48 protein-coding genes and 2 pseudogenes (1 of these 50 running past the window's edge) are annotated in these 56805 nt (G+C 72.2%); 27 read left to right on the forward strand and 23 right to left on the reverse strand.

Annotated features, from left to right (window positions below; all coding sequences use genetic code 11):
• Nucleotides 1-557 precede the first annotated feature (557 nt).
• Nucleotides 558-1175, forward strand: coding sequence for a winged helix-turn-helix domain-containing protein (locus tag IE247_RS06035; protein ID WP_190121823.1), 618 nt, complete (start codon nt 558-560; stop codon nt 1173-1175).
• Nucleotides 1176-1228: 53 nt separating this feature from the next.
• Here the strand turns inward: IE247_RS06035 and IE247_RS06040 are convergent, their stop codons facing one another.
• The 4 genes from IE247_RS06040 to IE247_RS06055 form a co-directional block, all read right to left on the reverse strand.
• On the reverse strand, nt 1229-2671 hold the full coding sequence (locus IE247_RS06040) for a PepSY-associated TM helix domain-containing protein (protein ID WP_190121824.1): 1443 nt from the start codon (nt 2669-2671) through the stop codon (nt 1229-1231).
• 58 nt (nt 2672-2729) lie between these two features.
• Entirely contained in the window at nt 2730-3362 is a 633-nt protein-coding gene (locus tag IE247_RS06045) for a hypothetical protein (protein WP_229868701.1), read from the reverse strand.
• A gap of 119 nt (nt 3363-3481) precedes the next feature.
• Nucleotides 3482-3781 carry a hypothetical protein gene (locus tag IE247_RS06050; RefSeq protein ID WP_190121825.1) on the reverse strand — a complete coding sequence of 100 codons (300 nt, stop codon included), beginning with the start codon at nt 3779-3781 and terminating at the stop codon, nt 3482-3484.
• Complete coding sequence (locus tag IE247_RS06055; protein ID WP_190121826.1) at nt 3781-3999, reverse strand: hypothetical protein; 219 nt, start codon at nt 3997-3999, stop codon at nt 3781-3783. The genes IE247_RS06050 and IE247_RS06055 overlap by 1 nt, the downstream gene beginning before the upstream one ends.
• A gap of 104 nt (nt 4000-4103) precedes the next feature.
• Here IE247_RS06055 and IE247_RS06060 point away from each other — a divergent pair, with 104 nt between their 5' ends.
• From IE247_RS06060 to IE247_RS06080, 5 genes are all read left to right on the forward strand, one after another.
• Entirely contained in the window at nt 4104-4925 is an 822-nt protein-coding gene (locus tag IE247_RS06060) for a helix-turn-helix domain-containing protein (protein ID WP_190121827.1), read from the forward strand.
• Nucleotides 4926-4936: 11 nt separating this feature from the next.
• On the forward strand, nt 4937-5134 hold the full coding sequence (locus IE247_RS06065) for a DUF397 domain-containing protein (protein WP_229868704.1): 198 nt from the start codon (nt 4937-4939) through the stop codon (nt 5132-5134).
• 109 nt (nt 5135-5243) lie between these two features.
• Nucleotides 5244-6011, forward strand: a complete 768-nt coding sequence (locus tag IE247_RS06070; protein WP_190121829.1) for a methyltransferase domain-containing protein — start codon at nt 5244-5246, stop codon at nt 6009-6011.
• Nucleotides 6001-6222, forward strand: a complete 222-nt coding sequence (locus IE247_RS06075; protein ID WP_229868706.1) for a DUF397 domain-containing protein — start codon at nt 6001-6003, stop codon at nt 6220-6222. Before IE247_RS06070 ends, IE247_RS06075 begins: the two co-directional genes overlap by 11 nt.
• Before the next feature lie 73 nt (nt 6223-6295).
• Nucleotides 6296-6859, forward strand: a complete 564-nt coding sequence (locus IE247_RS06080) for a hypothetical protein (RefSeq protein WP_190121831.1) — start codon at nt 6296-6298, stop codon at nt 6857-6859.
• A gap of 78 nt (nt 6860-6937) precedes the next feature.
• On the opposite strand, the gene IE247_RS06085 is transcribed toward IE247_RS06080, so the two are convergent.
• Both IE247_RS06085 and IE247_RS06090 read right to left on the reverse strand, forming a co-directional pair.
• Nucleotides 6938-8023 carry an SDR family oxidoreductase gene (locus tag IE247_RS06085; protein ID WP_190121832.1) on the reverse strand — a complete coding sequence of 362 codons (1086 nt, stop codon included), beginning with the start codon at nt 8021-8023 and terminating at the stop codon, nt 6938-6940.
• Between the two features lie 71 nt (nt 8024-8094).
• Nucleotides 8095-8964 (reverse strand): helix-turn-helix transcriptional regulator, encoded by an 870-nt coding sequence (locus tag IE247_RS06090; RefSeq protein WP_190121833.1) that lies wholly within the window; start codon nt 8962-8964, stop codon nt 8095-8097.
• A 129-nt stretch (nt 8965-9093) separates the two neighbouring features.
• Here IE247_RS06090 and IE247_RS06095 point away from each other — a divergent pair, with 129 nt between their 5' ends.
• Genes IE247_RS06095 through IE247_RS06100 form a run of 3 tightly spaced genes read left to right on the forward strand, consistent with a single transcriptional unit; the run spans nt 9094 to nt 11412 of the window.
• Nucleotides 9094-10563, forward strand: a complete 1470-nt coding sequence (locus IE247_RS06095; RefSeq protein WP_190121834.1) for an amidase — start codon at nt 9094-9096, stop codon at nt 10561-10563.
• Between the two features lie 49 nt (nt 10564-10612).
• Nucleotides 10613-10906 (forward strand): hypothetical protein, encoded by a 294-nt coding sequence (locus IE247_RS34165; RefSeq protein WP_229868707.1) that lies wholly within the window; start codon nt 10613-10615, stop codon nt 10904-10906.
• Nucleotides 10855-11412, forward strand: a complete 558-nt coding sequence (locus tag IE247_RS06100; RefSeq protein ID WP_229868709.1) for a methyltransferase domain-containing protein — start codon at nt 10855-10857, stop codon at nt 11410-11412. The genes IE247_RS34165 and IE247_RS06100 overlap by 52 nt, the downstream gene beginning before the upstream one ends.
• Before the next feature lie 55 nt (nt 11413-11467).
• Here the strand turns inward: IE247_RS06100 and IE247_RS06105 are convergent, their stop codons facing one another.
• The 4 genes and pseudogenes from IE247_RS06105 to IE247_RS06120 form a co-directional block, all read right to left on the reverse strand.
• Nucleotides 11468-11800, reverse strand: a complete 333-nt coding sequence (locus IE247_RS06105; protein WP_190121835.1) for a DUF1330 domain-containing protein — start codon at nt 11798-11800, stop codon at nt 11468-11470.
• 95 nt (nt 11801-11895) lie between these two features.
• Nucleotides 11896-12060, reverse strand: a pseudogene (locus tag IE247_RS06110) (signal peptidase I); the annotation flags it as partial.
• Between the two features lie 46 nt (nt 12061-12106).
• The gene (locus tag IE247_RS06115) at nt 12107-13420 is read right to left on the reverse strand and encodes a UDP-glucose dehydrogenase family protein (protein WP_190121836.1); all 1314 of its coding nucleotides are present in this window, start codon (nt 13418-13420) and stop codon (nt 12107-12109) included.
• A gap of 274 nt (nt 13421-13694) precedes the next feature.
• Entirely contained in the window at nt 13695-15458 is a 1764-nt protein-coding gene (locus IE247_RS06120) for an asparagine synthetase B family protein (RefSeq protein ID WP_190121837.1), read from the reverse strand.
• A 245-nt stretch (nt 15459-15703) separates the two neighbouring features.
• Between IE247_RS06120 and IE247_RS06125 the strand changes: the two genes are divergently transcribed.
• The gene (locus tag IE247_RS06125; RefSeq protein WP_229868711.1) at nt 15704-17092 is read left to right on the forward strand and encodes an NsdA family TPR-like regulatory protein; all 1389 of its coding nucleotides are present in this window, start codon (nt 15704-15706) and stop codon (nt 17090-17092) included.
• A 29-nt stretch (nt 17093-17121) separates the two neighbouring features.
• Here IE247_RS06125 and IE247_RS06130 read toward each other — a convergent pair whose 3' ends face one another.
• Together IE247_RS06130 and IE247_RS06135 are read right to left on the reverse strand one after the other, a co-directional pair.
• Nucleotides 17122-17586, reverse strand: coding sequence for a nitroreductase family deazaflavin-dependent oxidoreductase (locus IE247_RS06130; protein WP_190121839.1), 465 nt, complete (start codon nt 17584-17586; stop codon nt 17122-17124).
• A gap of 32 nt (nt 17587-17618) precedes the next feature.
• Nucleotides 17619-18380: an SDR family oxidoreductase gene (locus tag IE247_RS06135; RefSeq protein ID WP_190121840.1), complete on the reverse strand. Its 762-nt coding sequence runs from the start codon at nt 18378-18380 to the stop codon at nt 17619-17621.
• A gap of 133 nt (nt 18381-18513) precedes the next feature.
• On the opposite strand from IE247_RS06135, the gene IE247_RS06140 reads away from it, so the two are divergent.
• The 8 genes from IE247_RS06140 to IE247_RS06175 all read left to right on the forward strand — a co-directional run bounded on the left by IE247_RS06140 (nt 18514) and on the right by IE247_RS06175 (nt 31681).
• Nucleotides 18514-21852 carry an AfsR/SARP family transcriptional regulator gene (locus IE247_RS06140; RefSeq protein ID WP_190121841.1) on the forward strand — a complete coding sequence of 1113 codons (3339 nt, stop codon included), beginning with the start codon at nt 18514-18516 and terminating at the stop codon, nt 21850-21852.
• An 85-nt stretch (nt 21853-21937) separates the two neighbouring features.
• Entirely contained in the window at nt 21938-22927 is a 990-nt protein-coding gene (locus IE247_RS06145) for an NAD-dependent epimerase/dehydratase family protein (protein WP_190121842.1), read from the forward strand.
• A gap of 106 nt (nt 22928-23033) precedes the next feature.
• Nucleotides 23034-24311 carry a sensor histidine kinase gene (locus IE247_RS06150; protein ID WP_373305510.1) on the forward strand — a complete coding sequence of 426 codons (1278 nt, stop codon included), beginning with the start codon at nt 23034-23036 and terminating at the stop codon, nt 24309-24311.
• Nucleotides 24296-24952 (forward strand): LuxR C-terminal-related transcriptional regulator, encoded by a 657-nt coding sequence (locus IE247_RS06155; protein WP_190121844.1) that lies wholly within the window; start codon nt 24296-24298, stop codon nt 24950-24952. The genes IE247_RS06150 and IE247_RS06155 overlap by 16 nt, the downstream gene beginning before the upstream one ends.
• Before the next feature lie 745 nt (nt 24953-25697).
• On the forward strand, nt 25698-28823 hold the full coding sequence (locus IE247_RS06160) for an alpha-N-acetylglucosaminidase (RefSeq protein ID WP_190122105.1): 3126 nt from the start codon (nt 25698-25700) through the stop codon (nt 28821-28823).
• Nucleotides 28824-28893: 70 nt separating this feature from the next.
• The gene (locus IE247_RS06165) at nt 28894-29808 is read left to right on the forward strand and encodes a metal-dependent hydrolase (protein ID WP_190121845.1); all 915 of its coding nucleotides are present in this window, start codon (nt 28894-28896) and stop codon (nt 29806-29808) included.
• Nucleotide 29809: 1 nt separating this feature from the next.
• Nucleotides 29810-30916 carry a PDR/VanB family oxidoreductase gene (locus IE247_RS06170; RefSeq protein ID WP_190121846.1) on the forward strand — a complete coding sequence of 369 codons (1107 nt, stop codon included), beginning with the start codon at nt 29810-29812 and terminating at the stop codon, nt 30914-30916.
• Nucleotides 30917-30952: 36 nt separating this feature from the next.
• Nucleotides 30953-31681, forward strand: coding sequence for a TetR/AcrR family transcriptional regulator (locus tag IE247_RS06175; RefSeq protein WP_190121847.1), 729 nt, complete (start codon nt 30953-30955; stop codon nt 31679-31681).
• A gap of 72 nt (nt 31682-31753) precedes the next feature.
• On the opposite strand, the gene pulA is transcribed toward IE247_RS06175, so the two are convergent.
• Complete coding sequence (pulA, locus tag IE247_RS06180) at nt 31754-37027, reverse strand: pullulanase-type alpha-1,6-glucosidase (RefSeq protein WP_229868800.1); 5274 nt, start codon at nt 37025-37027, stop codon at nt 31754-31756.
• 142 nt (nt 37028-37169) lie between these two features.
• Nucleotides 37170-38570, reverse strand: a pseudogene (locus IE247_RS06185) (alpha-amylase); the annotation flags it as partial.
• Between the two features lie 349 nt (nt 38571-38919).
• On the opposite strand from IE247_RS06185, the gene IE247_RS06190 reads away from it, so the two are divergent.
• From IE247_RS06190 to IE247_RS06215, 6 genes are all read left to right on the forward strand, one after another.
• Nucleotides 38920-40233, forward strand: coding sequence for an extracellular solute-binding protein (locus IE247_RS06190; protein ID WP_190121849.1), 1314 nt, complete (start codon nt 38920-38922; stop codon nt 40231-40233).
• Between the two features lie 190 nt (nt 40234-40423).
• Nucleotides 40424-41365 carry a carbohydrate ABC transporter permease gene (locus IE247_RS06195; RefSeq protein WP_190121850.1) on the forward strand — a complete coding sequence of 314 codons (942 nt, stop codon included), beginning with the start codon at nt 40424-40426 and terminating at the stop codon, nt 41363-41365.
• 14 nt (nt 41366-41379) lie between these two features.
• Nucleotides 41380-42261, forward strand: a complete 882-nt coding sequence (locus IE247_RS06200; protein ID WP_229868803.1) for a sugar ABC transporter permease — start codon at nt 41380-41382, stop codon at nt 42259-42261.
• Between the two features lie 145 nt (nt 42262-42406).
• The gene (locus tag IE247_RS06205) at nt 42407-44008 is read left to right on the forward strand and encodes a glycoside hydrolase family 13 protein (RefSeq protein ID WP_190121852.1); all 1602 of its coding nucleotides are present in this window, start codon (nt 42407-42409) and stop codon (nt 44006-44008) included.
• 1 nt (nt 44009) lies between these two features.
• Entirely contained in the window at nt 44010-45110 is a 1101-nt protein-coding gene (locus IE247_RS06210) for a LacI family DNA-binding transcriptional regulator (protein WP_190121853.1), read from the forward strand.
• A gap of 116 nt (nt 45111-45226) precedes the next feature.
• Nucleotides 45227-46150, forward strand: coding sequence for a phosphatase PAP2 family protein (locus IE247_RS06215; RefSeq protein ID WP_190121854.1), 924 nt, complete (start codon nt 45227-45229; stop codon nt 46148-46150).
• Between the two features lie 108 nt (nt 46151-46258).
• On the opposite strand, the gene IE247_RS06220 is transcribed toward IE247_RS06215, so the two are convergent.
• Nucleotides 46259-47479 (reverse strand): serine hydrolase domain-containing protein, encoded by a 1221-nt coding sequence (locus IE247_RS06220; protein WP_190121855.1) that lies wholly within the window; start codon nt 47477-47479, stop codon nt 46259-46261.
• 258 nt (nt 47480-47737) lie between these two features.
• Between IE247_RS06220 and IE247_RS06225 the strand changes: the two genes are divergently transcribed.
• Nucleotides 47738-48046: a hypothetical protein gene (locus IE247_RS06225; RefSeq protein WP_190121856.1), complete on the forward strand. Its 309-nt coding sequence runs from the start codon at nt 47738-47740 to the stop codon at nt 48044-48046.
• On the opposite strand, the gene IE247_RS06230 is transcribed toward IE247_RS06225, so the two are convergent.
• From IE247_RS06230 to IE247_RS06255, 6 genes are all read right to left on the reverse strand, one after another.
• The gene (locus IE247_RS06230; RefSeq protein ID WP_190121857.1) at nt 48036-49310 is read right to left on the reverse strand and encodes an acyl-CoA thioesterase/bile acid-CoA:amino acid N-acyltransferase family protein; all 1275 of its coding nucleotides are present in this window, start codon (nt 49308-49310) and stop codon (nt 48036-48038) included. The genes IE247_RS06225 and IE247_RS06230 overlap by 11 nt on opposite strands.
• A 73-nt stretch (nt 49311-49383) precedes the next feature.
• Nucleotides 49384-49710: a DUF1048 domain-containing protein gene (locus IE247_RS06235; RefSeq protein ID WP_190121858.1), complete on the reverse strand. Its 327-nt coding sequence runs from the start codon at nt 49708-49710 to the stop codon at nt 49384-49386.
• 1 nt (nt 49711) lies between these two features.
• Nucleotides 49712-50068: a DUF1048 domain-containing protein gene (locus IE247_RS06240; protein WP_190121859.1), complete on the reverse strand. Its 357-nt coding sequence runs from the start codon at nt 50066-50068 to the stop codon at nt 49712-49714.
• Nucleotides 50065-50391 carry a PadR family transcriptional regulator gene (locus IE247_RS06245; protein ID WP_190121860.1) on the reverse strand — a complete coding sequence of 109 codons (327 nt, stop codon included), beginning with the start codon at nt 50389-50391 and terminating at the stop codon, nt 50065-50067. Before IE247_RS06245 ends, IE247_RS06240 begins: the two co-directional genes overlap by 4 nt.
• 74 nt (nt 50392-50465) lie before the next feature.
• A complete protein-coding gene (locus tag IE247_RS06250; RefSeq protein ID WP_229868805.1) occupies nt 50466-51830 on the reverse strand; it encodes an MFS transporter in 1365 nt (454 codons plus the stop codon).
• Nucleotides 51831-52028: 198 nt separating this feature from the next.
• Nucleotides 52029-55019 (reverse strand): bifunctional [glutamine synthetase] adenylyltransferase/[glutamine synthetase]-adenylyl-L-tyrosine phosphorylase, encoded by a 2991-nt coding sequence (locus IE247_RS06255; protein ID WP_190121861.1) that lies wholly within the window; start codon nt 55017-55019, stop codon nt 52029-52031.
• Nucleotides 55020-55249: 230 nt separating this feature from the next.
• Here IE247_RS06255 and IE247_RS06260 point away from each other — a divergent pair, with 230 nt between their 5' ends.
• Together IE247_RS06260 and IE247_RS06265 are read left to right on the forward strand one after the other, a co-directional pair.
• Entirely contained in the window at nt 55250-55765 is a 516-nt protein-coding gene (locus IE247_RS06260) for a pyridoxamine 5'-phosphate oxidase family protein (protein WP_190121862.1), read from the forward strand.
• A 22-nt stretch (nt 55766-55787) separates the two neighbouring features.
• Complete coding sequence (locus IE247_RS06265; RefSeq protein ID WP_190121863.1) at nt 55788-56219, forward strand: VOC family protein; 432 nt, start codon at nt 55788-55790, stop codon at nt 56217-56219.
• Between the two features lie 63 nt (nt 56220-56282).
• On the opposite strand, the gene IE247_RS06270 is transcribed toward IE247_RS06265, so the two are convergent.
• Together IE247_RS06270 and glnA2 are read right to left on the reverse strand one after the other, a co-directional pair.
• Nucleotides 56283-56492 (reverse strand): antitoxin, encoded by a 210-nt coding sequence (locus IE247_RS06270; protein ID WP_190121864.1) that lies wholly within the window; start codon nt 56490-56492, stop codon nt 56283-56285.
• A gap of 92 nt (nt 56493-56584) precedes the next feature.
• Nucleotides 56585-56805, reverse strand: partial view of a gamma-glutamylpolyamine synthetase GlnA2 gene (gene glnA2 / locus IE247_RS06275; RefSeq protein WP_190121865.1) — the 3' end only. 1141 nt of this gene lie beyond the right edge of the window; 221 of the gene's 1362 nt are visible here — the last part of the coding sequence; its start codon lies beyond the right edge, outside the window; its stop codon occupies nt 56585-56587.

Below are 56805 nucleotides of genomic sequence, written 5' to 3' on the forward strand. Positions count from 1 at the left end.
TGTGGGGGGGCCCCCCGCCCCCGCGGGCGGGGAGCGGCCGGCCGGGGCCCCCCCCCCCCCCGCCCGGGGGGGGGGCCCCGCGGGCGCGGGCGCACGCCCCCTCGGTCGTGCCATGAAGGCGCCCTGTCCATCTGTTGGGACGGCGATCCACGGATGGAGAAGGGTGAAGATCGTGTTTCCGCCGGATTGACGCGAGCGATGCATGGGCTGAGCGGGGCAGTTGTCGCACGGACGCCGATTCCCGCTCCCGGCGGGCCACAACTGGGCGCGAGTGTGACGAGATCGGCGTCTCGGTAAGTGAGAGTGACCCTCGTTCGCACAGTGTTCATCTGCTTCAATGAGCCCATGGCCAGCATGGAGAGTATCGCGACAGGTCGCCACGACCTTGAGCCGTTCTGGCCGTCTCGGCAGCACCATGACTTCGATCGGGAGTGTTGCAGCGCGGTGAACGCGCAGGCCCTCTAAAGCCGATCCTCCGGCCTTCGGCCAGCGCGCACGACGTACGTCCGTCCTACCGACTTGACGACTCCTCCGCGTTGAAAGAGAGCTGACCTCTCATGGCGAACTACCGCCCCCTCTCCTCGATTTCCGCCGGCAGCGCGGCCTCCGCCGCCACCGCCGCGACCGCCGCCGTCCACGCGGGGGCGCTGAACCCCGCCCGCCACCGCTTGCGGGCCATAGACCGCGACGAGGTGGTCCCGCAGGGCAGCCTGGTCGATGTCGCCGAGTTCCTGCCGCCGGGGGCGACCTGGCTGCCGGTGCCGCAGCACAGCGTTCCCGGGCTGCCGGGCCGGCCGCCGATGGTCGGCTATCTCGTACTGGTCCCGGCCGACCAGCACCCGGCCGCCGCCGCGCAGCCCGCGCCCGCCGACTCCGACGGTTCGGACGGCTCGGCCGGGCCGGTGCGGATCGACATGGTGGAGCGGGTCGCGGTGGTCAACGACCAGCCCCTCGATCTCACCTATCTCGAATTCGAGCTGCTGGCGCACCTGGTGGCGCACCCGCACCGGGTGCACACCCGGGACCAGCTCGTGACGACGGTCTGGGGTTACGGGCATGTGGGCGACGGACGCACCGTCGACGTCCATGTGGCCCGGCTCCGCCGCAAGCTGGGGGCCGAGCACCGCCACACGATCCAGACCGTGCGGCGGGTCGGCTACAAGTACACCCCGTGAGCGCCGGTCCGGTCCCCCGCCCGGGGGACCGGACCGTACCTCCCGTGACGTGACTACTGGCTTCGGGCCGCGCGGAACTTCGCGAGCGCGCCGAGGGCGAGGTCGAACGCCAGGAACACCAGCAGGGTCACGCCCAGCAGCGGTATGAACCAGCCGATGAACACGGTGGCCGCCGCGAGCGGGAGCAGGACCGTCGCCGGGACCCTGCGCCAGGCTCCGCGCGGTATCGGACGGCCGCCGGTGAAGGTCCGCGCCTTGGTGGGCCTGCGCAGCCACCACATGCGGTAGCCCCACACGATGAGCAGAATGAGCGCGAGCGCGACGACGGCCAGCGCGAGCTGGTTGGCGAGGCCCAGGAAGACGCCCATGTGCGCGTCGATGCCGACCCGGGTGAGCTTGGCGAGCAGCGGATAGTCGGAGAACTGGAGCCGGTCGATGACCGTGCCGCTCGCCGGGTCCACGGCGACCGAGTCGAGGTGGAGGGGGTAGGTGGCGTCCGTCTCCTTGATCACATAGCCGGTGCCCTCCGAGGGCAGCGTGATCGCCAGCTTGTCGCCCCGGATCCCGGACGCGCGCGCCGACTCCAGCGCGTGGTCGATGCCGACGTCCGCGCCCCGGTGGGCGGCCGCGTCGCCGCCGCCGTGGCCCTCGTGGCCCTCGTGTCCGCCGCCGTCTCCCGAGCCGCCCTCGATCGTCGCGGAGATCGCGGGGCTGGCCCCGCCGAGCTGGTCCTGCACCTTGCCGATGTTCTCCCCCGCGTACCGGGACCAGGTCAGTCCGGTGGCGGAGAGCAGCACCAGGCCGACCACGGCCCACAGGCCGACCGTGCCGTGCCAGGAGAGCGTCTTGCGGCGGCCCTTGGCACCGCGCTCGGGCAGCAGCAGCGCGCGCTTGTCGCGGCGCTTGCGGCCCAGCCAGAGCAGCAGTCCGCCGAGGGCGACGACCCAGAGCCAGCTCGCGGCGATCTCGCTGTAGTTGCGGCCGAGGTCACCGAGGTGCAGATCCCGGTGCAGCTCGTCCAGCCAGGTCCGCAGCGGGAGCGCGCCGGAGCTGCCGTAGGAGGGGAGCGAGCCGCGTATCTCGGCGGTGTACGGGTCGACGAAGACGGCGAGGGACTTGCCCTCCTCGACCTTCGGCGAACTCATGAGGACGCGGGTGCTCGCGTCGTCCTCCGCGCCGGGCCACACGGCCGTCACCGTGCCGTCGGGGCGGGCCTCCTTCGCGGCCTTCACCTGCTCGGAGAGCGGCAGGGCGCGGTCGCCCACCGGGACCTGGAGCTCATGCCGGTAGACGATCTTCTCGGCCTGGAAGGAGAGCGCGTACAGCAGACCGCTCGCGGCGGCGATCAGCAGCAGGGGGCCGACCAGCAGACCGGCGTAGAAGTGGATACGGAGGGCGAGGGGGCGCAGGGCGCTCCAGACGGAGGCGGAGCCGCTCGCGGCGGCGTCCTGCTGCTCGGTCTCGGTGCGGCCCTCTGCGGGCGCGTCAATGGCCATGGTGATCCTGGGGAGTCAGTGAAACTGGCATGGGGGAAGACCCCCAGGTCAGGCACTGTCAGGCGGCTGCTTCGGGGGCCGTGGCGCGGGGGACGTCGAAGCCCGGCGGGCCGCGCCGCACCAGGCTGTGCCCGAGGAGAAGATCGCGGCTGCGGGTGTTCGCGGGCCGCTCGCGGAGCGGTACGGCCGGGGCGGACGGCAGCGCCACGACGGCGAGCAGCAGCCGCAGCGGAGCGAAGGCGAAGGCCGCGACGGCTTCGGCGAGCCGCAGGAACGCCTTCTCGCCCCTCGCCAGCCAGAGACCGCAGACGGCTGCGGCCGCGAGGTGCGCGACCACCATCGTGATCGTCGACTGCCCGAGGAGCCCCGGGTCCGGCAGCGCCGCCTGCACGGCGGCCCCGGCGTGATGCCCACCGCCGCCGGGCGGCGGGCCGTGCATCTGCGTCCCGGCGAAGTAGAGGTGCAGCGCCCCCTGCCCCGCGAGCAGCCCCAGCCCGATCGAGACCGCCCCCCGGCGACGCGCGGCGGCGAGCCACCCCGCTGCGGCGGTGACGGGGAGAGCCCCGAGAAGGGCCGGGAGCGGGATGTCATGACCGGACGCGAAGGCGTGGCCCATCGCGGCCAGCGATACGCAGATCGCCGTGAAGAGCGCGGCGCGCAGCGCGCGCAGGGGCGACCGGGCATCTGTCATGGTGGGGACATGTTGCCATCCCGGGGGGTGGGAGCGGCAGGGGGGCGGCGGCACTGTCTTCGCCGCCCCACGGCGGTCCACCACCCGCTTGGGCTGGTCACGGCCCCGAGCCGGCCCCTCTACAACCTCCGCCGCCGCCCGCAGCGGGGGTCCGGGCAGCGGATCGCCGTCACCGCCCCGGTGCGGTCGTCCCTGTGTACGTGGGTGTGGGAGGTCGCGGGCTCGTTGTGGGCACGGACCCGGACGCCCCACCGGGTGAGGCGGGCCGCGAGCCACGGGGCGTGCACGTCATATGTCCGGGCGATGGCTTTCAGGGAGTCGCCCCGGGTGTAGCGGTCTATGACGGTGTTCCGGTCGGCGATGACGCGTTCCCGCGCCGCCGCCTTCTCCTCTTTCGTACGGCTCGGCCGAGCGGGCATCAGAGCCGCCCCCGCCTGCTGATCTCATTGGCCTCCGCCAACGCGGAGGAGATCCGGTCGGCGTCGGTGGCTGGGCGGACGTCGTCCGCCGGTGCGTCCCATTCACGGCCGCCGTGCGGGGGGCGGAGCGCGTAATGCGTACCGCACTCCTCCATGACGACTCCCACCCGCCTGATGCGGATGTCGTAGGCCAGGGTGCCGATCCCGAGTCCGGGCATGAAAACTCCTCTCCGTAGCGAATCGACTACCGGGAGGTTCAGCGTGGACTAGAGTCGAGACCCGATCAACGTGGCAGCTACGCCAGATAAGTCGGTGATACCTGTTGAATGAAAAAGAGTTGAACCCCGACAGTTCCCCGCAGGCAGCGTTCGGTGCACGTCTACGCAAATCACGCCAGGCTCACAATTGGAAGCAAGACGACCTTTCCGCCCTCATGGGGTTCTCCAGTGGGCACATCTCGGCCGTCGAAACTGGTCGCAAGATGCCGACTTTGCGTTTTTCACGCAGCGCTGACGCGGCGTTCAAGACAGCGGGAACAGTAGACACGTTCGAACGCGCATGGCGCGAACTCCGGCTCGGCACGATGCTGGAGGGCTTCCCGGAGTACCTGGGACTTGAAGCCCACGCAGTGGAAATCAGGCTGTTTGAGATCGGGATCATTCCCGGTTTGCTTCAGACACCCGCGTATGCCCGCGCGCTGGCGGAAGGTGACGTACGCCGGGGCACCATCACCCCCGAACAGGCCGCTGAGCGTGTCTCGGTTCTGGCAGACCGGCAGGCAACGCTGGTGCGGGCCCGGCCTCCGACGATGCTCGTGGTGATGGATGAGAGCTGCATCCGCCGCCCAGTCGGCGGCGCTGAGGTCATGAAGGAACAGCTTCAGCGCCTCATGGAGTTCACCGCACTACCGAACACCATGCTCCAGATCGCCCCGTACAACATAGGCGAACGGCGCTCGTTCAACCTGCCGATCAACCTGCTGACGCTGCCGGACAGGTCCATGGTCGCGTACGCGGAGTCCCAGGTTCAGGGGCACTTGGACCGTGAACCCACGTTCGTCCTGTCCGCCCTGTCGGCCTACCATCAGTTACAAGCTGAATCCCTGTCGCAGACAGCGTCCGTGGACATGATTCACCAGGTATGAAAGGGCACACCGTGACGACCGAATCCCCCCGCTGGTTCAAGTCCTCATACAGCAGCAACGGCGGCAACTGCGTGGAGGTCGCCGTCAATCTCAGCGCCACTGGCACTGTCCCGGTCCGGGACAGCAAGCGCCCCACCGGGCCGACCCTCCTGGTCTCCCCCAGCGCCTTCGCGGGGCTCGTCGCGCTCGCCCGCAGCAGCGACATCTGATCGCCCCCGCACCGCTCCCCCGAGCCCTCGCACATCGCGGGGGCTCGGTCGTGTCGGAGATGGCTCATCAGCGACGGTAGGTGGCGGGCGGCGGGGGCATACTCCCGTCGTGACGACGTATGACCGCATCGGTGCGACCTACCAGCACACGCGACGGCCCGACCTCAGGATCGCGGCCAGGATCTACGCGGCGCTCGGCGATGCCGGGAGCGTCATCAATGTCGGTGCCGGTGCCGGCTCCTACGAACCGCCGCAGACCGTGCTGGCGGTTGAGCCCAGTGCGGTGATGATCGCCCAGCGTCCGGCCGGAGCGGCGCGGGCCCTTCGGGCGTCCGCGGAATCGATCCCGGTGGCCGACGACTCGGCCGACGCGGCGATGGCCGTGCTGACCGTGCACCACTGGACGGATCTGGAGGCCGGTGTCGGGGAACTGCTGCGGATCGGCAGGCGGCGGGTCGTGGTCTTCACCTGGGACCAGGCCGTGTTCCGGAGGTTCTGGCTGCTGGACGAGTATCTGCCGGAGGTGGCCGAGTACGTCGACGCGCACTCCGTTCCGATCGACCGGCTGACCGCGCTGCTGGGAGGCGGCACGCGCGTCGAGGAGGTGCCGATCCCGTACGACTGCACCGATGGATTCGGCGCGGCCTTCTGGCGTCGGCCCGAGGCGTACCTCGATCCGGAAGTGCGGGCGGGTATCTCGATGCTCGCCCAAACCGGCGAGGAGGTTGTCCGCCCGGGTCTGGCCCGACTGGCCGGCGATCTGGCCTCCGGTATTTGGCACGACCGGCATGCCGAACTGCTCGACCGCGAAACGCTGGACGTCGGCTACCGGCTTCTTGTGGCGGACCTTGACGAAAGGGCACCCCGTGACCACTGAGACTCACCACCGCTGGATCAAGTCCTCGTACAGCAACAACGGCGGCGACTGCCTGGAGGTCGCCGTCGATCTCAGCGCCACCGGCACCGTCCCCGTACGCGACAGCAAGCGCCCCACCGGGCCGATCCTGACGCTCTCTCCGGCCGCCTTCGCGGGGCTTGTCGCGTTCGCTCGCGGCAGCGTCGTATCCGTATTCGGCGAACATCCTTAGCGGGAAAGCGCCGTTCGAGTGAATCGCCGTACCGACCGGCGGCGGGGGCTCGACCGGCGCTCATCATTCCACCGTGAACAATCCTCGTCAGCGGACCGCCCATCGGCTGTATCTGGGCGCCACCGCAGTCCTTGTCTCCCTGGCCGCGCTCCTCTTCCCCACCGCCACGACGGCGGCGGCGGCCTCCGCGCCGACCAGTGCCCCCGCGGCCGTGCGTACGGTCGGCGAGCCGCATTGCGGTGGAGAGTGGGTCAACTACAACGGCGCTGAAAACCGCCGGATGAAGAGCTGGCTGTGTCTCTACGACAGCGGATCCGGCGGTATCTACCCGACGCTGTGGACCGAGTGCGGCTGGTGGCAGTTCATCGGCTGGGCGGACCCGCCGAACGGCTGCCGCATCTGGGAGCCCAGTTCGTACGAGATCACCTTCCCGGACGGCACCAAGACCAAGGACGCTCTCTTCCCCGGAGCTTCCGGCAAGAACAGTGCGGCGAGCAACGGAAGCTCCTACCCCTGTCAGGAGGGCGCCTGGAAGCTGTGGTCCTACTACGGCGTTCAGATGAAGGACGTCCTCGGCAACTGGGGCAGTGGGGTGGAAGGCACCCACGAGTTCACCTTCAACGTCACCTGTCCCTGACCTGAGGGCGGGAGCGGATGGTGTGAGGTCCCGGACCGGTGGCGGTCCGGGACCTCGCGGCTTTCCGGGCGGGGCGGGTCAGGCAGGGATGACGCGTTCCCGGCGCAGGGTGTCGAAGAGGGCGGCGAACGAGGACAGTGTGTCGACGTGGCCGGTGAACCCGGCGGCCCTGCCGCGGGTCAGGTCGGTGAAGCACTCGACGGGGCGGTTGAGGTCGGCGTCCGTGTGCCACCAGGAGGCGACGCGGGTGAGGTCCGGCTCGGCCAGGTTCTCCCGGGCGGCGAGCGCGCGCCAGGCGTCCGCCCGGCCGGACATCTGGTGTTCGAGGGGGCGGGGGCGCTCGGCGTACCCCTCGGGGTCGGCCTTCAGCAGTTCGGCGATGCGGGGCCACATCCAGCGCCAGCGGAAGACGTCGCCGTTGGCGGTGTTGTACGCCTGGCTGGGCAGGCCGTCGGTGGTGGCGGCCCAGATCATCTGGCGGGCGAGGAGGCCCGCGTCGGTCATGTCGGTGATGCCGTTCCACTGGACCTCGTTGCCGGGGAAGACGAAGGGACGGCCCTCCGTGCGGGACAGGGCGGCCTGGACGGCGAGGGTCATGCCCATGTTCATGGCGTTGCCGACGGCGTGCCCGATGATCGTGTGGGAGCGGTGGACGCTCCAGGTGAAGCGGTGCCGCTCGGCGGCCTCCCACAGTTCGTCCTCCTGGGCGTAGTAGAAGTTCGGGACCGGCAAGCGCGGCTCGTTCTCGCGGAAGGGGGTCTCGCGCGTCGTTCCGGCGGCGTACGCCTCGAACGGGCCCAGGTAGTGCTTGATCCCGGTCACCAGCGCGACATGGCGCAGCCGGCCGGAGCGGCCGGTGGCGTCCAGGACATGGCGCACCATCGCCGAGTTGACGGCGATGTTCTCGGCCTCGGTCGGCCGTCGGCTCCAGGCGGTGAAGAAGATGTGCGTGGGGGCCAGTCCGGCCAGTGCGGCGGCCACGGACTCCGGATCCGTGAGATCGGCGCGTACCGTCTCGACACCGGCAGGCGGGGCCGCTGGGGCTGCTGGGGCGCTTCGCGACAGGCTCACGACGCGGCGGCCCTGTTCGGCGAGTTCGCGGCACAGGGCACGGCCCGCTATGCCGGTTCCGCCGACGACGAGGGCGAGTTGCTTCGTACCCATTTGTACTCCTTTGTTAATGGTGTGCGGGCATGCCGAAGGGGCCGTCCGCACGGATGTGAGGGCTGTGCCGCTTATCGCGCGGCGGGGGGTGTGAGCGTGTCGAGGAGGCCGAGGGCGTCGGCGGACGCCGTGCCGGGCGCCGCGGTGAAGACCTCAAGGCGGCTGTCGCTGTCCGGCTGGAGCCACACCTGATAGGTGACGGTGATCTCCCCCACCGCGGGATGGCGCAGCCGGCGGGTGCCGAAGGTGCAGTCGCGTACATGGCCGCTCGCCCACAGCTCCGCGAACTCCGGGCTGTCCGCCTGGAGGCGGTCCACGAGGGCGGCGAGTTCCCGGTCGTCCGGGTGGCGTCCGCGGACCAGCCGGAGGTAGCCGACATGGGTCCTGGCGTGGGTCTCCCACTCCGCTTCCGCTTCCCGCACGCGCGGATCGAGGAAGATCATCTCTGATGTCGACGGGCGTCGCCCGGGGTCGGCGGGCGCCGCGAAGTCCAGGTGTCCCGCGAGCAGCGCGTGCCCGAGCCTGTTCCACGCCAGGACGTCGCTGCGGCGGCCCAGCAGGACGGCCGGGAGGTGCGGCAGCGCGTCGAGGAGGGCGAGGGCGCGCGGATGCGGTGTCTCGGGATCCGTCCCGGATTCCGTTTCGCGGCGGGTCCGGCGGGAGGCGGCGGCCCTCGCCAGGTCGTGGAGGTGGACCCGCTCGGTGCCGTCCAGGCGCAGGGCGCGGGCGAGACCGTCGAGAACGGAGTCCGAGGCGTTCTGGTCCTGCCCCTGCTCCAGCCGGGTGTAGTACGCGACACTCACCCCCGCGAGCCGGGCCACCTCGTCCCGCCGCAGCCCCGGCACCCGGCGGCCCGTGTTCCCGGTGACGATGCCGACACTGTCCGGGGCGATCCCGGCGCGCCGAGCGCAGAGGAAATCCCCCAGGTCGTTCGCGTTCATACGGCGAGCCTACGTCCGGCGACGCCGCGATCGACCGGCTCCGGGTGTCCCTGTCAGGGTTTGGCTGCGCCCCCGGGTTCGGGGAGAAGAGACCGGTGCTTCTCCGGGAGGTCTGTACGGTCCGGATTCATGGAATGGAGTTTTCAGACGGCGGAGATAGTCATGGCCGCCTTACGCTCCGGCGAGGTGTCCTCGGCGGAGCTGACCGAGGCGGCGATCGGCCGGATCGAGCGGTACGACGGGGCGGTCAACGCGATCTGTGTGCCGGACTTCGACCGCGCGCGGGCCGCCGCGCGCGAGGCCGACCGGGCGCGCGCCCGGGGTGAGGACCGGCCGCTGCTCGGCGTTCCGGTGACGGTCAAGGAGTCGTACGACATCGCCCGGCTGCCCACGACCTGGGGCATGCCGCCGCACCGGGACCGGCTGCCGGGCGAGGACGCGTTGCAGGTGTCGCGGCTGAAGGGCGCGGGCGCGGTGGTGCTCGGCAAGACCAATGTGCCCCTGGGGCTGCGGGACATCCAGAGCTTCAACGAGATATACGGCACCACCAACAATCCGTGGGACCACGGCCGCACGCCGGGCGGCTCCTCCGGCGGGTCGGCGGCGGCCCTGGCGTCCGGGTTCGGCGCGCTGTCCATCGGCTCCGACATCGGCGGCTCGCTGCGCACCCCCGCACATTTCTGCGGGGTCCACGCCCACAAGCCGACACTCGGACTGGCGGCTGCGCGCGGCATGGTCCCGCCGACCGCGCCCGCGCCCGCACTGCCGACCGACCTCGACCTCGCCGTCGTCGGTCCGATGGCGCGCTCCGCCCGCGACCTCACACTCCTGCTCGACGTCATGGCCGGACCGGACCCGCTGACGTACGGCGTCGCACACACCTTGGCGCTGCCGCCCGCACGCCACGAGCGGCTCCGCGACCACCGGGTCCTGATCCTCGACGACCATCCGCTGATTCCGACCGGGGCCGCTGTGCGGGCGGGCGTGGCCCGGGTGGCCGCCGCGCTCGCCGACGGCGGCGCCCGCGTCGAGCGGCACACTCCGCTGCTGCCCGACCTGACCGAGGCCGCGGTGCTCTACACCCAGTTGCTGTTCTCGGGCTCCCTCGCGGGTGTTCCCGACGACGCGTACGAGCTGCTGCGGACCCGCGCCGCCGGGCTGAGCGCCGACGACCGGAGCCTCGGCGCGGCGCGGCTGCGCGGGATGGTGCTCAGCCATCGCGACTGGATCGAGGCGAACAGCCGTCGCGAGCTCCACCGCCACGGCTGGCGGCGGCTCTTCGCCGAGTTCGACGCCGTGGTGTGTCCCGTCTCGCCCACTCCCGCGTTCCCGCACGACCACGAACCCGATCTGCTGGAACGCCGGATCTCCGTCGACGGCGTCGAGTACCCCTATCTCGACCAGCTCGTCTGGGCCGGTGTGGCCACCATGCCCGGCCTGCCCGCCACCGCCGTACCGGCGGGCCGGTCCCCCGAGGGGCTCCCGGTGGGAGTGCAGCTCATCGGTCCGATGTTCGAGGACCGCACCCCGCTGCAGCTGGCCGAGCTGCTTGAGCGGGAGATCGGCGGCTTCCAGGCACCGGCACCGGCACCGGAGTAGGGACGGGCCCGTTCGGCCATCCCGTCGACCGGCCGGATATCGTCGCCGGATGTCCGAGTCCGAAGCTCCTGAGAAGCCCGACTCCGTGCCGACCGCCTGGCGGGAGTGGCAGGACGCCCCCTGGGGCCGGCTGCGCTACGCGGTCGCCGAAGCGAACCTGGTCCGCGATCTGGACGCCCCGGGTGAGGGGCGGCCCCTGCGCGTGCTCGACCTCGCCGGCGGGGACGGCGGCGACGCCGTCCGCCTCGCCGCCCGGGACACCACGTCACCATCGTCGACCACTCCCCCGCCATGCTCGCCGCCGCGACCGAGCGGGCATCGGCGGGCGGCCTGGCGGAGCTGATCGCCTGCGTACGGGCCGATGTGACCGCCCTGCCGGCCGACCTCACCGAGGGAGGGTTCGATGTGGTGCTGTGCCACAACCTCCTCCAGTACCTGGACGACGTACCGAGCACTCTCGCCACGGCCCTCGCCCCGCTGAAGCCCGGCGGGCTGTTCTCCCTGATGGCGATCAACCGGCATTCGGCGGCCCTGAACACCGCCGTCCGCGAGATGGACCCCGCCGCCGCACTGGCCGCGCTCGACACCGACCGGGCCCGGACCCGGATGTTCGACTCAACGCTGACCCTTCACACCGCCGAGGAGATCATCCCCGTACTGCACGGCCTCGGCTGTCAGGACGTACGGCACTACGGCATCCGCAGCTTCTGCGACTACATCACCGACGACGCCCTGAAGCACGACCCGGCCTTCTACGCCGACCTCGAACGGCTGGAACTCGCCACCACCGCGCGCCCGCCCTACATGCACACCGCCCGGCTGTTCCAACTGACCGCGCGCAAAGCGTAAACGGGACGGGCCTGGGCGGGCCGGGACGGCTGACCGCCCGACACCGGCGGCCCCGCTACCCCTCCACCGTCTCCAGTTCGGACAGGGGGAAGCCCTCGGGCGGCGAACCCTCCGCGAACAGGATCCCCAGCCGGATCTTCCCCTCCCGTATCTTCCGGGCCCGCCGGTACTCCGGGGAGTCGTACCACTCCCGTATCCGGTCCATGTCGGGAAACTCCAGCAGCACGAACCGGGAGGATTCCCAGGTGCCTTCGACGGGCTCAGGGGTGGGACCCGCGACCAGGTAACGGCCGCCATGATCGAGAACGGTGCTCCGGGCCGCCGTCGCGTAGGCCAGACCGGCCTCCTGGTCGAGCACATCGACGTTGACGATGACGTAAGCAGGCATCAGATTCCCCGTTCCGCTGGACCGGCGTGCACTGTTGTCCCACTGAGACTACTGACCACTCCCGCCCCACCCGCCGGAATCAGCCTCATCACTCACCTCACCCACTGGGCCCGCTCGTCACCCTGCGGGTGGACGCCCCATTTGATCTCCACGGCCTCGCTGTGCCGGGGATCGGACGCGTCCTTGAAGTGGCCCAGCAGCCAACCCCGTTCGAGTGCCGCGTCGTTGCCCGCGTTGCCTGTGTACACGCTGTCGATCATGGCTTCGGAAGCCAGCAGCCGGGCTGAGCCTGGCAGTCCGCCGGGTTCAGCGGCGTCCGAGGGCGCGGATCGTCCAGCCGGCCGCACACCACTGGCCGGCGTCGAGGGTGCCCCGGGCGTCGATGACCTTGGGGGTGCGGGGGACGAGCCCTTCGGGGGCGATGTGGGTGAACTGGGGCCACTCGGTGAGGTGGATCAGGAGGTCACAGCCTTGGACCGCGGCGATCGGGTCATCGGCGTGGTTCAGCTCGGGGTGGAGTTTGCGGGCGTTGTCGAGCGCCTTGGGATCGGTGACGGTGATATTCGCGCCGAGGCTGTGAAGAGTCTGGGCGACGGCGAGGGCGGGTGAGTCGCGAATGTCGTCGGTCTCGGGTTTGAAGGCGGCACCCCAGATGGTGATCCGCTTGCCCCGCAGGTCAGGGCCGAGTTCCTCACCGACGAGGTCGACGACGCGCTGACGACGGCGGATGTTGACCGTGTCGGCCGCACGGAGGATCTCGACGGCATCGACGGCACCGAGCCCGTCGGCGCGGGTGATGAAGCCGCGGAGGTCCTTGGGCAGGCAGCCGCCGCCGAAGCCGAGGCCCGGGCGCATGCCGTGGTGGCCGATGCGGATGTCATGGCCGAGGATGTCGGCGAGTTCGGCGACGTTCGCGCCGGACTTCTCACAGATCTCGGCCATCGCGTTGATGAAGGAGATCTTGGTGGCGAGGAAGGAGTTGGCGGCGCCCTTGGCGAGTTCGGCGGTGGCCCAGTCGGTGACGATCGTCGGCGTCCCCAATTCGATGATCTTGGCGAATGCCTGCCGCAGCAGGGCCTCGGCCCAGGAGTGCTCGGTCTGGAAACCGAGGACGAGCCGGTCGGGGCGGAGGGTGTCCTCGACGGCGGACGACTCGCGGAGGAACTCTGGGTTCCAGGCGACCTCGATGAGATCCCCGGCCGGGGCGATGCCGTGGAGGAGTTCGGCGACGCGAGGGGCGGTGCCGACGGGGACGGTCGACTTGACCGCGACAACCGCAGGGCGGTTCAAGCCAGGGGCCAGCGTGGTGACAGCGTCGAACAGATGGCTGAGATCGTAGGCGTCGGTGCCGGGCCGCTGCGGGGTTCCGACGCCGATGAAGTGCAGGTCGGCGAAGTCGGCGACCTCCTGGCAGGAGTCGGTGAACCTCAGCCGGCCCGACGCGGTGTGCCGGGCGAGGAGGTCGTCCAGGTCCCGCTCGAAGAACGGGGCCTTGCCGGTATTGAGGGTGCGGACCTTGTCGGTGTCCAGGTCCATGCCGAGGACCTCGTGGCCGAGTTCGGCCATGCAGGCGGCGTGGGTGGCTCCGAGGTAACCGCAACCGATGACGGTCATCTTCATGAACGGGGTGTCCCTTCGGGTGGGGCCGCCGGCTTACGGCCCCACCCGTGCCCCGCCCGGGGCGAGAGGCTGGTCAGGAGGGCCTGGCGGCCGGGAGGCGGTGATTCCGTCCCGGATGAATGGCGGGATCGTGAGAGCGTCGAGGCGTCCGGGCGCGAGGAGAAGTCGGCCCTGATGGTTGGCGATGATCGCGACAGCGCCACGGGCGGTGGCCGGCTCCTGGGCCTCGGTGGTGTCGGGGTGCGTTCCGGCACGTCGGTGGGACGTCCGTGGATCACGCGGCGGCCCGGACTGCCTGGTCCGAGAACCAGGCTGCTGCCATGAGGGCCTGCATACGGGTGCGGTCGAACCGCCCGCCACGGGTGAGGCCCCCTTCGAGGAGGGGATGGAAGGCGGCCGGGGCGTCGGTGAGAGCCGTAGCGATCCGGTCGTCCGTCCAGGCCGCGAGCCGGCCGTTGAGCCAGCCGGGGACGGGGGAAGCGAAGCCCAGCTTGTCCCGGCTCGCCCAGATCTCCCGAGGCAGGCCGAGAGCCCTGGCGGCGTCCCGGAGGATCCGTTTGCCCTGGGCCGGGTCAGTGATCTTGTACTCGACGGGGAGCCGGTAGGAGAACTCGACCAGGTCCCGGGCCAGGTAGGGCGAACGGCGTTCGAGCGCGTAGGCGGAGGCGAGCTTGTCGCTGGTCATCACCAGCGGTCGCCAGGCCGTCGCCAGATCCGCCAGGGTCAGTCCGCGGGCCAGGTCCCCGCCCGCGCGGGCCATCGCGTCCGCGACCAGGTCACGGACACGGCCGTCGGGATCAGGGCCGCGCAGGATCAGCCGGGCGGCCGTCTCGGCCGGTTCGAGGGGAGCGTCCACGCTGTGCAGGAGTTTGGCGGCCAGCGGCCGGTAGGCCTCCAGACCCGCGTCCAGGACGGCATCGGGGCCGAAGAGGACCAGAGCCTGACGGACGTATCCCATCAGGAACTCGTCCGGGCCGAGCCCGCCGATCACAACACGGAGACCGAGGTCGGAGATCTTCCGGTAGGCCATGTACTCGGAGAAGGTGGACGCGTTGCCCATCGGGTAGTCCAGGCGCGCCATGTGCGGAAGAGCGGTGGTGAAATCGGTCTGGTCCGGCTCGACCACGACCAGCTCGGCCTTGATGTCCCGGGCGATCGTGGCAGCGGCCGCGGACTCGTCCAGACGGTCCTGTCCCGGGTAGCGGACGGTGACGCAGACCGGGGGCCGCATCAGGTGGGCGAGCACCGCCGAGTCCAGCCCGCCGGAGAGGAGGAGGGCGAAATCGCAGGACGGCGCTCGCAACGGGATCTGCTCGGCCAGGATCGTGGAGTACTCCGCCAGGGCCTCGGCGTAGGGGCCGGTGAACGGTTCCCGGTTCTCCAAGTGCCACCAGGCCATCTGATCGATCGACCCGGTGGCGACATCGAAGGACAGCAGCGTCGCGGGCGCAAGTAGCTGAATGCCCTGGAACGGGGTGTCCACCCCGGCCGGGGTCTCGATCGCCGTGACCTCCGGCCGCAGGACCAGCGGAGCGGGCCCGTAGCCGGTCAGCGTGGTCACCTCGGAGGCGAACGCGAGCCGGCCGCCGTCCAGACGCCAGTACAGCGGCTTCTCCCCGAGCCGGTCCCGGGCGAGGAAAAGCGTGGCGAGGCGCGGGTCATAGACCGCCAGAGCGAACATGCCGTCCAGCCCGTCGAGGCAGGACGGGCCGATCCTGGCCCAGGCCCGCAGCACGAAGTGGGCGTCCGACTCACGCTCGCCGACCTCGATGCCCCAGGCCGCCGCCTGGGAGCGCCAGTTGTAGATCTCGCCGTTGAAGGCCAGCAGCAGCCCCGTCTCCTGGTCCAGGTAGGGGCCGGGCATGGCCCGGGGGTCGACGATCAGCAGGGTGTTCATCGCCAGCACCGCCCGCCCGTCCCGGCCGGTGAGGTGCAGGGTGCCGTTCGGACCCCGGTAGTGCTGCGATGCCCCCATCGCCGCGACGGTCTTCCGGTGCCGGACGGCGTCGCCTCCGGCCAGTCCTGCGATTCCGCACATCTGGTTCACCCCCGAGCGTGAAGTCGTGGAGCCTTGGCGGTAGCTGTTACCTGGTGCCTGTCGGCGTCCCGGCGACGGCCTGTGCCTCCATCAGACTGGTTGACGACCGCTGCCGGGCAGGGCTCGCAGGGGGGCTCACAACTCACGAACCGGGTTCGCCCGGAGCTGCGGGGCAATACCCTCGGTGGCTGAAGACGCGGGGAGCGTGCGGCTCTCCGCGCCCTGGTGGAAGAGGGGTTCGGATGATGTCGGCCAGCCGTCGGAAGCGTCCGCCCAACCTGGACCTGGTCCGTCTCATCGAGACCTGCGGAGCGAGCCACAAATCTCTGGCCCTGCGGGTCAACCAGCTCGCCCGGCAGGCCGGGGTCGAAGCGGACTACTCACACACCTCCATCGCGAACTGGTGCCGTCGGGGCATGATCCCCAGATGGCCGGTGCCCACGTTCCTCGCACAGGCGATCGCAGAACGGCTCGGACAGCCTCTGGCACTCGCCGACATCGGAATGGGAGACGCGCGGACACCGGACGCGGATGCGGGGTTGGATTTCCCCCGGGACCGTGGTGACGCGGTCCGGGTGGCCACGTCATTCTGGAGTTTCGTGAACCGCCGGGACTTCCTGACCGGATCCGGCTTCGCCGTGTCCGCGTTCACCACTCCCGTGACCCGCTGGCTGGTCACCCCCGTCGACGAGGCCGCCGACCACACGGGGGGCAAGCGGGTGGGCCGAAGCGACCTGGACGAACTGCGGGACGCGGCCGAGGACGCCCGGCGCTGGGACTCCAAATACGGCGGCGGGAACTGGAAGGCCGACTCCGTCACGGTCTGTCTTCAGGAGAGGGCCGCACCGCTGCTGCGGGGCTCCTTCACCGACACGGTCGGCCGCGAACTGTTCTCCGTGGCCTCCGAACTGTCGCGGCTGGCCGGATGGACCGCGTTCGACACCGGCCAGCACGATGTCGCCCAACGGCATTTCATCCAGGCCCTCCGCCTCGCCCGGGCGGGCGGAGATGTCCAACTGGGCTGTTATGTGCTGACCACGATGGCTATGCAGTCGCTGCTACGAGGGTTCTCCTCCGAGGCCGTCGACATGGCCCAGGGCGCCTTCGAGCGGGCCAAGGGCCGGACGGCTCCGAGGGTATTGGCCTTCACCAAACTGATCGAGGCTCGTGCGCATGCCCGTGAGCGGGACGCGAAGGCCGCCGGCCGGTCCCTGGCGGCCTCCGAAGATCTCCTCGGCCGGGCGGACGCCGCAAGCGGCCCGGAGCCGGCCTGGATCGACTTCTATCACCATGCGCGGCTCTCCGCCGACGCCGCCGAGGTCTTCCGCGACCTGAAGAACCCGAAGGCTGCCCTGGCCTGGAACCAGCGGGCGGCCGCGATGCCGCCCGGTGTTTTCACACGCTCCGTCGGGATGCGGCTGGCGATCGTGGCGACCGCCCATCTCCAGTCGCGCGATCTCGACCACGGCCTGGAACTCGGCAACCGGTCCGTCGACATCCTGGCCCGCGTCCAGTCCTCCCGGGCCAAGGACTATGTCCGTGAGTTCAACACGGCCCTCGGCCCCTGGCGGCGCGAGCCCGCCGTCCGCGACTTCCTGCACCGCACCCGCCGGGAACTCGGGATCGCGGTGTGACGAGCGCCCGTAGGGCAGGGCCGGGCCGTTCAGGAGGCCGTCGGTCCGGGCCTTACCGGGTCGAGGATGACCACCGGGATGGTGCGCCGGGTCTTGGCCTCGTAGGAGTGGTAGACGGGGGCGAGGGTGGTCATGAGCTGCCAGAGGCGGTCGCGTTCGGGGCCCTCGGCGGTGTGGGCGTGGGCGGTGAAGTGGTCGGCGAGGATTTGGACGCGGACCTCGGGGTGGGCGGTGAGGTTGAGGTACCACTGGGGGTGGGTGTGGGTGATGGGGCCGCCGGAGGCGACGAGGATGTAGCGGCCGGAGTCCTCGCCGTAGAAGAGGCCGGTGCGGTAGCTGCGGCCGGTTTTGCGGCCGCGGTGGGTGAGGATGAGGTTGGTCATGCCGGCTTCCATGTGGCCGCTGGCGCCGTCGGTGGCGATGTAGCGGCGTACGTGCTCGGCGACGGAGGGGTCGGGGCTGTCGATGACCGGGTGGTGGTCCTGGGCTGACATGAAGGGCTCCTGGGTCTGGGAGGGGCGCGGGCTCAGTGGGCGGCGGCGAGGCCTTGGGCGAAGCCGCCGTCGACGGGGAGTTCGACGTTGGTGGTGAAGGTGGCGTCGGAGGCGAGGAAGAGGGCGGCGGCGGCCACTTCCTCCGGGGTGCCGATGCGCTGGAGGGGGGTGGTCTCGTCGCCCTGGCGCTCGAAGTCGGCGCGTTCCTCGTCCGTCAGACCGGCCGATCCCATCGTGGGTGTCCTGATGAAGCCGGGGGCGACGGAGTTCACGCGGATCTTCCGGGGGAGGAACTCGGCCGCGAGGACGTGGGCGAAGGCGCGGGTGGCCTCCTTCGAGGCGGAGTAGGCGCTGAGTCCGGGGAAGACGAGGTCGTTGGCGACCGTGGTGAAGACGATCGACCCGCCGTTCTCCAGGAGCGGGGACAGGGCCTGGACGGTGAAGAAGGCCCCTTTGGTGTTGACGGCGAAGTGGCGGTCCCAGGACGCCTCGGTGACCTCGGAGAGTTCGGCGAACTCCGCGATGCCGTGGTTGAGGAAGAGATGGTCGACGCGGCCGAGCTTCTCCTGCGCGAAGTCGGTGAGGGCCGCGATGTCGGCCATGCTGGCGGCGTCGGAGCGTACGACGTGGGCCGCCTCGCCCCTGAGTTCCGTACGGGCCTCTTCGAGGGTCTTCTCGCCGCGGCCCGTGAGGACGACCTCGGCCCCTTCGGCGAGCAGGGCCTTGACGATCGCGAGGCCCATGCCGTGGGTGCCGCCGGTGACGACGGCCCTCCGGCCGGTGAACCTGCTCATGGTGGCTCCTTGGGGAGTGGGTTGGCGCCGGCTGCTGGAACGACTCTGCGGGAGGGCGCTTTCGATTCGCCCGCGATCCGCTGTCGGTCGCTGTCGGCCGCTGTCGGCCGGGCGCCGGCCGTACGCTGAACCGATGCGCTTCGGGGTACTGGGACCACTGGCCGTGTGGACGGCGGACGGCGAACTCGCGGCGGTCCCCGAGGCGAAGGTGCGCGTTCTGCTGGCCGCGCTGCTGGTCACGCCGGGGCAGGTCGTGCCGGTGGACCGGCTGGCCGAGGACATCTGGGGCGGGACGCCGCCCGTGCGGCGGGCCGGGGCGCTCCAGACGCTGGTGTCCCGGCTGCGGAAGGCGCTGGCGGCGGCCGGAGGGGACGGGATGGTGGTGCACCGCCCGCCGGGGTACCGGCTGCGGGTGGAGGGCGGTGCGGTGGACGCGGGGCGGTTCCTGGAGCTGGCGGGCCGGGCCCGGAGGGCCGTCGATCCCGGGGAGCGGGCGGCCGGGTTCGCCGAGGCGCTCGGGCGGTGGCGGGGACCCGCGTTCGCCGGGTTCGCGGACGAGCCGTTCGCCCGGGCGGCGGCGGCGCGGCTGGAGGAGCAGCGGCTTCTCGTACGGGAGGAGCAGGCCGAGGCACGGCTTCAGCTCGGGGAGCACGGGCCGCTGGCCGGTGAACTCGGGGAGCTGGCAGAGCGCCACCCCTTGCGGGAGCGGCTGCGCGCGGCCCATATGCGGGCGCTGTACGGGAGCGGGAGGGCGAGCGAGGCGCTGGAGGTCTACCGGGAGGTGCGCAGGCTGTTCGCCGAGGAGCTGGGGCTGGAGCCGGGGCCCGAACTGGCCGCGCTCCAGCGGGAGATCCTCGGCCGGACCTCCCGTACCCCCCGGACCCCGGTGGGGGTACGGGCTCCACGGGCGAGACCGTCCGCGCCGGAGCTGCCCGCCCCGGTCTCCGGGCTGATCGGGCGGTCGCGGTCGGTGGCCGAGGTGCGGGAGCTGCTCGCGGGGCGGCGGCTGGTGACGCTGACCGGGCCCGGCGGGGTCGGGAAGACCCGGCTCGCGCTGGAGGTGGCGGGCGGGGAGACGGGCGGGGCGGCCGGGGCGCTCTTCCCGGACGGGGTACGGCTGGTGGAACTCTCCGGGGTGCCGCGCTCGGCCGGGGCCTCGGGGGCCGTGGTGGACGAACTGGCGGAGGTGGCGGCCGTCGCGCTCGGCATCCGGGACGACGCCCGGCCCGGCTCGCTGCCGCCGTCGGCGGCCGGCAGCCCGCACCCGCTGGCGGACCGGCTGGCCGACGCCCTGCAGGACCGGCGGCTCCTCCTCGTACTGGACAACTGCGAGCATGTGATCGAGGCGGTCGCCGCGCTGGCGCGGCTGCTGCTGCGGGCCGCGCCGGGGGTGCGGCTGCTGGCCACCAGCCGTGAGCCGCTGGCCATCTCGGGCGAACAGCTGTGGACGGTCCCGCCGCTGGACGTGCCGGAGCCGGGGGCCGCGCCCTCGGACGTGGCGCGGTCGAGCGCGGTCCGGCTCTTCGTGGCGAGGGCCGCCGCCGCGTCGCCCGGCTTCACCCTGTCCGAGGGCGACGCCGAGGCGGTCGCCGCCATCTGCCGCCGCATGGACGGCATCCCGCTCGCCGTCGAGCTGGCGGCCAGCCGGCTGCGCGCCCTGGGCGTGGCCGCGCTCGCCGAGCGGCTCGACGACCGGTTCGGGCTGCTGACGAGCGGACGGCGGGACGCGCCGGAGCGGCAGCGGACCCTGCGGGCGGTGATCGACTGGAGCTGGGAGCTGCTGACCGCCGCCGAGCGCACGGTGCTGCGCCGACTGGCCGTCCACTCCGACGGCTGCACCCTGGAGGCCGCCGAGGCGCTCTGCTCCGGGGACGGGGTGAAGCCCGGCGAGGTCCTGGACCTGCTGGCCCGGCTGGTGGACCGGTCGCTGGTCGTCGTCGCCCACGGCTCGCGGGGCGGGGCCGACGGCCCCGAAGGGCCGGGGCCGCGCTATCGGCTGCTGGAGTCGGTGGCGGCGTACTGCGTGGAGAAGCTGCGGGCGCACAGACCCGAGACCGGGAGCGAGAGCGAGAGCGAGTACGACCGGCTGCGCCGCGCCCATCTCCACCACTACACCGAGCTGGCGGAACAGGCCGGGAGCCGGCTGCGCGGCGGCGATCAGCAGCTCTTTCTGCGCCGTCTCGACGCCGAGGCGGGCAATATGCGCGCCGCCCTCGACACCGCCGTCGCCACGGCGGACGGCGTGCTCGCCCGGCGTCTGGTCCGCGCCCTGGCCTGGTACTGGTTTCTGCGGGGGCGGCTCACGGAGGCGAGACGCTCCATGGCCACGGCGCTGACCGTCGGCGCGGACGGGTCCGGCGGGGGCGGGCCCGGGGAGGACGGGCCCGGCGACGACCGCGCGCGGGTGGCGGCCTGGCACGCGGGGATGACCCTGCTGTCGGGCGACCCGCTGGGCTCCGGGCGGGTGAGCCGGGTGCCGCTGCGGCTGTACGAGGACATGGCCCGCGCCGGTGACACGGGCGGGAGCGGCGGCGGCCCGGGCTGGTTCCTCGGTTACGCCACGACGTTGCTGGGGTCCATGGAGGTCGGCGAGGAGCTGGTGCGCCGGACCCTGGCGGACGCCCGGGCGCGCGGCGACCGCTGGAGCATCGCGGCGGCCCTGAGCGTGCGGGGCGTGCAGCGCTATGTGCTCGGTGATCTGGCGGGCTCCCGGGCCGACGCCGGTGCGAGCCTCGGCCTCTTCCGCGAGCTCGGCGACGAGTGGGGCCGGTTGCAGGCCCTCGGAGTGCTGGGCAGGCTCGCGGAGATCGAGGGCGACTACCGGTCCGCCGAGGCCGAGCACCGGAGCGGGCTGCGGATCGCCGAGAATCTCGGCCTGTGGGCCGAGGCGTCCGTCCGCTGGTCCGAACTGGGCCGGATCGCCCTTCTGGAGGGCGACCACGCGCGGGCCGAGGAACTGCACCACCACGGCCGGCGGCTCGCCGTGCTCCACGCCGACCACCGCGCCCAGGAGTTCGCGGAACTCGGACTCGCGCTCGGGGCCCGGCGTCAGGGGCGGCTCACGGAGGCGGAGTCCGCCCTGCGCACCTGGCTGGAGTGGAACCGTCTCTTCGAGGCCGAGAACGGCACCGCCCTCATCCTCGCCGAACTCGGCTTCATCGCCGAACTCCGGGGCGAGCACGGCACCGCCCTGCGACTCCACACCGAGGGCCTGGCCGCCGCCCGCGCCACCGGGGACCCCCGGGCCGTCGCCCTCGCCCTGGAGGGCCTGGCCGGCGCGCACCACCTGGGCGGCCGCCCCGAACTCGCCGCCGGGCTCCTCGGCACCGCCGCCCGCGCCCGTACCGCCGTACGGGCCTCGCTGCCGCCCGCCGAACGCGGCGACGTCGACCGCGTCACGGCCGCCGTCCGGACGGCCCTGGGGGAGCCCGGCTTCGCCGCCGCCTTCGCGCGGGACGTGACGCCGCCGTGACGGGAGCGGGAGTGTGCCGCCGCGCCGATTCTTCTGTGGGCAGAGAGGGGTGGTGCGGGTGCGGCGGCGGGGGAAGAGTCGGGGCATGAGACTTCTGGTGCTGGGTGGTACGGAGTTCGCGGGACGGGCCGTCGCGGAGGCGGCGGTGGGGCGCGGATGGGAGGTGACGCTGTTCAACCGGGGGCGTCGGGAGGGCCCGGCGGGGACGCGGGGGCTGGTGGGCGACCGGACGCGGGCGGACGGGCTGGAGGCGCTGCGGGACGGCGAGTGGGACGCGGTGGTCGACACCTGGGCCGCCGCGCCCCGGGTGGTGCGGGACTCGGCGCGGCTGCTGGCCGGAAGAGTCGGGCACTACACGTATGTGTCGAGCTGTTCGGTCTACGCGTGGCCGCCGGCCGTCGGCTTCGACGAGAGCGCCCCCGTGGTGGAGTCCTCGGCGGACGCGGAGGACGTCCCGTACGCGGAGGCGAAGCGCGGCGGCGAGCTGGCCGTGACGGAGGCATTCGGCGAGGAGCGGTCGCTGCTGGTGCGGGCCGGGCTGCTGCTGGGGCCGTGGGAGAACATCGACCGGCTGCCGTGGTGGCTGCGGAGGATCCGGCGGGGCGGTCCGGTGCTCGCGCCGGGCCCTCGGGACAACGCGCTCCAGTACATCGACATCCGGGATCTCGCCGAGTGGACGCTGTCCGCCGCCGAGGCCGGGCGCAGCGGCCCGTACAACCTGGTGGGCGAGCCCGGACACACCACGATGGAGGAGCTGCTGACGGTCTGTGCCGAGGTCACCGGCTCCTCGGCGGAGCTGCGGTGGACGGAGCCGGAGGCGATCGTCGAGGCCGGGATAGAGCCGTGGACACAGCTCCCGGTGTGGGTGCCGCGCACTGAGACCGAGCTGTACAACGCGGTCTACCGGGTGAGCGTCGGCAAGGCGCTGGCGGCGGGGCTGCGGTGCCGGCCGGTCCGGGAGACGGTCGCCGACACCTGGGAGTGGATGCTGAGCGCGGACCGCTCGGGCGGCCGGCCGCCGCGCCGGGCGGTGGGGCTCGCTCCCGAGCTGGAGGCGAAGGTGCTGGGGTTGTAGGGGTGTTGCTGGGTACACCCCCGGGCCGGTGGCGGGGCCCAGTGACCGCGCGGGGCGGGCGGGACAGACTGGGGCCCTGACCACGTACACCCGGGGGGACACGTCCATGAATATGACGAACATACGAGAGGCGGTGGTGGCGGCCGGGCGGGGGTTCGCGCTGGCGCTGCTGGGGCTGATCGGATCGGTCGTCCTCCTCGTACTGGCGGTGGTCTCCGTCGCGCTGATACCGATCGGGGTGGGCCTCTTCACCACCCCGCCGGTGCTGCGGCTGGTGCGGGCGCACGCCGCGCGGCGGCGGCTGCTGGCCGCCCAGTGGTCGGGCCGCCGGATCACGGCGGGGCACCGGCCGCTCCCGCCCGGTGCGGCCGGGCTCGCCGGGCGCTGCTCGCTGATGCTGAGGGACCCGGCGACCTGGCGCGATCTCCAGTGGCTGCTGGTGGACATGAGCGCCGGGGCGGCGCTCGCGCTCCTCGCGCCCTGGCTGATCGTGCAGGGCCTTTTCGGGGTGCTGCTCGCCGCCGGGCTGTGGAGCCCGGTCGTCGCCGCCGAGGATCCCTACTGGTTCCTCTTCGTCCCGGTCGGCGGACGGGGTACGGCGGGGCTCGCCGGGCTGCTGGGGCTCGCGCTCCTCGCGCTCGCGGTCAAGGTGAACCCGGCGCTGGTGCGCGCCCACTTCCGGCTGACCGGCGCGGTGCTCCAGCCCGACCGCGAGGGCCGGTTGGAGGAGCGCATCGAGCGGCTCACCGAGAGCAGGCACGACGCCCTGGACACCTCGGCGGCCGAGCTGCGCCGGATCGAACGGGATCTGCACGACGGGGCGCAGGCCCGGCTGGTGGCGATGGGCATGCATCTGGGGACGGTGGAGGCGCTCATCGAGAAGGACCCGGCGCGGGCCAGGGAGCTCATCGCCAGGGCGCGCGAGTCCTCGGCCGAGGCGCTGACCGAGCTGCGGGACCTGGTGCGGGGGATCCATCCGCCGGTGCTGGCCGAACGCGGGCTGGGGGACGCGGTCCGGGCGCTGGCGCTGCGGCTGCCGGTGGACGCCGAGGTGACGGTGGAGCTGTCGGGGCGGGCGGAGGCCCCGGTGGAGTCGGCGGCGTACTTCGCGGTCAGCGAGGCGCTCGCCAACGCGGTCAAGCACGCGGACGCCGACCTGATCCGGGTGGATCTCTCGCACACGGGCGGCTCGCTGCGGATCACGGTCGCCGACGACGGCCGGGGCGGGGCGGTCGCGGGCTCCCGCGCGGGAAGCGGTCTCGCGGGGACCGGGCTCGCGGGGATCGAACGCAGGCTCGGTACATTCGACGGCGTCCTGGCCGTCAGCTCGCCCGAGGGCGGCCCCACCATGGTCAGCATGGAGATCCCTTGCGAGTTGTTCTAGCCGAAGACCTGTTTCTGCTCCGGGACGGTCTGGTGCGGATGCTGGAGGCGTACGACTTCGACGTCGTCGCCGCCGTGGAGAGCGGCCCCGAACTCACCAGGGCGCTCGCGGAGCTGGAGCCCGATGTGGCCGTCGTGGACGTGCGGCTGCCGCCGTCCCACACCGACGAGGGCCTCCAGTGCGCGCTGGCCGCGCGGCGGGCCAGGCCCGGGATGCCGGTGCTGGTCCTCTCCCAGCATGTGGAGCAGTTGTACGCGCGTGAGCTGCTGGCCGACCGGCGGGGCGGGGTCGGCTATCTCCTCAAGGACCGGGTCTTCGACGCGGACCAGTTCATCGGCGCGGTGCGGCAGGTGGCCCGGGGCGGTACGGCGATGGATCCGGAGGTGATCTCGCAGTTGCTCTCCCGGCGGGCGCGGGACGAGCCGATGGGCGGGCTGACGCCGCGTGAGCTGGAGGTCATCGAGCTGATGGCGCAGGGCCGCTCCAACGCGGCGATCGCCGAGCGCATGACGGTGACCGAGCGGGCGGTGGCCAAGCACACCTCGAACATCTTCGCCAAGCTGGGGCTGCCGGTCTCCGACGACGACAACCGCCGGGTGCTGGCGGTGCTCGCGTATCTCGACCGGGGGGCTGCCGCCTGACGGCGGCTCGGACCGGGGTCGGGGACCTCGTGTGCCCGGGCGGGCTCCTCCGGCCCGGCCCGGCGGCCCGGACGGAGGCGGGGCGGGCGGAGGCGGCCCGGGCGTCACGGGCATTGCCCGCCAGAGCCCGCGCTCAGGCGTCACCGGGCCGGGCGGAGGCACACCGGTCGCGGCCCTCGCCGCGCGGGCCGCGCGCCTCGGCCTCCCGGGCCCAGGGCCTCACCGAGGCGGGCGAAACTCTGAGCGACTGCCGCCCGACCGGGGTTCCCGGCCCAGGGCCGGGGGTTCTCGCCCTGCCGAGCGTTCTCGCCGCCGGGGCGGGGCCCGGCCCGACGCTCTCGTCTGTCGCGCCCCAGGGGGCCGGGACCGGGGCGGCCGAGCCACCGGCACGGGCCGAGCGGCCTCCGGACAACCCCGGGCCCAGGACCCGTACCCGAGCAGGACGAGTCCCTGAACCACTGCCGGCGGGCACTGCCGTCAGGCCCACCGGGCGCGGGGCGCGCGCCCGCGATGCCCCGGCCCGGGGCTCTCGCCACGCCGAGCGCTCCCGCCGCCGGGGAACAGCCGGGCGGCGTGCGCCGGGGGCGCAACTCCCGTGGCGGGGGCGGGGGGTGTGGCTTGTGCGCCGGGGGGCGGGTGCGCGGATCGGGCCATGGCGCCCCGTACCACCGGACCACGGGGGCGGGTGCCCGATAGCCTGCGGCACGCAGGCACCGGCTGTGACGTGGGTAACACGGAGGCGCTGATGTTCGAGCTGTCGAGACGCAGGGTTCTGGGGACGGCGGGGGCGATCGGGGTGGGCACGGCCCTCGCCGCGCAGGGGCCGGCCGCCGGTGCGACGGGGCCGCCCCGGCGGGCGGGCGCGGCGCTGGATCTGACCCCGGCGCGGGCCGCCCTGCGGCGGCTGCTGCCGGACCACGAGGACCAGTTCCTGCTGCGGGACCTGAGCGGGCCCGAGCGGTTCCGGGTGACCGGGAGCGCGGGCCGGATCGAGGTGGCGGGGACCTCTGCGGCGGTGCTGCTGACCGGGGTGCACTGGTATCTCAAGTACACCTGCCGGGCGCATGTCTCCTGGTCGGGCAGCCGGCTCGACCTGCCGGCGAAGCTGCCCGCGCCGGCCCGCGCGCTGGAGCGGTCGGCGACGGTGCCGCACCGGTTCGCGTACAACGACACCCATGACGGCTACACCGGCCCGTACGCCGACTGGGCGCGCTGGGAGCGGCTGATCGACGTACTCGCCCTGCACGGCTGCAACGAGGTGCTGGTGACGACCGGGCAGGAGGCCGTCTACCACCGGCTGCTGATGGACTTCGGCTACTCGGACGAGGAGTCGCGCACCTGGCTGCCCGCGCCCTCGCACCAACCGTGGTGGCTGCTCCAGAACATGAGCGAGTACGGCGGCCCGCTCTCCCCCGCGCTGCTGGCGGCCCGGACCGAGCTGGGGCGGCGGATCACCGCGCGGCTGCGGGAGCTGGGCATGCGCCCGGTGCTGCCCGGCTACTTCGGCACCGTCCCGGACGGCTTCGCCGCCCGCAACCCCGGCGCGCGGACCGTCCCCCAGGGAAGCTGGAACGGGCTCCCCCGGCCGGACTGGCTCGATCCGCGCACCCCCGTCTTCGCCGAGCTGGCGGCGGCCTTCTACCGGCATCAGGAAGAACTCTTCGGCGAGGCCGACTTCTTCAAGATGGATCTGCTGCACGAGGGCGGCAGCGCCGGGGACGTCCCGGTCGCCGCCGCCGCGCGCGCCGTGGAGACCGCGCTGCGCACCGCCCGGCCCGAGGCGACCTGGGTGATCCTGGGCTGGCAGGCCAATCCGCGCCCGGCGCTGCTGGACGCCGTCGACACCAGCCGGGTGCTGATCGTGGACGGGCTCTCCGACCTGGACACGGTCACCGACCGGGAGAAGGAGTGGGGCGGCGCGCCGTACGCCTTCGGCACCATCCCCAACTTCGGCGGGCGCACCACGATCGGCGCGAACACCGACCGCTGGACGGCGAGGTTCACCGCCTGGCGGGACAAGCCGGGCAGCGCGCTGGTGGGCACCGCGTACATGCCGGAGGCGGCCGAGCGGGACCCGGCGGCGCTGGAGCTGTTCAGCGAGCTGGCGTGGCGCGAGGAGCGGATCGACCGGGAGGCCTGGTTCACGGAGTACGCGAGGATCCGGTACGGCGGGAAGGACGCGGCGGCCGAGGAGGCGCATCTCGCGCTGGCGGCCACCGCGTACCGGCTGACCAGCGCGGACGGCAGGCCGCACGACTCGCTCTTTCTGCGCAGGCCGAATCTGACCTCGGCGATCGGCACGGCCTTCGATCCGGCGGGCTTCGACCGGGCGTTCGCGGCGCTGCTGCGGGTGAAGGAGCCGCTGCGCGACTCCGACGCGTACCGCCACGATCTCACCGACCTCGCCCGGCAGGCGCTGGCGAACCGTTCGCGGACGCTTCAGCTCGCGCTGCGCTCCGCGTACGGCGCGAAGGACGTCGAGAGCTTCCGGGGGATCTCCGCGCTCTGGCTGAGGCTGATGCGGCTGGCCGACACCATGGCGGGCTGTCATCGGTCGTTTCTGCTCGGGCCGTGGCTGGAGGACGCCAAGCGGCTGGCGACCAGCCCCGCCGAGGCGGTCGAGCTGGAGCGGACCGCGCGGGTGCTGGTGACGACCTGGGGCGACCGGACGGTGGCCGGGCATTTGAGCAACTACGCCAACCGGGACTGGCACGGGCTGATCGCCGATGTCCATGTGCCGCAGTGGGAGGCGTTCCTGACGGAGGCGGCGACGGCGCTCGCCGAGGGCCGCGCGCCGAAGACCTTCGACTGGTATCCGGCCGAGGAGGCGTGGACGGTGGACCGGCGGGCGTATCCGGTGCGGCCCACCGGGGACGCGTACCGGGTGGCGACCCGGGTGCGGGACACCCTGGCGACCGCGCCGTACCAGGGGCACACGACGGTCTCGGCGGAGCCGGCCGCGCTGACCCCCGGCGGCTCGGCGACGGTGACGGCGAGCTTCCGCAATCTGAACGGTCTGCGCGCCTCCGGGCGGGTCGATCTCGCGCTGACGGGGGCCGAGCTGGCCCCCTCGCCGCAGGGTCCGACCGCGCTGCCGGGGGTGGCGGCGGGCGGCTCGGGGTCGGTGTCCTGGCGGGTGAGCGCCCCGGCCGAGCCGCTGGCGGAGCCGCTGCGGGCGCTCCCGTACGAACTGCGGGTGCGGTACGGGCCGCTCGGCGAGGACCGGGTCGCGGTCGTGCAGCGCGGGGCGCTCCACGTGGCCGCGCCGATGGCCGCCGGGTGGCGGACCTTCACCAGCAACGCGGCCGTCTTCGGCCAGCTCGGGGAGCGGTTCGCGGTCAATGGCGCGGGCAGTGACCTGTGGCGGGGGACGGCGCACTTCGGCACGGCGTACCGCGCGGGCGCGCTGACGCCGGGCGTGAGCGTGCTGCTGCGGGTGGACGCGCAGGAGAACACGTCGTCCTGGGCGCGGGCGGGGATCGTGGCGCGCGACGATCTGGCGGTGCAGGGCGGTCCGGGGTTCGTGAATCTCGCGGTGACCCCGGGGCAGGGTGTGGTGCTGTCGTACGACTCGAACGGCGACGGGACGCTGGATGTGTACCGGCGGGTGACGGGGGTGCGGGCTCCGGTGCTGCTGCGGCTGACCAGGGAGACGGGGACGGCGCTCACGGGCTCGCTCACGGGCTCGTTCACGGGCGCTTTCTCGGTGGACGAGGGGGTGAGCTGGCGGACGGTGGGGACCGTGAGCGTGCCGGGGGCGGGGGCGGCGCAGGACGTGGGGCTGTTCATGACGGCCTCGAACGGCGGGAGTGGGGCGCGGGGCACGGTGCGGTTCAGCGGCTGGGAGGTCGGCGTCGCCGCCACCGGGTGAGGTGAGGGTGCGGCCCGTTATGCGGGCCGCACCTCTGTCATCTCGCGCTACCCATCAGTACATTGACGACATGTCTAATACGCGGCCCGTACTGGCGGCCCGCCGGGTCTCCTTCGACTGGGCGGACACCCCGCTCCACTGGGTCCCCGGCGACCCGTTCACCACCCACACCATCAATGTGCTGCATCTGCTGCTGCCGGCCGGTGAGCGCTGGTTCGTCCAGGTGTACCGGCAGGTGCTGCCGCACATCACGGACGAGGAACTCCGCGCCGACGTCATCGGCTTCATCGGGCAGGAGGCCGTGCACGCGGGGGCGCACGACGAGGTACTCCCCCGGCTGCGGCGGCTCGGTCTGGACCCCACGCCCTACACCGCGCAGGTCGACTGGCTCTTCGAGAAGCTCCTCGGCGACCGGACCCTGCCGCCCGGCCGGGCGAGCCGCTGGTGGCTGTGGGAGCGGGTCGCGCTGATCGCCGCGATCGAGCACCACACCGCCTTCCTCGGCGACTGGGTGCTCAACGCGAAGGAGCTGGACCGGTGCGGCGCGGACCCCACCATGCTCGATCTGCTGCGCTGGCACGGGGCTGAGGAGGTGGAGCACCGCTCGGTGGCCTTCGAACTGTTCCAGCACGTCGACGGCTCCTACCGGCGGCGGGCGCGGACCTGGGCGACGGCCTTCTCCACGCTGGTCTTCCTCTGGCAGCGCGGGATCCGCTTCTTCATGGCCAACGACCCGACGCTGAACGGCGGGCGGGCGAGCCTCGCGCAGTTCCACCGCGCGGGCCGCCGGGGAGTGCTGCCCGCCCTTCCCGACGTACTGCGCTCCGGGCCGCGCTATCTGAGCCGGGGCTACCACCCCCGGGACGAGGGGGACACGGCCCAGGCCCTCGCCTATCTCGCCACGTCCCCCGCCGTGAACCGCACGGGCGGCACGGGCGGCATCGACCGCACGGGCGGCACGGACCGCGCCGACGGGGGCCGCTGAGATGCCGCCGCGCCCGCTCGCCCTCGCCCTCACCGCCGGAGCCGGGGCCGGGGCCGCGCTGCTCGCCCGGCAGGCCCGGCGGGCCCTGCGCCGCCGGGTCGCACGCTCCCCGCTCTGGCCGCTGCCCGCCCTGCCGGAGCCGGTCTCGGGACAGGGCCGGAGCCGGAGCCGGAGCGAAGTCAGGGGCACGGCCCGCCGGGTCACCGTCGTCGAGCGCACCGCCCCCGCCGAGGGCGTCGTACGGCTCCGGCTGGCCGGGGACGGGCCGGACGGGCTGCCGCCGTGGCGGCCGGGGGCCCATCTCGATCTGGTGCTCCCCTCCGGCCTGGTCCGGCAGTACTCGCTCTGCGGCGATGTGGCCGACTCCGCCGCGTACACCGTCGCCGTCCGGCTGGTCGAGAACGGCCGGGGAGGATCCCGCGAGATCCACGAGCGGCTGGTCCCGGGCGCCGAGGTGGAGATCCGGGGCCCGCGCGACCGCTTCCCGCTGGCCCCCTCCCCCGCGTACCACTTCGTCGCGGGCGGCATCGGCATCACCCCGCTGCTGCCGATGCTGTACGCGGCCGAGGCGGCGGGCGCGCGATGGCGGCTGCTGTACTGCGGACGCTCGCGCGCCTCGATGCCCTTCCTGGCGGAGCTCGCGGCGCTCGGCGGGGACCGGGTCACGGTCGTCGCCGGGGACGAGAGCGGAAGGCCGGAGCTGGGCTTCCTCGCCTCGCTGCCCAAGTCCACGGCCGTCTACTGCTGCGGTCCAGGCCCGCTGATGGACGCCGTCGCCGCACTGCTCCCGAAGGACCGGCCGCCCCGGCTGGAACGGTTCACCGCCGGTGGTCAAGGCGCCGGGGGCGCGTTCGAGGTCGAGCTGGGCCGCTCGGGGCGCACGGTCCCCGTCGCGGCGGGCCAGTCCGTGCTGGCCGCCGTGCTGACCGAGCTGCCGGACCTCGCGCACTCCTGCCGCCAGGGCTTCTGCGGCACCTGCCGGCAGCGGGTGCTGGCGGGCGAGGTGGACCACCGTGACGAGCTGCTCACCGACGCCGAGCGGGCGGAGCAGATGCTGATCTGCGTATCGCGCTGCCACAGCGGCGGACGGCTGGTACTCGACCTGTAGAACTGGTGCGCGGAGGCCAGTCGGTAGGGTATGCCCATGACGACCGGGGTACGCCGCAGGATGGGCGTCGAGGAGCGCAGGCAGCAGCTGATCGGTGTGGCGCTGGAACTGTTCAGCGCCCGCTCCCCCGACGAGGTGTCGATCGACGAGATAGCGGCGGCTGCCGGGATCTCCCGGCCGCTCGTCTACCACTACTTCCCCGGCAAGCAGAGCCTGTACGAGGCGGCGCTGCGGCGTGCCGCCGAGGAGCTGGCCACGCGCTTCGTCGAGCCGCGCGAAGGCCCGCTGGGCGCGCGGCTGCTGCGGGTCATGAAGCGGTTCTTCGACTTCGTGGACGAGCACGGGCCGGGCTTCTCCGCGTTGATGCGCGGCGGCCCCGCCGTCGGCTCCACCACCACGAACGCGATGATCGACGATGTCCGGCAGGCCGCCTACGAGCAGATCATGTCCCATCTGGACATCGCGGAGCCGCCGGTCCGCCTCACCCTGGTGGTGCGCTCCTGGGTCTCGCTGGCCGAGGCGACCGCGCTGCTCTGGCTGGACGGCCGGGAGATCCCCCGCGCCGAGCTGGAGCTTCAGCTGGTGCACGACTTCGCGGCGCTGTGCGCGGTGAGCGCGGCGTACGACGACGGCATGGCCGCCGTGGTGGTGCGGATCCTGGAGCAGGAGCCGCTGGAAGGCCCGTTCGGCGAGCTGGTGGGACGGCTGATGGCGATCGCGCCGACGGTGATGGAGCAGGTCGTCGCCGACGACCGTACGGCCTGAGCGCGGGAGAACGGCCCGGAACCCCTGAAGGCAGGGTCCCGGGCCGTTCCGCGCTGTCTCAGCCGCGCTGTCTCAGCCGCGCTGGAAGACGGCGACCGTCCGGGCGGGCACCGAGAAGGTTCCCGTCTCCTTCTCGTACGCCGATGACTTGACGGTCGCGTCCGCGCCGCTGGCCTGGACGGGGTGGAGCGCGTACCGCTCCCCGGCGGTCCCGGCGGGCCGCTGGGTGTGGCGCTCGGGCGTCGCGTTGAAGACGACGACCAGGTCACCGGCGCGCATGGTGATCACACCGGGGGTCTCGTCCGGGCCCGAGAGCGGGAAGGAGACCGCCGAGCGCACCTGTTCGGCGGTGGCCAGACCGAAGACCGGCTCGGTGGTGCGGATCTTCTGGAGATCCCGGTAGGCGGCGGACGCCCCGTCGATCTGCGGGCAGCCCACGGTGAGCGAGGAGGCGCCCAGCAGCGGCCTGCCGTGCTCCCACTTGTCCCGGTTGTCGGCGGCGGGCGGCAGCCCACGGCCGAAGCCGTTGCCGTCGCGGCACTCCCAGTGGATCGCGTTGAACCAGTCGCCGCTGTCGTAGGAATTGCGGTCGAGCGACTTGGAGCGCAGCAGATCGGTCCCGGCCTGGGAGAGCGCGGGCCCCTGGGAGAGCGTCGCCGTGGCCATGGCGAGGACCTGCGCCCTGGCCCGGTCGGCGGGCGAGGTGTCCTTGGGGAGCTTGAACGCGAGCGCGTCGTAGAGCGTCTCGTTGTCGTGGGCGTCGGCGTAGGCGAGCGCGTCGCCCGGGGCCTTCGCGTACCCCGCCGGGGCTCCGTTGTAGTCGATCTGGGAGCCCTTGACGGTGCGGCCCCGGCTGTCGGTGAGGGTGTAGTCGGCGAGATTGCCGGTCAGGCCGACCTTGATGAGGTCCTGGTAGTGCAGCAGCCGGGCGCGCTGCGCCGCGCGGTCGCCGTTGTCGGCCGCCGGGTTGGGGTCGGTGTAGAGGCCGGAGGCGAAGCCCTGGACGCCGGGGTCGGCGTCGAAGGGGCCGCCGCCGCGCACCGCGTCACGGGCCCGGTCGGAGAAGGTGGCGATGCCGGTGCCGGCCATGTTCTTCTGGGTGGCCTGGACGAAGCGGGCGTCGTCGGCGATCTCGCCGAAGTTCCAGCCCTCCCCGTAGAGGACGATCGACTTCCCGTCGACGCCGTCCCGGGCCAGGGTCAGCCGGTCCAGCGCGGCGCGGACGGCGAGCATGTTCGCCTTGGGGTGGTGGCCCATCAGATCGAAGCGGAAGCCGTCGACCTTGTACTCCTTCGCCCAGGTGACGACGGAGTCCACCACCAGCTTGCCCATCATCGCGTTCTCGGGGGCGGTGTTGGCGCAGCAGGTGGAGGTGGCGACGGAGCCGTCGGCGAGCAGCCGCTGATAGTAGCCGGGGACGATTCTGTCGAGTACGGACTTCTCGGACTGACCGGCGGCCACGGTGTGGTTGTAGACCACGTCCATGACCGTCCGCAGGCCCTGCCCGTTCAGCGCGGCGACCATCTCACGGAACTCGACGGTGCGCCGGGCGCCCTCGGGGTCGGAGGCGTAGGAGCCCTCGGGGACGGTGTAGTGCAGGGGGTCGTACCCCCAGTTGTACGCGTCCTTCGCGGCGCTCTCGGCGACGCAGGCCTGTTGTTCGGCGGAGTCGGGGGCGTACACCGAGAGGTCGCACGCGGGCTCTTTCCGGTCGGACGCGCGCTCGGGGATGGTGCCGATGTCGAAGGCGGGCAGGAGGTGGAGGTAGGAGGTTCCGCTGTCGGCGAGCTTCTTGAGGTGCTTGCTGCCCGCCGATGCGCGGTCGGTGAAGGCGCGGTACTGGCCGGGGTGTTTCGCCGTGCGGTCCGCGATGGAGAAGTCGCGGATGTGGAGTTCCTGGATCTGGGCGTCGCGCAGCGGGACGGCGGCGGGCTTCTTCAGCGTCCGCCAGCCCTTGGGGGCGAGCTTCGGGTCGGTGAGGTCGACGGCGACGCTGCGTACGGAGTCGGTGGTCAGGGCGGTGGAGTAGGGGTCGGTGACCTTGTTCACCACGGTTTTCCGCACACTGGGGGCCCAGACGGTGACCCGGTAGCGGTACGGCTCGCCGCGCCAGCTCCGGGGGCCTTTGGCCGACCAGACGCCGCTGGCGTCGTCGCGGCGCATGGGCACGGTCCTCCCGTCGAGTTCGAGGGCGACGGTACGGGCGGTGGGGGCCCAGAGGGAGAAGGTGACCCCGTCGGGGCCGAAGACCGGTCCGAGGGCGGTACGGGTGGCCCTGGCCGCGTACAGATCGTCGAGCACTCCGGCGGTCTGCACCCCGGTGGCGGCGAGCAGCGCGCCCGAGGCGTTGCGCTGGGTGGCGATGAGCTGGCCGCGCAGGGAGTCCCGTACCCGCTCGGCGTCGCGCGGGTCGACGGTGAACGCCGGGTACTCCTTGAGATGCGGGTACTTGGCGCGCTGGGCGTCGGTCAGCGCGGCGGGGGCGAGCCGCAGCCAGCGGCCCTCGTCGCTGAGCGCGCCGTCGACGACGGAGATGGGGCGGTCCGCCGCGTGGACGAGCTGCTGGCTGGTGGCCTCGGTGGCCTTCACCTTCCAGACGACGGTGTCGCGGTCGATCCACTGCGCCTCGGCCTTGCCGAGGTCGAGCGAGGGGACGGCACCGGCCTGCGGGAGCAGGGGCTTCGGCTGCCCGGAGAGCAGCCAGACCTCGTTGCCGTGGGTGGCGAGGTCGAGGGACTGGTCGCCGGGGAGGTCCTTCTCGTCGCCCTTGTGGAGGATGTGGCTGAGCGAGGTCGCGCCGGGTGCGAGGGGGACCTCGAAGGTCACTCCGTACGCGTCCTTGCGGACGGGCCTCAGCGGCTCGGCCCAGTCGGTGGGATTCGCCGCGCCGTTCCAGACGTGCAGGCCCCAGCCGTCGTAGTCGCCCCCGGGGCGCTGGTAGTGGATGACGGCCTTGCCCTTGTCCTGCGGCGGGTAGGTCCCGGCGGGGGCGGTGTCGCGCTGGCCGCCTTGACCCTGGGTGATCCAGACCTGGCCGGTGCGGGAGAGGTCGATCTCGCGCCGGGGCCCGTCGGGGATGCCGTCCTTCTCGACGGTGTACGGGAGCGTGGTCGCGCCCTCGGGGAGCTTGACCCAGGCGAACGCGCCATGGGCGTCACGGCCGGTGAAGGCGGCGGCGGTGCCCTGGGCGCGCAGCCGCCAGCCCTCGTAGTCCCCTTCGGGGCGCTGGTAGTGGACGACGGCCCAGTCGCGGTCGACGGCGACGGGCTTGGCGGGCGGGGGCGTCGCTCCGGCGGTGGTGGAGCCGGTGGCGCTGTCGGTGCGGCCCGCCGCGTCGACGACGACCGCCTTGTAGCGCAGCGGGGTGCCCGCCTTCACGGTGGCGTCGAGGTACTGGGTGACCCGGTAGGGGGCGTGGTCGGCGGAGCCGAGGGTGCGCCAGGGGCCGTCGCCGATCTGCGCGGCGAAGACGACCCGGCCTCCGGCCGCGCCGGGGTCGGCGTCGATCTCGACGGTGCCGGTGGCTCCGGGGGCGGGGGCCCTGAGGCTGAGCACGGGCTGTGCGGTGGGCTTCGGCCGCGCCTGGTCCGCCCTCAGTACGAGGGAGGTCAGGGCCGGGACGGTGACGGTGAGGCGGCCGGCCGCGTCGGTACGGGGTGTGGTGTCACCCCCTTGGCCGCCGTACAGCGTGTGGAAGGCGGTGTTCGGGGAGTCGGTGGTCAGCTCGACGGTCCGGGGCCCGGTGCCGCTGTTGACGGCGACGAGGTATTCGCGCCGCTCGGCCGCGTCGGTGCGGGAGTGGGCGTAGACCTGGCCTTCCGCGTACCGCTGCCGCTGGACTCCGTCGCGGAGCGCCGGGTGGGCCCTGGTCAGTCTCGACAGCTCGGCGATGGAGCGGTAGAGGGGGTGGCCGGTGTCGTAGGCGTCGGAGGCGTGGGTGCGGTCGGTGCCGAGCTGGTCGTCGTCGAGGTAGTCGGGGGTCCGGGAGGCGAAGAGGGTCTGGCGGGCGTCCTTGTCGCCGCCCGCTCCGGTGAAGCCCTGTTCGTCGCCGTAGTAGATGACCGGGTTGCCCCGGCTGAGGAACATCAGCTCGTTGGCGAGGCGGGCGCGGCGGGTGAGTTCGGCGTCGTCGGCCCGGGGGTTGTCCTGTTTGAGGAAGGTGCCGATGCGGCCCATGTCGTGGTTGCCGAGGAAGGTCACCTGCTCATAGGCGTTGGCCTTGTCGGTGGTGTAGCGGTAGTCCTGGGCGAAGACCTTGGCGAGCCGGTCGGCGGGGGCCTGCTGGGAGGCGACGGCGCGGGCCGCGTCCTGGAAGGGGAAGTCGAGGGTGGAGTCGAGCCTGCCCCGGGTGACATAGGGGGCGGTGACCGCCGGGTCGCCGGAGTAGACCTCGCCGAACATGAAGAAGTCGTCCCGGCCGCGCCGGGCGGCGTACTCGTCGAGGGCGGTGGCCCACTGGGTCCAGAACTCCATGTCGACGTGTTTGACGGTGTCGATGCGGAAGCCGTCGATGCCGAAGTCGCGGACCCACTTCTGGTAGATCTTCTCCATGCCCCTGACGACCTCGGGGCGCTCGGTCCACAGGTCGTCCAGGCCCGCGAAGTCGCCGTGCTCGGAGCTTTCGCCCGCGAAGGTGGAGTCGCCCCGGTTGTGGTACATCGTGGGGTCGTTGAGCCAGCCGGGGACCTTCTCCCGGTCGCGGGGGCGCGGGGTGTACGGGAAGGAGTCGGCGCCGACCTTGCCGGTGCGCCCGCCGTCGGCGGCGTCGAAGGGGCGTCCGGTGCGGTCGAGGTAGGGGTACGCGCCCTTGGGCTTGTAGCCGTACTTCTTCTCGGCGTAGTCGACGGTGTCGGCGGTGTGGTTGGTGATGACGTCGAAGAAGACCTTCATGCCCTTGGCGTGGGCCTTGTCGATGAGGGCCGTCAGGTCGGCGTTGGTGCCGAAGTGGGGGTCGACCTGGGTGAAGTCGGTGATCCAGTACCCGTGGTATCCGGCGGAGGCTTCCTTGCCCTCGCCCTGCACCGGGCGGTTCTTGAAGATCGGCGCGAGCCAGATGGCGGTGGTGCCGAGGCCCTTGATGTAGTCCAGCTTGCCGGTGAGCCCCTTGAGGTCGCCGCCCTGGTAGAAGCCCTTGTCGGCGGGGTCGTGCCCATGGCTGAGCCTGGAGCCGGTCAGTCCGCCCCGGTCGTTGCGGCGGTCGCCGTTGGCGAAGCGGTCGGGGAGGACGAAGTAGAACTGCTCCCTGGTGAGGTCGTGGCGGGCGGGTTCGGCGGCGAGCCGTGAATCCGAGGGCGGCTTGGGCGGCTTCTTCGCGTTCGTCGCGTTCATCGCGTTCATCGCGTTCATCGCGGGGTCGGCGAAGGCGGGGGCGCCGGGCAGCAGGGTGGCGCAGAGGGCGGCGGTCAGCGCGACCGCCGCCGTTCTGGGGCGTGTCAAGGGTGTCTCCAGTGCTGGGTACGAGAGCCTGTCTTACGCTTACGGCTCAGGCGCAGTTCTTCGCGCCGGCGTGGAGGGCGAGGGCGGTGCCGGGGGCCAGGGTGGCGGTGAGACGGCGGGAGCCGTCGACGGTCACCGGGCGGCGGGACTGGACGTCGCAGTAGGTCCCGGCGGGCAGCGAGGTCTGGAAGGTCCGGCTCAGCGGTGCGGTGGTGTGGTTGACGGCGAGATACGCCTTGTCGCCCCGGCCGAAGGCGATCCGGTCGCCGCCGTCGTCCCACCAGTCGGTGACGGGCTGTCCGTGGGCGGTGTTGCGGAAGGCGACCATGGCGGCGATCTCCGGCCAGGCGTGCTGGCACTTCCAGCCGTCGCTCCAGCAGGCCGTGACCCGGCCGCCGTTCGGCGGGCCCGCGTCCTTGTCGCTCCACTCGTAGCCGGAGTGGACGTCGGGCGAGCCGTAGGGCCAGGCCAGCATGAAGACGTTCGCGAGGGTGTAGGCGGAGCCGTCCTTGTAATTGAGGGTGTCGCCGAGGCGTTCGGTGTCGTGGTTGTCGACGAAGACCCCGGCCTTCGCGGACGGCAGATAGCCCCAGCCCTCGCCGTAGTTCCTCAGGTACGCGAGGTTCTCGCGCTGGAAGACCCGCTTGAGGTCGCGGGCGTAGCGGAACTCCTGCACATCGCCGCCGCCGAGATACTCGCCCGGTGACACGGCCTCTCCGTCGCCGTGGATCGCCTCCTGCTTCCAGTAGACATCAGGCCTGGTCAGCCGGGACTTGATGTTCGCGAGGTCGGCGGCGGGCAGATGTTTGGCCGCGTCGATCCGGAAGCCCTCGACGCCGAGGGAGAGCAGATCGTTGAGGTAGGCGGCGATGCGGCCCCGGACGTACTCCTCGCCGGTGTCGAGGTCGGCGAGGCCGACGAGTTCGCAGTTCTGGACCTGGTGGCGGTCGCGGTAGTCGGCGATCGCCGAGCGGCAGTCGTCCAGGTCGAAGCCGGAGTAGATACCGGGGTAGTGGTACTTGCTGTACGCGGAGCCTCCGGTGCCGGTTCCGTCGCCCGCCGCCATGTGGTTGATCACCGCGTCGGCGACGACCTTCACCCCGGCCGTGCGGCAGGTGTTCACCATGGCGGCGAAGGAGGCCCGGTCGCCGAGCCGGCCCGCGATCTTGTAGCTGACGGGCTGGTACGAGGTCCACCACTGGCCGCCCTGGATGTGCTCCTGGGGCGGCGAGACCTGGACGTAGCCGTAGCCGTCCGGTCCGAGCCGCTCGGTGCAGGCCCGGGCGACCGAGTCGAAGCGCCACTCGAAGAGGACGGCGGTCACGTCCTTCGGGCCGGGCGGCGCGGCCCCGGCCTCCCCGGCGGGGGCGGTGACGGCGATCGCCGCCCCGGCCGTCAGTGCGAGCAGGGCGGCGAGGGGTCGGCCGACCCCGGCTCTGGGTATGCCGGACATGTTTCCTCCTGCACAACGCTGTGCGTACGTGGGGGAAGTGCGGGTGTACCGGGTGCGGGTGTGCTCCGAAGCGCTCGCAGGCTTCTCTGAAAGTTGCTGATGGATCTTGCAGGTTCTTGCAGCAACTGCCCCGACCCGCCTGCCAGCAGACGGTAGGAGGCGTACTGACTGGAGGTCAACCCCTGGGGACTATCCGGGACATCTGTAGGACACAGGGAGGTCACAACATCGAAATCTTGCCGTTTTCTTTCTGCAAGGTCTTTCGCAAAGTCTTGCAAGACTGTTAGCTTCACGCCGCAGCAGCCCAGCCCGAGGACAGGCAGGGCCTGACCTCAATGGGGAGATCATGATGCGCAGAGGAATAACGGTCGCCGCGATCGCCGGCGTACTGGCCCTGACCGCCACCGCGTGCGGCGGCGACAGCGGCGGCGGGGGCGGGGACAGCAGCGGCAAGAAGGCCGCCGAGGACCCGCGGAGCGTGTCGGGCTCCATCACCTGGTGGGACACGTCCAACGAGGCCGAGGGCCCGACGTACGACAAGCTCATCGCCGCCTTCCAGGCCGAGTACCCGAAGATCAAGGTGAACCGGACCTCGGTCTCCTTCGACCAGGCGGAGCAGAAGTTCAAGACCGCCGCCCAGTCCGGCAAGGGCGCGCCGGACGTCATCCGCACCGATGTGGGCTGGTCCGCCGGGTTCGCCAACCTCGGCTATCTCCAGCCGCTGGACGGCACCCCCGCGCTCGACGGTGCGGAGGACTTCCTGCCCGGCCCGCTCTCCACCGCCAAGTGGAACAACGAGACGGTCGGCGTGCCGCAGGTGACCGACACCCTGGCCCTGCTCTACAACAAGAAGGTCTTCAAGGACGCCGGCATCGCCGCGCCCCCGGCCACCTGGGACGAGTTCATCGCCGCCGCGAAGACCATCAAGAAGAAGACGGGCGTCACCGGCACCCAGCTCAACCCCGAGGGCTACTTCTCGCTGCCGTTCCTCCACGGCGAGGGCGCGGACATGCTCGACGTCGACGGCAAGAAGATCACCGTCAACTCGGCCGAGGGCGTCAGGGCCATGGAGACCGCCCTGAAGCTGGCCGGGTCCGACGTCGCCCTCAAGCCCGCGACCACCGACGGCTATGTCGCGGCCCAGACCTCCTTCAAGGCCGGCGAGGTCGCCATGATCCTCAACGGGCCGTGGTCGGTGAGCGACAGCTACGCGGGCAAGGCCTTCAAGGACAAGGACAACCTGGGCATCGCCAATGTCCCGGGCGGCTCGGCCGGCAAGGCGGGAGCGCCCATCGGCGGCCACAACTACTCCGTCTACCGGGGCTCGAAGAACAAGGACGCCTCGTACCTCTTCGTGAGGTTCATGGCCTCGAAGAAGAGCCAGGAACTGACCGCCAAGGAGATCAACACGCTCCCGACGCGGAAGTCGGCGTACACCGCCGAGGTCACCGCCGACCCGGCGAAGAAGGCGTTCCAGCAGGCGCTGACCGTCGCGAGGCCCCGGCCGGTGATCCCCGGCGTCGGCGATCTCTTCGTCGCCTTCGACCAGCACTACGTGAAGATCCTGCGCGGCGACGTCTCCCCGAAGGACGGCCTCGACGCCCTCGCGAAGGAGTGGAACAGCAAGCTCCTGAAGGACTACACGACGACGACCACCGGCTGACGAGGCCCCGCAACCCACCGGACCCCCGGTCCGGCCGGACGGGCCAAGCGCGCCCCGCGGCGCGGGAACCGAACCCCGCGCACCCGCCCGGCCGGACCGGACGGCACCCGCCCTTCAGCGGTGCGCGAGCCCCCGCCCTTACGCGGTGCGCACGCACCGTCGGCCATCAGCCTTCAGCCATCGGAGAGAGATGAGCACCCTGACAGCCAGGACCGGACGGTCCTTCACCACCCACTGGTACGCGTGGGCCATGGTCCTGCCCGTGGTGGTCGTCCTCGCCGTGCTCGTCGGCTATCCGCTGGGCCGGGGCGTCTATCTCTCCTTCACCGACGCCGACGAGGTCAACATCGGCCGGACGATCGGGGACTTCTCCGTCCCGGCGACCTATCAGTTCGTCGGCCTGGACAACTACTGGAACATCCTCTCCGGCCAGGAGGGATCGTTCTACCCCCGGCTGATGTGGACCGCGGTGTGGACCGCGAGCTGCGTCTTCCTGCACTACACGATCGGCCTCGGCCTCGCGCTGCTGCTCAACCGGCCCATGCGCGGCCGCTCCCTCTACCGGGTGCTGCTGATCCTGCCGTGGTCGGTGCCCGCGTTCGTCGCCGCGTTCGCCTGGAAGCTGATGTACAACACCGACAACGGTGTGTTCAACGAGCTGCTCGGCAAAATCGGCATGGGCCCCGTCGACTGGCTCGGCGACCCCTTCGTCCAGAAGCTGTCCGTCATAGCCGTGAACACCTGGCTCGGCGTGCCGTTCATGATGCTCGCGATACTCGGCGGCCTCCAGTCCATCCCGCGCGAGCTGCACGAGGCCGCCGAGATGGACGGGGCCACCCCCTGGCAGCGGTTCTGGAGCGTGACGATGCCCGGTCTGCGGCCGGTCAGCTCCACCATCGTGCTGCTGGGCACCATCTGGACCTTCAACATGTTCCCGGTCATCTATCTGGTGATCGGGCAGGCGGGCGGCACCGAGAGCGAAATCCTCGTGACCTACGCCTACCGGCTCGCCTTCCAGGGCGTACGGGACTACGCGGGCTCCGCCGCCTACGGAATCGTGATCCTCTCGCTGCTCCTGGTCTTCTCCGTCTTCTACCGGGGCATGCTCAAGCGCCAGGAGGCCGCCAAGTGACCACCGCGGAAAAGGTGTCCGGGGCCGTCCGCCCCGCCGTCGCCGCCCGGCCCGCGACCAGGGCGCGCGGCAGGGCCGAGCGCTCCCGGGGAGCCTCCGTCGCCCTGCACGCCACCCTCGTCGCCGCCTGTCTCGTCGCGCTCTTCCCGATCGCCTTCATCCTCCTGGTCTCGATCCGGGGCGAGAGCGGCTGGACAGCCCCGCTGGAGATGACGGGCTTCACGCTCTCCAACTACGCCCATGTCCTCGGCGACACCGAGTTCCTCACCTGGATGCTCAACTCGATCGCCATCGCGGGCGGCACCATGCTGGTGGGCGTCCTCATCTCGGCGAGCGCCGGCTACGCGCTCTCCCGGATGCGCTTCCCCGGCCACGCGCCGCTGATGTGGACCTTCCTGGTCTGCCAGATGTTCCCGGTGGCGGTGCTGATCGTGCCGCTCTACAACATCCTCGGCGCGCTGGGGCTGCTGGACAGCCACGGCGGACTGATCCTCACGTACTGCTCGGTGTCCGTGCCCTTCTGCGCCTGGATGCTGAAGGGGTACTTCGACACCATCCCCACCGAGATCGACGAGTCGGGCCGGGTCGACGGACTCACCCCCTTCGGCACCTTCTGGCGGCTGATCATGCCGCTGGCGCGGCCGGGCCTGGCGGTGACCGCGTTCTACACCTTCCTCACGGCCTGGGGCGAGGTCGCCTTCGCGAGCCAGTTCATGAGCAGCGAGACCAAGTACACGCTCGCCGTCGGCCTCCAGACCTTCGTCGGCCCGCACCGCGCCGAGTGGGGCCTGCTGACGGCGTCCTCCGTGCTGATCATGGTCCCCGCCGGGCTGCTCTTCTTCTTCGCCCAGCGGCATCTCGTCGCCGGGCTCACGGCGGGCGGAACCAAGGGCTGACGGCGGCGACGGGCGCGCGCGGCACGGGCCCGCGCATCCGGCGGGCGTTGCCCGTCCACCCGCCGGGGGCAGCATCCCGTACAGCGGGAAGATCCCTCTTCATCCCGGAACGATGATGTATTTGACGACTTACAAGGGAACGTACATGACCCAGGAGCTCGCTCCCACCCTCAGCGACCAGCCCGCCGCCGCCTCGGCGGACTGGTGGCGGGACGCCGTCATCTACCAGGTGTACGTCCGTTCCTTCGCCGACGGCGACGGCGACGGCATCGGCGATCTGCGCGGCGCCCGCGAGCGGCTGCCGCACCTCGCGGACCTGGGCGTGGACGCCGTCTGGCTCACCCCCTTCTACGCCTCCCCGCAGGCCGACGGCGGCTACGACGTCTCCGACTACCGCCTGGTCGACCCGCTGTTCGGGAACGTCTCCGACGCCGAGGAGCTCGTCGCCGAGGCGCACCGGCTGGGGCTGCGCGTCATCGTCGACATCGTGCCCAACCACACCTCGGAGCAGCACGCCTGGTTCAAGGCCGCGCTGGCCGGCGGCCCCGAGCGCGAGCTGTACCACTTCCGCCCCGGGAAGGGCGAGCACGGCGAGCTCCCCCCGAACGACTGGGAGTCCATCTTCGGCGGCCCGGCGTGGACCCGTACCGGGGCCGGTGACTGGTATCTGCATCTCTTCGCCCCCGAGCAGCCGGATCTCAACTGGGACCGGACCGAGGTGCGCGAGGAGTTCGACTCGATCCTGCGGTTCTGGCTGGACCTGGGCGTGGACGGCTTCCGTATCGATGTCGCGCACGGCATGGTCAAGGCGGCAGGGCTGCCCGACATCGGGCTGCGCGAGCAGGCCAAGCTGATCGGCGCGCAGGTGCTGCCCTTCTTCGACCAGGACGGGGTGCACGAGATCCACCGCGGCTGGCGCGCCCTCCTCGACGAGTACCCGGGGCAGCGCATCGGCGTCGCGGAGGCCTGGGCCCCCAGCGCCGAGCGGCTCGCGCTGTACGTCCGCCCCGACGAGCTGCACCAGGCCTTCAACTTCCAGTTCCTGACCTGCGACTGGGACGCTCCGGCGATGCGCCGGGTCATCGACGAGTCGCTCACCGCGACAGCCTCCGTGGGCGCGCCCACCACCTGGGTGCTCTCCAACCACGATGTGGTCCGCCACACCACCCGCTACGGCGGCGGGGAGCGCGGTCTGCGCCGGGCCCGCGCGGCGGCGCTGCTCACCCTGGCGCTGCCCGGCTCGGCCTATGTCTACCAGGGCGAGGAACTGGGACTGCCCGAGGTGACGGAGCTGCCCGACGCGGTGCGCCAGGACCCGGCGTTCTTCCGGGGCGACGGCCAGGAAGGCCGGCGCGACGGCTGCCGGGTGCCGCTGCCCTGGTCGGGTACGGAGGCTCCGTACGGCTTCGGCCCCGGCGGGAGCTGGCTGCCGCAGCCCGATTCCTGGCAGGGGCTCTCGGTCGCGGCGCAGACCGGCGACCCGCGCTCCACGCTGGAGCTGTACCGCTCGGCGATCGCCCTCCGCAAGACGCTGCCGGGCCTCGGCGACGGCACGATGGAGTGGCTCCGGGCCCCCGAGGGCGTTCTCGCCCTCGGCCGTCCCGGGCTGGTCTGCACCCTGAACACCCTCGCGGCGGAGGCCGTGCTGCCGGTTCCGGGGCGGCCGCTGATCTCGTCGGCGGCGCTGGAGTTCAGCGGCGGCGAGGTCCGCGTCCCGGGCGACACCTGTGTCTGGTGGGCAGTCTGAGATGCGCCCGGTACAGTCCACCCCTGTGACCGCACCCGCACGACTGGCAGACATAGCGGCCCAGGCGGGGGTCAGCGAAGCGACGGTGAGCCGCGTCCTCAACGGGAAGCCCGGAGTCGCCGCGACCACCCGCCAGGCCGTCCTCGCCGCACTGGACGTCCTCGGATACGAGCGTCCCGTACGGCTGCGCCGACGCAGCGCGGGACTGGTGGGACTGATCACACCGGAGCTGGAGAACCCGATCTTCCCCGCCCTGGCGCAGGTCATCGGGCAGGCGCTGACCCGCCAGGGCTACACCCCCGTGCTCGCCACCCAGACCCCCGGCGGGTCCACGGAGGACGAGCTGACCGAGATGCTGGTGGACCGGGGGGTGGCCGGGATCATCTTCGTCTCCGGGCTGCACGCGGACACCACCGCGGACATGCGGCGCTATGAGCAGCTGCATGCCCAGGGGGTGCCGTACGTCCTGGTCGACGGCTTCTCCCCGAAGGTGCGCGCGCCGTTCATCTCGCCCGACGACCGGGCGGCGATGAAGCTGGCGGTGACGCATCTGGTGTCGCTGGGCCACACCAGGATCGGGCTCGCGCTCGGTCCGCGCCGCTTCGTGCCCGTCCAGCGGAAGATCGAGGGCTTCGTCCGGGCGGTCGGGGACCAGCTCGGTCTGGCGCCCGCCGTGATCGAGGCGGAGCTGATCCAGCACTCCCTGTACACACTGGAGGGCGGCCAGGCCGCGGCGTCCGCGCTGCTGGACCGCGGCTGCACGGCGGTGGTGTGCGCCAGCGACATGATGGCGCTGGGGGCGGTCCGGGCGGCGCGTCAGCGCGGTCTGGAGGTCCCGGACGACGTCTCGGTGGTCGGTTTCGACGACTCCCCGCTCATCGCCTTCACCGATCCGCCGCTGACCACGGTCCGCAAGCCGGTCCCCGCGATGGGGCAGGCCGCGGTGCGGACCCTGCTGGAGGAGATCCAGGGCGAGTCCGGGCCCGGCGGCGCGGGCGCCCCGCCCGCCCCGACCTACGGCGAGTTCGTCTTCATGCCCGAGCTGGTGGTCCGCGGCTCGACGGCCTCGGGGCCCGGGGCCCCGGCTCCGGTCCGTGTCTGAGCGGCTGCGCCGGACGCGGGACGGGCGGGTCCTCCGTAAGATGGAGCCGGTACGGCGGAAAACAGGGACCGAAGGATGATCAGACGGTCCGCCCGCGTCTGGCAGACTCTTCCCCCATGGGTGAAACAACCGTGAAAACTATGGAAGGCCGGACGGCCGCCACCCCGTCACCCATGGTGGACGAGGACCCCGATACCGCGCACGCCCCGGACACCGGGGCGGCACCGGCCGACCGCTCCCCCCGGTCCGCCCGGCTCGCCCGGCTGAAGGAGCTGCGCTCCCCGCGCCGCCCCCGCATCTGGTTCGAGATCCTGCTGATCGCGGTCAGCTACTGGACGTACTCCCTGATCCGCAACGCGGTCCCCGAGCAGAAGGCCCAGGCCCTGCGGAACGCGGACTGGATCTGGGAGACCCAGAAGTCCCTGGGCCTCGCCTTCGAGGAGAAGGTGAACCACGCCGCGAACTCGGTGACATGGCTGATCGTGTCGATGAACTACTACTACGCGACCCTCCACTTCATCGTGACGATCGGCGTCCTGGTCTGGCTCTACCGCTGGCACCCCGGCCGCTACGCGGCGGGCCGTCTGGCCCTCTTCGCGACCACCGGCGTGGCCCTGGTCGGCTACTACCTGTATCCGCTCGCACCCCCTCGGCTGATGAACGGCCAGGATTTCATCGACACCGTGCTCGTCCACGAGACCTGGGGCTCCATGGCCTCCGGCGACCTCAAGAACATGTCCAACCAGTACGCCGCGATGCCCTCCATGCACATGGGCTGGTCCTTCTGGTGCGGCCTGATCATCTTCGCCGTCGCCACCACCCCCTGGGCCAAGATCCTCGGCCTGCTCTACCCGGCGGCCACCCTCGTCGTCATCGTCGCCACCGCCAACCACTTCTGGCTCGACGCCGTCGGCGGCATCATCTGCCTCGCCTTCGGCTTCGCGGTCTCCTACGCCTGGTACGCGGCCCTGCCGCACCAGCTCCCCAAGATCCCCGTCCGGGAACCGGCGCGGGGGCGGCTGTGGCCCGCGAAGGCGTAGCGATCCTGCTTCTTTTGTGAGAACGGCCCGTCCCCCGCTCGTGCGCGGGGGACGGGCCGTTCTCGTGGGCCGTTCTCGTGGGCCGTTCCGGTGGGCCCTTCCGGTCGGTCAGAGGACCGGGGCGGGCACCAGGCGCTTGGAGTGCGGGTCGCCGCAGAATTCGGCGTCGATGACACCGCCGCCGCCCTCGCTGTTGACGCTGTAGGAGACGGTGTGGCGGCCGTCGGGGCTGGAGACGGCCTCGGTCACGGCGCCGGGGGTGCCGCCGCTGTGACCCCAGAGGGTGGTGTCGCAGCTGTTGTGGGGGTTGTAGATGCCGAGGCCGTAGCCGGTGTAGAGCGGGTCGCCGGGGGCGGGGACCGCGGTCTTCATGGCCTTGAGCTGCTTGGCGGGGAAGAGCTTGCCGCGCATCAGGGCGCTGAGGAACCGGTTCAGATCGCCGGTGGTGGAGATCATGTCGCCGGCGGCCCAGCCCCAGGACATGTTGTGCGCGGTGACGTCGTAGAACTCGGTCGCGGTGGGGTCGCTCAGCAAGGAGTAGTTGCGGGCGCTGGGCTTCGGCAGGTGGGGGTTGTTCCCGGGGAGGCTGGTGGCGCGCAGGGCGAGCGGTTTGATGATCCGGTCGCGCACCTCGCTCTCGTAGGTGTCGCCGCTGATCTTCTCGATGATCAGCCCGGCCAGGACATAGCCGGTGTTGGAGTAGGAGTGTTTGGTCCCGGGCGCGAAGTCGGGCTTGTGCGACAGGGCCACCTTGACCAGGTCCAGGGGGGCGAGGGTGTCGTAGCGGTGGGTGAGGAAGCCGGGCGCGGCGAGGTGTTTGCGGCCGAACTCCGGGTCGCTGGTGTAGTTGAAGATCCCGCTGGTGTGGTTGAGCAGCTGCCGTACGGTGATCTGGCGGCCGTCGTTGCCGTTGCCCCGGACGACGCCGGGCAGATGCTTCTCCACGGAGTCGTCGAGACTGAGCCTCCCCTCGGCCTCCATCTGAAGCAGCACCGTCGCCACGAACGTCTTGGTGACGCTGCCGATACGGAAGCGGTCGTTCGCCCCGCGCGCCTCGCCCGCCCTCAGATCCCCCACCCCCGCGGTGCCCTGCCAGACATCGCCCTTGTCCCGCACCCCGGCGGTCACCCCGGGCAGCCCCGATTTCACCAGCGCGTCCAGCGCCTGCTGGGTCTTCTGTCGCGCCTTCCCCCCTTTCTCCCCGTCGGCCCCGGTCTGGGCCTGGGCCGGAACCGTGAACGCCGTGACGGCCACCGCCGCCGCGACCAGTCCGACGATGCTCGTCCTGGTCACCCTGCTCGTCCTGCTGGTCCTGCTTCCCGCTGACATCTGCCGCTCCTGGTCTGTCGTACCGGTGATTCACCCGGGATGACCCGGTGCGGCATGTACTGGTTGACCGCTGCACGACCCTTGGCCGGAACCCCGGAAGCGGATGGCCGGATGAACGTTTTCGGGGGCGGCTCCGTCGTAACGGAAACAGGGAGGGCGGGGGATGCGCACAGGACGCGGTACCGGAGCGGTGACGGCCGGGGGGCTGGCCACAGCGGCGGCGCTGGTCGCCGGGGTGGTGCTCGGGGACGGATGCGGGTGACGTTCGACGTCACCCGGTGGTTCAAACCGGCGGCGGGGCAGCGGCGGCTGGAGCTGGACGTGGCCGATCCCGCGATCGCGCGGGTGGACGAGGAGTGGCGGCCGGGGCGGCACGCGCTGCTCATGATTCCGGCCCGGCCGGAGCTGTCGGTCGAGATCACCCCCGAAAGCGACATGTGGAGGATGCTCGACGAGATCGACGGGTACGCCGCCGACGCGGCCGCCACCGAGTGCCCCGCGTACTGGCGCGACCGGGAGCCCGATCCCCTGCTGGTGGACCCGCCGGGGGCCGCGGTCAGCGGTTGAGGAAGGCGAGCACCTCGGGCCAGGACTCCGCGCGGGCCTTGGCGTCGGCGGCCCGGGTGCCGCCCAGAGGCAGGCGTTCGCCCAGGAGTACGGTGACGGTGCCCGTCGGCAGATACGGGTAGGAGCCCACGGTGTGGCCCGCGTCCGGGTGGATCAGCGCGCGGTGCGGCTCGGCGGTGCCCTTGCGGGCGGCGATCGACTCGGAGAACGACTGGGCCGCCCAGAGCGTGTCCTTGCCGCCCGCGATCGCGAGGACGGAGCCGCGCGTCCGGTCGTACGGAATGGGCCCCTCCGGGATCGCCTTGCCGCCCTTGGTCCATGCCTTGCCGCCGGACGGGAAGGAGCCGACGACGTGGTCGGACGGGGCGAACACCACCGCGTCGCGGACCAGGTCCGGGTAGTGCTGGGCCAGCAGTTGGGCGGGCTCGCTGCCCCGGGAGGTGCCCATAGCGGTCATCCGGCGGGCGTCCGCCCCCGGCTGGACGGCCAGGAGTTCGGCGGCGGTGGCGAAGTACTCCAGTGGGACGTCCCTGAGGGTCTGGGGGGTGCCGGGGCAGCGGAAGTAGCAGAGGAGGAGGGTCGGATGGCCCCGGGAGGCGAGCAGGGCGGCGGTGCTGCGGGAGGAGCTGCCCCCGCCCTCCGAGCCGCCGAAGAGCAGGACGGGGGCGCGCTCGGGGCCGCCCTTCGCGGGGAGCAGCAGCCGCCCGGCGACCTTGTCGCGGGCGACGGTCAGCTCCCGGACGGTGACCTTGTCGGTGCGCCAGGTACGGGTGAGTTCACGGTCGGCGATCGTGCGGTCGCCCGCCTCGACGGCGAGACGGACGGTGTACGAGGTGGCCTGCCCCGAATTGGCGGCGAACGAGTTCTCGTCGGGGTCCGCGCCGTCCGCCCGGACCATCGACCAGAAGAGGCCCATGCCGTCGGCGTCCTTGTACGTCCCCGAGGAGGGGCGGGCCCTGGTGAGGTCCACGGAGCCTTGGGCGTCCGCCGTGAAGGCGGCCTTCCCCGACCAGGTGGCGCTGTTGGCGTCGTCGGCCTCGGAGGTGACGGTGATCTTCTCCCCGGCGCGCAGGCCGGAGATCCGGATCCGTACCGGCTCATCCACGAGCGCGGTCGGTTTGTCGACTTCGATGACCGCCTTGTCGCTGGCGTCGCCGTCCGACCCGTCCGACCCGTCCGCACCGCCGGATCCGGAGGTGCAGCCCGTCGCGAGCACAGCGAGGGCCACTAGCCCCAACAGCCCCTTGTATCCCCCCTGTTTCATGGCCCCAGTGTGCTCCGGTACGGGCCCGGCCCGCCACGCCTTCACGTGATGCGACGGGCCCGGCCGGCGGGTGTCACTTCCCGGCGGTGCCGGGTTCCCCGGCGATGGACTCCTGGTAGACGTCCGCGTAGGTGCGCGAGTCCTTGACCAGCTCGTCGCAGAAGGCGGCGACGTCGCTGCCGATGAGCTCCAGGACCCCCTTGCCCGAGGCGGCGCCCTCCTCGAAGAAGTCGACGATCCCGGGGAGCAGGGATTCGCCGAGCAGATCGATCGGTCCGACCTTGAGCAGGTACTTCTGCATCTCCTTGTAGACGATCCGGTAGTCCGGCGGGAGCGCCCCGACCCGGGCGGTGTGCGCCCGCCACTGCTTCTTGCCCTCGATGATGTCCCGGATGCTCATGTCAGCCTCCCAGCCGGCTCAGTTTCCTCGCGACGTTCCTGTTCAACTGCTCGCGCCACCGGTCGCGATAGGTGCGGGCCCCTTCCCCGCCGGCCAGCGCCGCGCAGAAGCCCCGGATGTCGTCGCCGAGGACCTCCTGGACGCCCTGTCCGTCCGCCGCCGCCTCTTCGAGCAGCCCCAGGGCGGCGTCGAGGATCGGCATCAGATTGCGGCCGGTGAAGTCGCCGTGGGGGAAGAGGTGGACCTTGATCTGTCCCCAGGCCGCCCGGCAGTCGTCCGGCAGGGCATCCGCCCGGACTTCGAACGCCTTCCAGTCCCTGGTGAGATCGCTGCCGGTGATGGTCTCCCAGAAGTTCATCTCCCGCCCTCCTTGAGCCTGTCGATACGTGATGAGACGTACTGCCATTTCGTCCAGAACCTCGCGAGTTCCTCGCGTCCGGCGTCGTTGAGCGCGTAGAACTTGCGCGGCGGACCGACCCCGGAAGGCCGCTTCGTCACCTGGACGAGCTTGTTCCGCTCCAGCCGCAGCAAGATGGTGTACACCGTCCCCTCGACGACGTCGGCGAAGCCGAGCTCGTGCAACTGGCGGGTGATGGCGTACCCGTAGGTCTCCTCGCGGCCGATGATTTCGAGCACGCACCCTTCGAGCGTGCCCTTCAGCATCTCCGTCAGGTCGTCCATGGTGAGTCCTCCTCGGCACTCGGTACCGCGTAGCACCGAGTACCACTATACGGTATCACCGAGTAGCAGAGATGTCAGCGCTCCGATGCGCCCCGGCGGGCCCGGGAGGCGAGCAGTGCGAGCAGGGCACACGGGAGCAGGAGCAGGGCGAAGGCGGTGGCGTAGCCGGCGGTGTCGCTCGCGCCGCCCTGGGCGAGGAGGTTGAACAGGGCGGACGCGAGGCCGAGTACGGCTATCTGGCCCAGGTTCTGGCTGGTCTGCATCGCGCTGCTGGCGTGGCCCAGCCGGTCGGCCGGGCTGTGGGCGAGCGAGAGCACGGTGACGGCGGGGGCGAGCAGGCCCATGCCGAGGGCCGCGACGACCATGGACGATCCGGCGACGGGCGAGGGCATCGAGGGGTGCGCGCCGACGACGGCGGGCGCGACCGCCGCCACCATCACCAGCGCACCCGCCACGACCAGCCGTTCGCGCGGGCAGCTCTCCAGCCTTCCCTGCACCCAGGAGGCGGCGGCCCAGGCGAGGGCCGCGCCGGTGAAGGCCAGTCCGATCGCCGGGGGCGAGACATCGCGGCCGGTGACGAGCATCAGCGGTACGAGGGCCTCCAGGGTGAAGAACACCCCGGAGGCCAGACCCCTCAGCAGCACCGTGACCGGCAGGCCGCGCGCGGCGCGCCAGGTGCCCGGCGGCAGCAGCCGGGGCGCGAAGACCGCCAGCAGGGCGAACCCGGCCACCGCGAACAGCAGATGGCGCGCGTCCCAGCCGGACACGCCGTACTGGCCGAGCGCCGCGCCGATGCTGACGGCGGTGGCGATCAGCAGCGGGGGGCGCGCCGCCCCGGTCGCCGACGGCTCTCCGGACGACGGCCGGGGCTCGGGCGACCAGGAGCCGCCGCGCAGCTGCGCCACGACGATCAGGGCGGGTACGGCGGTGAGCGCGGCCAGCCCGAAGAACATCTCGCGCCAGGACCACCACTCCACGACCAGCCCCGCCAGCGGCGGTCCGATCAGTGAGGGAACGATCCAGCAGGTGCTCATCAGGGCGAGCGCGCGGGGGCGCAGCCGCTCGGGATAGGCCTGGCCGATGGCGGTGTTGATCGCCACGGCGACCATTCCGGCCGCCAGTCCGTCGAGGAACCGCCCGGCCGCGAGCTGCCAGATCGAAGTGCTGGCCCCGGAGACCAGCAGCGTGACCACGGCGAGCGCCATGCCGGCGGCCAGCGGGCGCGGGGCCCCGGCCCGGTCGGCCCAGTGGCCGCCCAGCACCCCGCCCAGCAGGCTCGCGGCGACGAAACAGCCTGCGACCAGCGGGAAGAGCGCCACCCCGTCGAGGTCCCGGGCGGCCGTCGGCAGGGTGGGGATCACGGCCAGCGCGGCGAGTCCGGTCAGGAACATCACGGCGGCGAAGCTGTAGGTGGCGGCGGCGTACGCGCCGGAGAACAGGCCGCCGTCCCCGCCCCCGCCGTCGTCACCGCCCTCGCCCCCGCCGCCTGTGCCGTCGCCGCCGTCGTCGTCGGGAGGAGTGGGCGGGGCCTGCGGCGAACGCTTCGGATCGTGGGTCACGAGCGCACAAGCTATGCGCGCCGCGCGCCGCCGTGCCACCGGATTTCGGGTGCGCCCGGGCCCGGGGCCCGGGGCCCGTCAGGCGTCGTAGAAGAGGGTCTCCATCACCGCGCGGGCGCGGCGGGTGATGCGGCGGTAGTCGTCGAGCATGTCGCCGACATGGCCGGGGCCGTAGCCGAGGTAGCGGCCGAGCGCGGCCAGTTCGCGGCCGTCGGAGGGGAAGGTGTCGCCCGCTCTGCCCCGTACCAGCATCACTCCGTTGCGGACCCGGGACGCCAGCACCCAGGCCTCGTCGAGGATCTGGGCGTCCTCGGCGGCGATCAGCCCGGCGGTGTGGGCGGCGGAGAGAGCGCGCCGGGTACGGGTGGTGCGCAGGCCGGGTTCGGCCCAGGCGTGGCGGAGCTGGAAGAGCTGGACCGTCCATTCGACGTCGCTCAGCCCGCCCCGGCCGAGTTTGGTGTGGAGTGTGGGGTCCGCGCCGCGCGGCAGCCGTTCGGACTCCATGCGGGCCTTGAGCCTGCGGATCTCGCGTACCGCGTCTTCGCTGACGCCGTCCTGGGGGTAGCGCAGCGGGTCGACGAGTGCGATGAAGCGCTCCCCCAGCTCGCGGTCGCCGGCCATCGGCTCGGCGCGCAGCAGGGCCTGGCTCTCCCACCCCAGCGACCAGCGCCGGTAGTACGCCTCGTAGGAGGCGAGGGTGCGGACGAGGGGGCCGCTCTTGCCCTCGGGGCGGAGGTCGGCGTCGATGAGGAGCGGCGGATCGGCGGTGGGGAGCTGGAGCAGTCTGCGCATCTCGGAGACGACGGCGTGCGCCGCGCGCCCGGCCTCCTGTTCGCCGACGCCCTCGCGCGGCTCGTGGACGAAGAGGACGTCGGCGTCGGAGCCGTATCCCAGCTCGTGTCCGCCGAAGCGGCCCATGCCGATGACGGCGAACCGGGTCGGCAGCTCGTCGCCCCAGCGTTCGCGGACGGCGGCCCGGAGCGCGCCCGCGATCGTCGCCGCGTTGAGGTCGGTGACGGCGTCGCCGACGCGGTCGGCCAGGGCTCCGGTGTCGGCCTCGGCGGGGCTCTCCTCGGTGCCGTACGAGCCGATGAGGTCGGCGGCGGCGGTGCGGAACAGCTCCCGGCGGCGTACGCCCCGGGCCACGGCGACGGCGGTCTCGGCGCTGGCCTGGCGGCCGACGGCGGCCAGCACCTCGGGCTCCAGGTGTTCCCGGGAGCGCGGCTTGAGGCCGCCGGGGTCGCCGAGGATGGCGACCGCCTCGGGGGCGCGCAGCAGCAGGTCGGGGGCGAGCCGGCCGGCCGAGAGGACCCGGGCGAGGTTCTCGGCGGCGGCGCCCTCGTCGCGGAGGAGCCGCAGATACCAGGGGGTCTTGCCGAGGGCGTCGGAGACCTTGCGGAAGCCGAGGAGCCCGGCGTCCGGGTCGGCGGAGTCGGCGAACCAGCCCAGCAGGACCGGCAGCAGGGTCCGCTGGATGGCGGCCTTGCGGCTGACGCCGGAGGCGAGCGCCTCCAGATGGCGCAGGGCGGCGGCCGGGTCGGCGTAGCCGAGGGCTTCGAGGCGCTGGCGGGCGGCCTGGGTGGAGAGCCGGGTCTCGCCGGGGGCGAGCTGGGCGGCGGCGTCGAGGAGCGGCCGGTAGAAGAGCTTCTCGTGCAGTCTGCGGACGACGGAGGCGTGCCGCCGCCACTCCCGGTTCAGTTCGAAGACCGGGTCCATGCGCAGGCCCAGCGAGCGGCCGAGCCGGCGCAGATCGGCCGGGTCCTCGGGAACGAGATGGGTGCGGCGCAGCCGGTAGAGCTGGATGCGGTGCTCCATGGCGCGCAGGAAGCGGTACGCGTCGTCGAGCTGGCCGGCGTCCGCGCGGCCGACGTAGCCGCCTGCGGCCAGTGCCTGGAGCGCGTCGAGGGTGCTGCCGCTGCGGAGGCCGGGGTCGCTGCGGCCGTGGACGAGCTGGAGGAGCTGGACGGCGAATTCGACGTCGCGCAGTCCGCCGGGGCCGAGCTTCAGCTCGCGCTCGACCTCGGCGGCCGGGATGTTGTCGATGACGCGGCGGCGCATCTTCTGGACGTCGGGGACGAAGTTCTCGCGCTCGGCGGCCTGCCAGACCAGCGGGGACACGGCCTCGATGTACTCCTCGCCGAGTGCCGGGTCCCCGGCGACCGGCCGGGCCTTGAGCAGGGCCTGGAACTCCCAGGTCTTGGCCCAGCGCTGGTAGTAGGCGAGATGGCTGGAGAGGGTGCGCACCAGCGGGCCGTTGCGCCCCTCGGGGCGGAGGTTGGCGTCGACCGGCCAGATGGTGCCCTCGACGGTGGTTTCGGAGCAGATCCGCATCAGATGGGAGGCGAGCCGGGTCGCGGCCCGGATCGCGGTGTTCTCCTCCGCGCCGCCGGCGGGTTCGGCGACGAAGACGACGTCGACGTCGGAGACGTAGTTGAGTTCGTGGCCGCCGCACTTGCCGAGCGCGATGACGGCGAGTCGGCACTGTGCCGCGTCCTCGGGGGCGGCGGTGCGGGCGATGGCGAGCGCCGCGCGCAGGGTGGCGGTGGCGAGGTCGGCGAGTTCGGCGGCGGTCTCCTTGACGTCGATCGTGCCGCAGACGTCGCGGGCCGCGATGCCGAGGAGGCTGCGCCGGTAGGCGACGCGCAGCGACACCGGGTCGTCGGCCTCGGCGAGGTCGTGTTCGAACTCCTCGACGCCGGGGTGGAGGTCCGCCGCCTCCCAGGTGACGAGCGTCCGCCAGTCGCCGGGGTGCCGGGCGAGGTGGTCGCCGAGCGCCTCGGACGCGCCGAGGACTCCGAGGAGCCGGTCGCGCAGGGGTTTGGCGGCGAGGAGGGTGTCGAGAAGGACCCGGCGGCCGTCCTCGGGCTGCGCCTCCACCAGTCGTACCAGGCCGCCGAGGGCGAGATCGGGGTCGGCGACCGCGCCGAGCGCGTCGAGGAGCACGGGGTCGCTGTGGACGGCGGCCATCACGGGGAGATCGAGCAGCCGGTGGGCGGCTCCGGGGTCGGTGAAGCCGTGCCGGACCAGCCGGGTGAAGGTACTGCTTCTGCGCCCGGGTACCGCCGTCATCCCGCCGTCTCCTCGTTCTGAGCCGCTCCGCGCGGCGGTGCCGCGCGGGGTGCCGCGCCCGTGCCCCGGACGGTGTCCCGTCCTGCGATCAAGGCCGGTGGAATCGAGACTAGTCGCAGCGGCCGCCCTCCGATGAAACCGGTACCGCCGGGACCGATGAGTCATGGCCGTCGCGGCGGTCCACATCATGACGAACCGATGTTCCCGATGGACCCGACGGAAGGACCACCATGGCGGAGACCGAGCCCCGTGCCGAACTGGACGCCCGCTACAGCGAGGAGTCGGCGACGGCGGCGGACTGGTCCGAGGCGGTCGCCCGGCTGCGGGCGGCCGAGTTGTTCTGGCTGTCGACGGTGCGGCCGGACGGCCGCCCGCACGTCACCCCGCTGCTCGCCGTCTGGCTGGACGGCGCGCTGCATTTCTGCACCGGTGCCGAGGAGCGCAAGGCCAGGAACCTGCGGGAGAATCCCGAGGTCGTTCTCACCACCGGGACCGATGCCCTGCGGGAGGGGTACGACCTGGTGGTCGAGGGCGAGGCGGTGCGGCTGACCGACGAGGAGCGGCTGCGGGCGCTGGCCGCCGCGTACACCGCGAAATACGGCGCGGAGTGGACCTTCGAGGTCCGTGACGGGGCGTTCGTCGCCGACGCGGGCGTCGCGCTGGTGTTCCGGGTGGAGCCGCGCACGGCCTTCGGATTCGCGAAATCACCCTACGGTCAGACACGGTGGCAGTTCACCCGTAAGTAACCCTCGCCGAAAGGACTTTCCCATGGAATGGACACTCGAAGTCGTCAGGGTCCCGGTGACGGACCTGGACCGCTCCAAGAAGTTCTACGCGGAGGGCTGCGGCTTCGCGGTCGACGTCGACCAGGAGGTGGCCCCGGGCGTCCGGGTCATCCAGCTGACCCCGCCGGGCTCACGCTGTTCGATCGCCCTGATGGGCGGTTTCCCCGACCATCCCGGGCAGCCCTCGGCCGCCCCGGGCTCCCTGCGCGGGCTCCAGCTCTGCGTCACCGACATCGCGGCGGCCAGGGCGGCCCTGGCCGAGCGGTCGGTGGCGGTCAGCGAGATCCAGCACGTGGGCGCGAGCGGCTGGGAGGACGGCAGAGGCGGCGAGTGGAACTCCTTCCTCTTCTTCTCCGACCCCGACGGAAACGCCTGGTCGGTCCAGGAAGCCCCGTCCCCGCTGTCCCAGCGCTGACGACCGGGCGGGCGGCCGGACCACATCCCGGCCGCCGTCACCGCCCGCCCCGCCGCCCCTCTGCTAACTCGCCGGCGGCGGGGGCGGCGGCGGAGGCTGATCCTGACTGCCCGTGCCGAACTGTCCCTTGAGCTTGTCCTGCGCCTTGTCCACATGGCCGCTGTACTTGCCCTTGGTCTTCGCGTCGAAGGCGTCACCCGCCTTGTCCACACCCTTGTCGACCTTGGACTCATGGCCCTTCAGCATCTGCTTCAGCTTGTCCAGTACGGACATGGGCTCATCCCTTCAGCACTCTTTCCCCCGTCCCCTCCAGGGTCACCGCACAACCCGCCCTCCGCATCCCGGGAGCCCGCAGAGGTCAGCGGTCAGAGCACCGGCAGGTTCTTCCGCAGTTCAAAGGCGGTGACCTCGGAGCGGTACTCCTCCCACTCCTGCTTCTTGTTGCGGAGGAAGAAGTCGAAGACGTGCTCGCCGAGGGTCTCGGCGACCAGTTCGCTGCGTTCCATGAGGGCGATGGCCTCGCCGAGGTTCTGGGGGAGGGGCTCGATGCCCATGGCGCGGCGTTCGGCGTCGGAGAGGGCCCAGA

The organism is Streptomyces inusitatus, assembly GCF_014651115.1.
In the GTDB taxonomy this organism is placed as follows: domain Bacteria; phylum Actinomycetota; class Actinomycetes; order Streptomycetales; family Streptomycetaceae; genus Streptomyces; species Streptomyces amakusaensis.

Excerpts from the sequence above, each read along its gene's own strand:
- IE247_RS06035 (WP_190121823.1), top strand. The coding sequence starts at position 558 with ATGGCGAACTACCGCCCCCTCTCCTCGATTTCCGCCGGCAGCGCGGCC.
- IE247_RS06040 (WP_190121824.1), bottom strand. The coding sequence starts at position 2,671 with ATGGCCATTGACGCGCCCGCAGAGGGCCGCACCGAGACCGAGCAGCAG.
- IE247_RS06045 (WP_229868701.1), bottom strand. The coding sequence starts at position 3,362 with ATGACAGATGCCCGGTCGCCCCTGCGCGCGCTGCGCGCCGCGCTCTTC.
- IE247_RS06050 (WP_190121825.1), bottom strand. The coding sequence starts at position 3,781 with ATGCCCGCTCGGCCGAGCCGTACGAAAGAGGAGAAGGCGGCGGCGCGG.
- IE247_RS06055 (WP_190121826.1), bottom strand. The coding sequence starts at position 3,999 with ATGCCCGGACTCGGGATCGGCACCCTGGCCTACGACATCCGCATCAGG.
- IE247_RS06085 (WP_190121832.1), bottom strand. The coding sequence starts at position 8,023 with ATGGGTACGAAGCAACTCGCCCTCGTCGTCGGCGGAACCGGCATAGCG.
- IE247_RS06090 (WP_190121833.1), bottom strand. The coding sequence starts at position 8,964 with ATGAACGCGAACGACCTGGGGGATTTCCTCTGCGCTCGGCGCGCCGGG.
- IE247_RS06095 (WP_190121834.1), top strand. The coding sequence starts at position 9,094 with ATGGAATGGAGTTTTCAGACGGCGGAGATAGTCATGGCCGCCTTACGC.
- IE247_RS34165 (WP_229868707.1), top strand. The coding sequence starts at position 10,613 with ATGTCCGAGTCCGAAGCTCCTGAGAAGCCCGACTCCGTGCCGACCGCC.
- IE247_RS06100 (WP_229868709.1), top strand. The coding sequence starts at position 10,855 with ATGCTCGCCGCCGCGACCGAGCGGGCATCGGCGGGCGGCCTGGCGGAG.
- IE247_RS06105 (WP_190121835.1), bottom strand. The coding sequence starts at position 11,800 with ATGCCTGCTTACGTCATCGTCAACGTCGATGTGCTCGACCAGGAGGCC.
- IE247_RS06115 (WP_190121836.1), bottom strand. The coding sequence starts at position 13,420 with ATGAAGATGACCGTCATCGGTTGCGGTTACCTCGGAGCCACCCACGCC.
- IE247_RS06120 (WP_190121837.1), bottom strand. The coding sequence starts at position 15,458 with ATGTGCGGAATCGCAGGACTGGCCGGAGGCGACGCCGTCCGGCACCGG.
- IE247_RS06125 (WP_229868711.1), top strand. The coding sequence starts at position 15,704 with ATGTCGGCCAGCCGTCGGAAGCGTCCGCCCAACCTGGACCTGGTCCGT.
- IE247_RS06130 (WP_190121839.1), bottom strand. The coding sequence starts at position 17,586 with ATGTCAGCCCAGGACCACCACCCGGTCATCGACAGCCCCGACCCCTCC.
- IE247_RS06135 (WP_190121840.1), bottom strand. The coding sequence starts at position 18,380 with ATGAGCAGGTTCACCGGCCGGAGGGCCGTCGTCACCGGCGGCACCCAC.
- IE247_RS06140 (WP_190121841.1), top strand. The coding sequence starts at position 18,514 with ATGCGCTTCGGGGTACTGGGACCACTGGCCGTGTGGACGGCGGACGGC.
- IE247_RS06145 (WP_190121842.1), top strand. The coding sequence starts at position 21,938 with ATGAGACTTCTGGTGCTGGGTGGTACGGAGTTCGCGGGACGGGCCGTC.
- IE247_RS06150 (WP_373305510.1), top strand. The coding sequence starts at position 23,034 with ATGAATATGACGAACATACGAGAGGCGGTGGTGGCGGCCGGGCGGGGG.
- IE247_RS06160 (WP_190122105.1), top strand. The coding sequence starts at position 25,698 with ATGTTCGAGCTGTCGAGACGCAGGGTTCTGGGGACGGCGGGGGCGATC.
- IE247_RS06165 (WP_190121845.1), top strand. The coding sequence starts at position 28,894 with ATGTCTAATACGCGGCCCGTACTGGCGGCCCGCCGGGTCTCCTTCGAC.
- IE247_RS06170 (WP_190121846.1), top strand. The coding sequence starts at position 29,810 with ATGCCGCCGCGCCCGCTCGCCCTCGCCCTCACCGCCGGAGCCGGGGCC.
- IE247_RS06175 (WP_190121847.1), top strand. The coding sequence starts at position 30,953 with ATGACGACCGGGGTACGCCGCAGGATGGGCGTCGAGGAGCGCAGGCAG.
- pulA (WP_229868800.1), bottom strand. The coding sequence starts at position 37,027 with ATGAACGCGATGAACGCGATGAACGCGACGAACGCGAAGAAGCCGCCC.
- IE247_RS06190 (WP_190121849.1), top strand. The coding sequence starts at position 38,920 with ATGCGCAGAGGAATAACGGTCGCCGCGATCGCCGGCGTACTGGCCCTG.
- IE247_RS06195 (WP_190121850.1), top strand. The coding sequence starts at position 40,424 with ATGAGCACCCTGACAGCCAGGACCGGACGGTCCTTCACCACCCACTGG.
- IE247_RS06205 (WP_190121852.1), top strand. The coding sequence starts at position 42,407 with ATGACCCAGGAGCTCGCTCCCACCCTCAGCGACCAGCCCGCCGCCGCC.
- IE247_RS06210 (WP_190121853.1), top strand. The coding sequence starts at position 44,010 with ATGCGCCCGGTACAGTCCACCCCTGTGACCGCACCCGCACGACTGGCA.
- IE247_RS06215 (WP_190121854.1), top strand. The coding sequence starts at position 45,227 with ATGGGTGAAACAACCGTGAAAACTATGGAAGGCCGGACGGCCGCCACC.
- IE247_RS06220 (WP_190121855.1), bottom strand. The coding sequence starts at position 47,479 with ATGTCAGCGGGAAGCAGGACCAGCAGGACGAGCAGGGTGACCAGGACG.
- IE247_RS06230 (WP_190121857.1), bottom strand. The coding sequence starts at position 49,310 with ATGAAACAGGGGGGATACAAGGGGCTGTTGGGGCTAGTGGCCCTCGCT.
- IE247_RS06235 (WP_190121858.1), bottom strand. The coding sequence starts at position 49,710 with ATGAGCATCCGGGACATCATCGAGGGCAAGAAGCAGTGGCGGGCGCAC.
- IE247_RS06240 (WP_190121859.1), bottom strand. The coding sequence starts at position 50,068 with ATGAACTTCTGGGAGACCATCACCGGCAGCGATCTCACCAGGGACTGG.
- IE247_RS06245 (WP_190121860.1), bottom strand. The coding sequence starts at position 50,391 with ATGGACGACCTGACGGAGATGCTGAAGGGCACGCTCGAAGGGTGCGTG.
- IE247_RS06255 (WP_190121861.1), bottom strand. The coding sequence starts at position 55,019 with ATGACGGCGGTACCCGGGCGCAGAAGCAGTACCTTCACCCGGCTGGTC.
- IE247_RS06260 (WP_190121862.1), top strand. The coding sequence starts at position 55,250 with ATGGCGGAGACCGAGCCCCGTGCCGAACTGGACGCCCGCTACAGCGAG.
- IE247_RS06265 (WP_190121863.1), top strand. The coding sequence starts at position 55,788 with ATGGAATGGACACTCGAAGTCGTCAGGGTCCCGGTGACGGACCTGGAC.
- IE247_RS06270 (WP_190121864.1), bottom strand. The coding sequence starts at position 56,492 with ATGTCCGTACTGGACAAGCTGAAGCAGATGCTGAAGGGCCATGAGTCC.